This window comes from Pedobacter nototheniae, assembly GCF_004335085.1.
GTDB classification, from domain to species: domain Bacteria; phylum Bacteroidota; class Bacteroidia; order Sphingobacteriales; family Sphingobacteriaceae; genus Pedobacter; species Pedobacter nototheniae.
The window spans coordinates 1-57,671 of the sequence record NZ_RQRS01000018.1; the positions used below are offsets into that span (position 1 = coordinate 1).

A 57,671-nucleotide genomic window follows, 5' to 3' on the forward strand; every position below is an offset into this window, starting at 1 on the left:
ATTTCCCGTGGTGATGGTTTCGCCATACGATGTAAATTTGATTATGGATGGAAGCGAGGAAAGAAGGCGTTTTATCGATAATGTAATTTCACAAACTGATTCTCATTATCTCGATCAACTGATTAATTATAATAAGATATTACAAAATAGAAATGCATTACTAAAGCAAATCGCGATCACCAAAAGATATGATCCAGCTTTGCTTGAAATTTTAGATGAGCAGCTTGTTTTATCAGGAAATAAAATTTTTCTTTTGCGTAAAGCCTTTATGAATGATTTTATTCCGCTGTTTGATCAATATTATACTTACATTACCGACAACAATGAAATTGTTGAGCTAAATTATCAATCGCAACTGAACGAAAATCCTTTTGAGCAACTATTAAAAAAATCAGTAGAAAAGGATAGGGTTTTAGAACGTACAACCACGGGGATACATAAGGATGAACTCGCTTTTATAATTAGTGGAATGCCTTTAAAGAAATTTGGATCCCAAGGGCAACAGAAATCTTTTTTAATTGCTTTAAAGTTGGCTCAGTATGCTTATTTAGCTAAAAATAAAGGATTTAAACCACTGCTTTTGCTTGATGATATTTTTGATAAGCTTGATGATAATCGAGTGCAGAAATTAATGCAAATGGTATCTCATCAGGATTTTGGGCAAATATTTATTACAGATACCGGTATAGAAAGGGTGAAATCAGTTTTTAAAAAAATAGAAGTTGATGTAACTTTGTTCGAGGTAGAAAATGGAACTATAGAAAATGCGTAAACCTAATGATGTAACTTTAAAAGATGCCATCGGCAAAATGCTTGATGTGTATCGTTTACGCCGTAAATTTGATGAAACTTCCATTTTAGCCATCTGGCCCGAAATTATGGGAACGGCTATCGCAAACAGAACTACTCAGATTTATATCCACGATAAAAAGCTTTTTATCAGAATCGAATCTTCCGTTATTAAAAATGAGTTGCTAATGGTACGCCAAGGTATTATTCAGAAACTGAATGACCATGCAGGAAGTATTGTAATTACAGAAATGGTTTTTCTATAAAATTTTAGGGTGTAAGGCTTTGAAACCTTACACCGCTTTATATTTTTTCGGGGAAGCTTTTATTAGCTTTTACCACCTCCGAATATTTTAGCCAGAATCCAGATAATTAAAGCAAGTACAACTACTACTATAATAATTCCAGACCAAACGCCAGCTTTAAATATTCCCTCTATCATTTGGCAACTGCCTAATGTGCTGCATAAAAATGCAATAAGTACTAATGGAAATGCTCTTTTCATATCTAAATAATTTTGTATTAAGCTAACACAATATTGATATGAAAAGTTTTTGGAAAAGATTATTTACCGTTTACTTTCAATAATTCTACTTCAAAAATTAACGTACTGTACGGTGGAATATCTTGGCCATAACCACGCTCACCATAAGCTAAATTATAAGGAATGTAAAATTTGTATTTAGAACCTGCCGCCATTAATTGAACGCCTTCTGTCCAACCTTTAATTACCTGGTTTAAAGTAAAAGTAATTGGCTGACCTCTGTCGTAAGAACTATCAAACTGTTTGCCACTTAATAACGTTCCTTTATAATGCACTAAAACAGAATCAGTTGCAGTAGGTTTAATGCCTGTCCCTGCGTTTAAAACCTCATATTGTAAGCCACTAGCAGTAGTTTGAACGCCTGCACGTTTTTTGTTTTGCTCTAAAAAGTTTTTTCCCTCAGCAATATTCGGCGCAAATTTTGTTTTGTTAACACTTGCTAAAGCTTCGTTAATAGCAAGCTGAGCCTGTTGTTGATCTAGTAAAACTTTACCACCTGTAAAAGCATCTTTTAAACCTTTTATTAATATATCGTAATTTAAGGTGGTTAATCCAGTTGTTTTTAACCCAGAACCAATTGATGTTCCAAAAGCATAACTCGCAGAATCTAACGAAGATTTAAGTGCGATTACGGTTGTTGTTTTTGTAGCAGGTGTTGGTTTTTTAGTAGCAGGCTTTTTAGCCGTAGTTTTAGTTTGTGCAAAAGATGTAACCGTTGCACCCGAAATAAGTATTGTTAAAATTGCTTTCTTCATGTTGTGTGTTGCTTTATAACCTGCAACTAAAGGCGTTTAATTTGATCGAAAGATACAAACTCTTTTAAAACAATAAAACCCCGAAAATCGAGGTTTTATTTGAATCTTTTTTGCTAAAGCTTAGAAACGCTCGTCTGCTTTGAAGAAAAAGTTTCCTTCAATTTCTGCATTCTCATCAGAATCAGAACCATGAACCGCATTTGCATCGATAGATTTTGCATATTTCTGGCGGATAGTACCTTCTGCAGCTTCAGCAGGATTAGTAGCACCAATTAATTTTCTGAAATCTTCAATAGCATTATCTTTTTCTAAAATAGCTGCAACGATAGGTCCTGAAGACATAAAGCTTACTAAATCTTTATAGAAAGGACGCTCAGCGTGTACTGCATAAAACTGACCAGCAGTTTCTTCAGTAAGCTTAGTATATTTTAATGCAATGATTTTGAAACCTGCATTTGTAATGTCGTTTAAAATTGCTCCAATATGGCCATTAGCTACTGCATCAGGCTTAATCATGGTAAAAGTTCTGTTAGTGCTCATTGTGTTTAATATCAATTTTTTTGCAAAAGTACAATTATTTACCGAAAGATAAATTTTAGTAAAAGCATCTGGTTAAAAATTATTGCTAATCAGTCGATTATGCAATTATTTCAACGCTTCTATTCTTATTTAAATTAATTATAAATAAGGCTTTGTTTCTTAAAACGTTCTGCTATATTTGCACAATTTAAAATCAATCTAAATAGACAAACATGTATAAAGCATTTACTAAATTTTTAAGCTTGTTAAGCCTTTTTATTATTCTCTGCTCATCAAATACTATAGCGCAGACTAAAACAGGTGTAATTTCAGGAATAGTAAGGACGAGCGATGGAAAGCCCGCTCCATACATTAGTGTAGGTTTAAAAAGCACTTCAAAAACCACAGAAACTGATGAAGAGGGCAAGTATACATTTAAAAACCTGAGTGAAGGTAATTATGTAATCAAAATTTCAGCTGTTGGAGTAGCAGCTCAAGAAAAAAATATTTCGGTGGTAAAGGGGCAAACTGTAAAAGTAGATTTCTCAATCGGAGAGTCATCTTCTCAATTGGATGAAGTTGCCGTTAATGGGTATAAAACACCAAATAAGAAACCTGTAAACCTGGGTAAAGTTGCCATTGCACCCATTGATTTACCGCAATCTGTTCAGGTTATTGGTAGTCAGGTAATTGCAGATCAACAGGCTAACACGCTAGGTGATGTAATGCGTAATGTTAATGGCGTAGCATTAGGTGCAAATCGTGGTTCGGTAGGCGAAAATTTTTATTCAAGAGGATATAGTTTGGGAGGTAATAATATATTTAAAAATGGTATTAGAACTAGCATTGGTGGTTCTCCAGAAGCAAGTACTTTAGAATCTGTTGAGGTGCTAAAAGGAAGTGCTGCATTACTATATGGTGGTGTTACTGGAGGATCTGTTGTAAATATGGTTACAAAGAAACCAAAGTTCGAATATGGAGGAGAGGTTTCCTTCCGTGCTGGCAGTTATGATTATTATAAGCCTAGCTTTGATTGGTACGGGCCTATGAGCAAAACCGCTGCTTTTCGTATCATAGGTACAGCAGAAACTTCAAATAGCTTTAGGGATATTGTTAAGTCTCAACGTATGTATGTTAACCCATCTATGCTATTTAAATTAGGTAGTAAAACAGAAGTATTGGTTCAAGCAGATTATTTAAAGAGCGATTTTACTCCAGATTTTGGTGTAGGTTCTGTTGCCAGTAAAATTGTAGATTTTGGTAGAGAAAAATTTTTAAATGCACCGTGGGCATATAATAAAACAAATACATCAACTGCTCAGCTAAGTGTAATTCATAATTTTGATGAAAACTGGAAGTTAAATGTTTTGGCTTCCTTACAATCTTACAACAGAAATTACTTTGGTGCTGAGCGTATTCAAGCAAATGCCGATGGAATTACCGCACGTAATTTATCCCGAAGTAAAACTGATGAGTTTACCTATAACCAGCAAATTAATTTAAATGGTATTTTTAAAACCTGGAATATAAAGCATACTTTATTGGTTGGTGCTGATGCAGATCAATCAAATGTTGTAAGTAGTACTTTTAATTTCGGGCAAAATCCAAATGGAAGTTTAATTACCTCTTATAACTATGGTGATATAAATGTATTTAAGCCAGAAACGTATTATGGTTCTGGAATAATGCCTGCCACCGAAATCTCACAATTAACTACAACATCGGTGTATAGAGTTGGTGGTTTTGTGCAGGATTTAATTGAGCTTAACAAACAGTTTAAGGTTTTGGCCGGAATTAGATGGACATTCCAAAAAACACCAGTAACAGATTTTTCAAACTTATTAACTGGTGTTAGTGGTAAGAGTACACTTTTGGATAAAAAACTTGAAGATAAAAAAGATAAAGCTTACTCTCCAAAAGTTGGATTAATTTATCAACCAATAGAAACCACTTCATTTTATGTTAGTTATGCTAATAATTTTACTTCAAATGCTGGCGTGGATATTTATAATGGTGCTTTAAGTCCTTCAATTTTAGATCAATATGAAGCAGGTGTTAAAAATGATTTTTTTGACGGTAAGTTATCTGCAAACGTTACTGTATATAGAATTAAGAATAGCAATTTAGCTCAAATGGCATTATTGAAAGCAGATGGAACTCCAAATTCTGATACAAACGTTAAAGAACTTACTGGTAAAACAGCGAGTGATGGAGTAGAATTAGATGTAACAGCCACATTGGTAAAAGGTCTAAATTTTATTGCTGGCTATAGTTACAATTTTATTCGCTTTACAGAAACATTGGGTATAACAGATCTTTTCAATGAGAAAGGTGTAAAAACCGGACAAACTTCTGGATCAATCACTGGTGTTCGTTTAGTTGGCACAACGAAAAATAAGGCTAATGCGACCTTATTTTATACAATGCAAAATGGAACACTTGCAGGCTTGAAATTTGGAGCATCGGTATTCTATACAGGAGATCGTAGCGGTGGTTGGAATCCGACAAAGATTGAAATAGCTAAAGGTGAGAACCGTTTAATTCCTTTAAAAGGCTTCACAACTGTTGATCTTTCGGCAGGTTATAGTTGGAAAAAACTATCCATTTTGGGCAAGGTTTCTAATATAACAAACGAGCTAAGCTACTTTGTGCACGAGAATTATAGCGTAAACCCTATTCCTCCGCGTCAGTTTATGACAACACTAGCCTATAAATTTTAATTTAATAAAAACTAAATTTAAAAGCTGGCCATCTATTATAAGGATGGTCAGCTTTTTTTGTAAAGGGAGTTGTTTTAACTGAACAAGTTAGCGTTTAAAATACCTTAAAAACGAAAGCTTTAAATATCATATAATTAATGTGAAAATTACTTAGCTTTGCCACGCAAAAATTATGTTAACACTACCCGAATTAAAATCAATACTGGCTACGCCAAAAAGAATTGTTATTACTACGCATCATAAACCTGATGGCGATGCAATGGGTTCATCTTTAGGTTTATATGGTTACCTGATTCAAAAAGGGCACCATGTTAAAGTAATTACACCAACAGATTATCCTAACTTTTTACATTGGATGCCGAACAATGCCGATGTAATTATTTATACTGAAGAGCAAGAAAAGGCAGCTAAATTGGTTGATGAAGCCGCATTAATTTTCTGCTTAGATTTTAATACCTTAAGTCGTATCAATGAATTAGGAGAATTAGTTAGAGCTGCTGGTGCTAAAAAAATCATGATCGATCATCATCTGGAGCCAGAAGATTTCGATGATTATCGCCACTGGGATATTAACGCATGCGCTGCAGCTCAATTGGTTTACGATTTTATTGTAAATCAACTAGAGGATGAAAAAGGCATTAGTAAAGATGTTGCAACGTGTTTATATACTGGTATTATGACGGATTCGGGCTCTTTCCGCTTTCCATTAGCTACCTCAAATGTTTATCGTATTGCAGCTAACTTGATTGATTTAGGTGCCGAGCACTGGAAAATACATCAGTTGGTTTACGATAATGCAAGTGAAGACAGGTTACGCTTTTTAGGCTACTGTTTATCTAATAAATTGGAGGTTTTAAGAGAATACAATACGGCAATAATTTCTGTAACAAAAGAAGAATTAGCTAAGTACAACAGCACAACCGGTGATACTGAAGGCGTAGTAAATTATGCATTATCAATTAACGGTATTCGCTTGGCTGCATTAATTATAGAACGTACCGATAAAGTTAAACTATCTTTGAGATCAACAGGGGATTTTCCTGCTAATGAAATTTGTAAGAAATATTTTAATGGTGGCGGACATAGAAATGCTGCTGGTGGAGCCTCGGATAACTCATTAACAGAAGTTGTTGATAAATTTAAAAGCATTTTGGTTGAATATAAAAACCAATTAATTGCTTAAAAAACGAAATAAAGAATAAATTAAATAACCAATAAAAACATTAAAAGTTAAATTAAATAAATGAAAAGAGGAATTATTATTCTAGCAGCAGCAACATTAGGACTAGCGGCTTGTAAGCAAGAGAAAAAAGGTGCGGGAGGTTTATTATACACTGTTTATCACTCTGAAGGTAAAGAAAAAATCAAAGAAGGTGATATTGTTAAAATGAACTTTATTCAAACAAATGATAAGGATTCAGTTTTAGCAAGTTCTTACGAGAATGAAATGGCACAAGTATTTCCAGCTCAGAAAAAAACGTATGCTGGTGATATGAATGACGTTTTAACGCTTTTTGGTGAAGGTGATAGTGTAAAGTTTAAAATTAACTTAGATACTATGGCTTTTTATAGCAAACAGCCTAAGCCAGAGCAATTTAAAAATGATAAATACTTGACTTTTACAGTTAAATTTGAAAAAGTATTTAAAAAGAATGCCAACGAACCTGATTCTTTATTCAGAAAAAGAGCTTCAGAGTTTTTCCAAGCTGATTATAAAACCACTATGGAAGCTAAGAAAAAAGCTGAAGATGGGAAAATTAAAACTTACGTAGAGGATAATAAACTGAAAACTACAACTACTGCTTCTGGATTACAATACATTATCGAAAAACCAGGAACTGCAGATCGTGCCGCTCTTGGTGATACTGTTGAAGTAAACTATACTGGTAAACTAACTAAGAAAAATAAAAAAGGTACCTACACAATCTTTGATACAAGTGATGAGAAAGTAGCAAAGGCTGAAGGTAAATTCCAAGCTGGAAGACCTTACGGACCAACTAAAATGGCTGTAGGTGGCACAATTCCAGGTTTTACAGAAGCACTTCAATTAATTGGTAAAGGTGGTAAAATTATGGCTATTATTCCTTCAAAATTAGGTTATGGAGAGCAAGGAGCAATGCAGGCTGGTATTATGCCATATAGCCCAATTGTTTTTGAACTTGAAATTAAAGACATTAAAAAAGGAACAGCTCCGGTAGCACAACCGCAACCAACTGTTGTTAATCCAGTTAAAAAATAAAAACATTTCAAAAAGATGTTAAAGGTCCTGTTCATTAATTTGAGCAGGACTTTTTTGTTTTTTCCGAAATACATTTTACACTGATTTTATAACATCCATATTATTATAAACTATATTTGCGGCATCATTACGCTATAAATAAGATTAAAAAGATAAAATGAAAAAAGGAATTGTAATTGTATTGGCAGCAACTTTAGGTTTAGCTGCTTGTAATAACTTCAAAAAGGGTGAAGGTGATATGACCTACAAAATTTATAAAAGTGAAGGTAAAGCAAAAATCCAGGAGGGAGATTACGTAAAGTTAAATGCTGTACAATCAATTGAAACTAAAACCAATGGCGATTCTACACTTGTAAATACTTACGATAATGAACGACCTGCATTTTTTCCTATTGGAAAACCAATGTTTAAGGGAGATATGGTGGCAGCTTTAAAATTATTAGGCGAGGGAGATAGTGCTGTTTTTAAATTGAACCTTGATTCAATGGCTAAATATTCTGGACAGCCAAAACCAACAGGCTCTAAAGATAACTTTTCAACTTTTGTAGTTAAAATAGAAAAGGTTTTACATAAAGCGACTAATGAGCCTGATTCTATTTTTGAGAAAAAGAAAAGAGAGTTCTTCGAGTCAGAATACAAAGTTTTAATTACTAAAAATAAGGCGACAGAAGAGGGTAAGATCAAAAAATATACTTCTGAAAATAATTTAACACCTAAAACTACGGCTTCAGGCCTACAATACGTTATCGAGGCTCCAGGTAATGCAGAGCGTGCAAGTTTAAAAGATACTATTGTGATTAATTATACTGGTCAGTTTACGAACAAAAAAGGTAATGGGAAAATTAATGTATTTGATACTTCGGATGAGAAAATAGCTAAAGAAGCAGGTATTTACTCGCCAAGTGCGCAATATGCACCACGCCCAATGCCTTTAGGTCAATTACCGCAAGGCTTTATTGAAGGTGTGCAACTTATTGGTGCAGGTGGAAAGATTAAAATTATTCTTCCTTCAAAATTGGCTTATGGTGAAAATGGTGGCGGTCCGATTAATCCTTTCACCCCATTGGTTTTTGATGTAGAATTGAAACAAATTATTAAAAGCACCGCTACTGCTCCATTAGCAAAGTAGTTTTTAAAAATATTATTGAAACCCTGCTAATTTAATTGGCAGGGTTTTTTTATTTAAAAATCATTGGTACAAGAACATAACCCGTGATTAATGCAGATGAATTTGGAAAGCAATTTCTGCAATAATCGGTTTTTTCAGCCCCGCTTTCCCTGCTGCCGATAGAAATAATCGGCATTCGTTTAATCGGGTTTAGTTAACAAAACTCAGTTCCATTTTTGATAAAAACGCCCATAAAAAAGCCACGACATGGTCGTGGCTTATGCAATATATAGTAGGTTTTAAGCTTGAGGCTCTAAGTATTGAGCGTAGCAATAACCTTCTTCGCCATCATTAGTGCGTACCAGCCACCACAATTCATTACTTCTGTTTACTAGCGTTATTACTTCACCATGTGCAGCCTTACCAACAATTGGTTGATCTGTACCTGGACCTTTTCTAATATTTAAGTTACTACTTTCGGTAATTACCTTGGCATGTGTAACTGCTGCATCAATGGCAACATTTACATTTAAAACTAAATCGCCTGTAGTAAAATTTGGATCTATTTGATTGTAAATTTCCCAAAGGTGATCTTTTGTTGCACCATCAGGAGCAGTTCCATCAACATATAAAATACCATCCTGTTCACGCACAGCTAAATCAGCAATTCCTGCTGTTGTTGCAGCATTTGTTAAATCTGCATATTTTTCTTCTAATGACATGTTTCTCGTTATTTTACAGTTAATTTATTATCAATTTTCCTAGGTTTTAGTGCGCTAATGTGTTGCATTAAAGTAATTAGCGAAGCTTTTTTAATTTCGCCAGTTAAAATAACTACTCCATCTTTAACATCAGCTTTTACTGTTGGAAAATCCTTAACAGCATCCACAACATTTTTGCTCAATGTTGAATCTTCAGAAATAATAACAGGAGCAACAGGCTTAACTGTTAAGCTATTAACTACAGATTTGGCACCTTTTTCTGCTTTAGCAATCTTTTCAGCTTCTGCTTTTGCAGCCTCGTCGGCTACTTCGCCAGTTAAAGTAACATTACCTTTTGCTACAGCTACAGTGATGCCCGCTGCTTCTTTAGCCTGAATTGCAGTTTGCAGATCGGCATCTTTAGGACCACAGCCTACAAAAAATAGACTGGACGCAATGGCCATACTCATTAAAAATTTAGTTGTTTTCATCTTTTTGTTTTAACGGTGGTTAATTAATTATTAAATAAAATTTAGAATGTACTGGGGATGATTCTACTATTAATAAACTAAAAAAGGATGATTTTGATTTAACGAATATAAAGATTGTGTTTAAATTGAATATGAAATAGTGAAATTATTTTCCAACATGTGTATTTGAAAAATATGAATTAAAACTTTATAGGCAGACTGGAAACAAATCAGGCTTTTGAATATTCAAAAGCCTGACGTTATACTATTATTTCGCTCTTTTATTTAATTCGGAAATCGGCATGCTAATTAAACGACCAATTGGTTGTTTGCCTCTATACGTAATTACACGCAGCATACTAGCATCTTTGGGTGGAACCAAGGCAGCTGTATATTTTGGATAGAAACGATCGGGTGTAGAGTTATCAAAACTGTAATAAATATCTAATCCATCAATTTCCATACTTAACTCAATCATTAATTGCTTGTCAGGAGAACGTTTTACATTAAAAATTGGATCGTAAATAGCTGGAGAATATTTGGTTTCAGAAAAATCAAGGCGTTTAAATTGTTGCTCCGTACGCTCTGTAAAGTTTGTCCAGTTTTTCTTTTCAATTGGGCTCCACACAGATTCTGAAATGGCAAAAGCACGAGGCCAAATCATATATTCTACCTGGCGGATGTTATAAACCTGTTCTGTCCATAAATTAGCCTGTCCACCAATTACATATTTAGCATCAACGCCAGCTGGAACCGGGTTAAATTGATAGGTTTTATTTAATCTTAAAGATGCATAAACTTTAGGTTCGGTAATTGCATCAGCCTGCATATAATCCAGGTAAGCAAATTCTGTTGGGCTCATTACCACCTGATGTTTTTCATTAGCAGCCTGTATGCCATATTTCATTCCTCTCCAACTCATCACGGCAGCAGTTGGCGAAACGCCACCATCTAAAATTTCATCCCAGCCCATAAACTTTTTGCCTTTCGAAATCACAATCTGTTCTACACGTTTTTCAAAATAAGCCTGCACCTGCGGAATAGTTTTTAGCCCTTCACGTTGCATTAATTGTTTAACCTGATCATTTTTTTCCCAGAAATTATGTGATGCCTCATCGCCGCCCATGTGAATATATTCAAAAGGGAAAAGCTTAGCTACCTGTGTAATTACGGTATCAAGAAAACTATAAACTTTTTCATTTGCAGGGCAGAGCGTGTTATCAACAAGTGCAATAGGGGGTGCGCCACGACTCCAGTCCATAATTTTTTCTCCAGATCGAACTTTATAATTCACAGCTTCTGGTGTACAAGATAATTCAGGATAGGCAGCAATAGCAGCTAAACTATGGCCAGGTACATCAATTTCTGGCAGGATATTTACAAAACGATCTTGTGCATATTGTACCAGTTCTTTAATATCTTCTTGAGTATAAAAACCACCGTAAGTACGTGGTTCATCAGCAGTTGGCGGAATAAAATCACCAAATGTTCCAGTTTTTTTAACACTCCAGGCGCCTACATCCGTTAATTTGGGCAATCCTTTAATTTCAATTCTCCAACCTTCGTCATCTGTTAAGTGTAAATGTAGTACGTTAAATTTATAACGGACCATATTATCAATAAACTGCTTAACTTCTTGCTTAGTGAAAAAGTGGCGTGCCACATCGAACATTAATCCTCGCCAAACTAATTTAGGATAGTCGATAATATCAACGCAAGGTGCTTTCCATTTTACATTGTTTACTAATTCTTTGCTTTCTATTTCAGCAGGAAATAATTGAATTAAGGATTGCACGCCATAAAAAATACCAGCAGGTTTGTTGGCGGTAATTACAATTTGAGTAGGGTTTACATTAAGTTTATATCCTTCTTTACCCAATTGGGTCTCTTCCTGAGTATTTAAAATTAATTTAATTGTAGGATGTGCTGCATTGTTCAGGTTGCTTACAAATTTGCCCGTTGCTTTGCTTATCCTTTCAGATAGATAATCTATAGCTTCTTTAAGTTCGCCACTTTTTTGTGCCTGAATAATTACATTCTCCGGCAAGGTAAAGGTTCCAGCCTTTTTCATTAAAGAAACCGGCTCCGGAATGATGGCAATTGGTGTTTGTGAGATCATATCTTCAGCGTCGCCAATTTCAGTTTCGCTTACTATAGATTGTGAAAAGGAACTTGCTGATAGGATGCAGCAAGAAATCAGTAGAAATAATTTCTTCATTAATAATTTAAAAACGGATTAACCAATGAGTATTAATCCGCAATTTATTAAAAAAGAATTGAGTTTAATACAATAAGGATCATTTAGAATTAACAATTGCACTTATAAAAGCCTCATGTAGGTTTTTACTAAAAGGACTTTGCTGGTCTTTCAACCTTTCTGGGTGCCATTGTACAAAACATAAAAAGGATTTTCCTTCTGGATATAATCTTTCCATAGCCTCGGCAATTCCATCAGGCGATAATGCACTCACAACTAAGTTTTTGCCCATCTTATCGGTGCTTTGATGATGATTGCTATTTACTAAACCCTTATCCGTATTTACGATTTGATTTAACCAGGAGGATGGGTTAATAATAATTTCATGATAACGATCACTTTTATCTGGCATTTTAGCATGATCGAACTTGCCCCAACTGGCGATATCAGGAATTAATGTACCACCAAAATACACATTACCAACCTGCATACCTCTACAAATACCTAATAATGGAATTTGATGTCGCTCAGTATAATCCAAAATTTTAAACTCAAATTCATCACGCAACTCGTCAATATCATCTTCGTGGCAATAATTATAATATTCTGAATGGTTATAATAACGAGGATGTACATCTTCTCCGCCAGTTAAAACTATGCCTCGGCAATGTTTTATATCTTCAAAATTGTTAAGCTTATAACTCAGTTTAATTACTTCAACCAGGTTATCATAAGACAATACCCAATCTCTGTAAATTTCGTATTTGCTGCAATCAGTAACGCCAATAATGATTTTATCACTCATAATAACTTATCAACTTAAGCGGATAAAGATATAAAACCCTTGAAAAAGTTAGTACATATTTACTTGCTTAATACTTTATAATCATTTTATTATCTTGCATTGATTTTAAAATTTATTATGATGGACGACGCTCTTAAACCCTCAAAACAATTTCAAAAAATGGCTTCAAGATCAGTGCAAGCCATTATTCTATTCGTATTTACTTATTTGTTTCTGGTTGTTTTTGCAATAGGATTAACCATTTTAAGCTGCTATGCCGGTATTATGTTGGTAGCAGCAAAGCCAATGTTTATTACTTTCATGCTTTGTGCAGGTTTATTCTCCTTCGGGTTTTTAATCGTATTCTTTTTGCTGAAATTTATTTTTAGTCGTAATAAAATAGATCGATCTCATTTGACAGAAATCACGGAAGAGGAACAGCCCCAACTATTTCGGTTAATTAATTCAATAGTTGTAGAAGTGGGGACTCAATTTCCGAAAAAGGTTTATGTCTCATCGGAGGTTAATGCATCTGTTTTTTATGATTCCAGTTTCTGGAGCATGTTTTTTCCCATTAGAAAAAATTTGCAAATTGGTTTGGGTTTAATGAATACCATTTCTGTTGACGAATTAAGAGCAATTTTGGCGCATGAATTCGGTCACTTCTCGCAAAGAAGCATGAAGGTTGGAAGTTATGTTTATCATGTAAACCAGATTATTTATAACATGCTTTATACTAACGAGAGCTACAATAATTTAGTATCAAAACTGGCAGGACTAAGTTCTTACTTTGCTATTTTTGTGGTGCTGGCAGGGAAAGTAGTGTCCGGAATACAATATTTGCTTACTAAAGTTTATGATATTGTAAATTTAAGCCATTTGGCACTTTCCAGAGAAATGGAATTTCATGCAGATACTGTGGCAGCATATGTGGCAGGTTCAAAGCCTTTAATTACTTCTTTGTTACGCCTGCAATTGGCAGATTATGCCCTGGATAGTGTGTTTAATTATTATAGCAAGAAGATATCCGTAAACGAAAGAACAGATAATCTATATCCACAACAATATTTTGTAATGAATTTTCTTGCCCGAACACAACATTTATCAATAGATGGAGGGTTGCCTCAGATTTCTGAAGATTATTACAAGAAATTTAATAAATCTAAATTGGTGCTTAAAGATCAATGGGCTTCGCATCCAAGTACAGAAGATAGGGTGGCTCATTTAAAAAAGCTCAATCTTCCATTAAAAAATCATCAAAAAGGAATTGCTATCGATTTGTTGAACGATAAAGACAGCCTTTTAAAAAGGATTAGTGATTTGGTATTTGATAGGGTAAATTACCAGGAAAAGCCAGTGGTAACTGATTTTAAGAAATTTGAAGAAGAATTTGTAAGTGAAAATATTTCGAATTGTTTTCCTGAATTGTTTAATGGCTATTTTGATTACAGAAATCCTGTTGTAGAATTTGATGGTGATCCTTTTGAACAGGCATTGTTAACTTTCAATATTAACGCTACAGAGTTGTTTAGTGATGAAAATTTAGCTTTGATTTTTGAAAGCAAAAGTATAATCTCTGATTTAGAAACCATTGAGCAAATTGATGCGCAGGCTATAAAAATAAATAGCTTTGATTATGATGGTCAAAAATATAACCTGACTGATTGTAAAAAACTGATTGAAGAATTAAAAAAAGAAGTTGAAATTAATAATCAAAAGCTGAAAGATTTTGACCTGCGTATTTTTGAATATTTTAGGTTTAAGGCTTCGGAACAGCAATTAAATGAAACTTTTAAAATACGATATACAGAATATATACGTATTGCAGAACGTTTTGATGCTCAGATTAAGGGGCACGGAGATTTATTAAGAGTGTCGGCATTTATGAGTCAAACTACACCGTTTGAAACTATAAAACAAAACCTGATGGATGTTAAAGATATGGAGGTGAGGTTTAAAGAGCTATTTTTAGATATAATAGAATCTGTTGACTACGAATCTTTAATCACTCCTGAAATGAAAGAACGAAGCTTAGAGTACATCAAGGCTAATTTCGTATATTTTGCTGGTACTTTATATTTTGATCACCAAGTGAAATTGCTTTTTGCGGCTCTTGATGATTTCGCTTATCTGACTGCTGAATATCATTTTAAAGCCAAAAAGGATTTATTGGTTTATGAAGTTAATATGGAAACATCAGTTTTAAGTGCATAAAAAAGCCGGTTGCAAAACAACCGGCTTGATAAATTTAATCTGGATTTTGATTTCTGTTAATAATTTGACTATCTCTCGTGTTCTTTTGGACGGATATAGCTCCAAAGAGAGAAAGTAAAAAGGCAAAGGCATAAAAACCTTTTTCGCTAGGTAAAAGTGTTGCATTCCAAAGCCCGATAACCAGTAAAGCAATGGTTAAAATAGTCGAAAACCAGCTTAATCCATAGTAAATGTCCGTAACAGGAATGCTTTCCAGTTTATCCCTAACCGCTTTTTGTAATGATATTACAGCAAAAAGGCCAAACATCAATACAGTAAAATAATATCCTTTTTCATTTAGTAACATGTCCGATCGCCATAGGCCGATAATAAAGCCAATCATGCCGATTCCTAATGCAATCCATGCTGCTGCAATGAAAGCATTTGATGGTTTTTGATTCATCTTGGTTAGATTTAGAGTTTTAATTTGTTGATGTAGAAACGTTAAATTCATTCAATTGGTATTCTTTAAAAAAAAATATCTTTAAGTATCCTTAAAAACAATCTCTGCCGAAAACGTATTTTATTGATAGATTAAATTATCTTAGTTATATGCAAACCCTATTAACATCAGCTCAAATGCGCAAGGCTGATGAGTATACCATCGCAAATAAACCCATTGCTTCCGTTGATTTAATGGAACAGGCAGCCAAAGCATTTGTAAATTCTTTTATTAAAGATGAACCCGATACGGATGCAAACATTGCGCTTTTATGCGGTAAAGGAAATAATGGAGGTGATGGGTTAGCAATTGCTTACCTGTTGCAAGCTGTTGGTTATAAAAATCTAAAGGTTTATCTAATCAATTTTGCAAAAAAGGAAAGCGATGATTACAGTATCAATTTGCAAAGATTGGAGGAAACTAGCTGTACAAAAATAAAAATAGATCAACCATCAGCGTTTAAAAATGTTGAAGCTGATATTATAATCGATGCTATTTTAGGCTCTGGCCTAAATAAACCTTTAGTTGGCGATTACCTTCAACTCGTAAACGCAGTTAATCAATTAAATAAAAAGGTTTATGCGGTTGATGTGCCCACAGGTTTTTTTACTGAAGGAGAAATCCCAGATCCTTACAATGGAGTTAAAGCTTATAAAACTATTTGTTTTCAAAGACCAAAAATTAACTTTTTCTTTCCTGAATCAATCAAGGCAACAGAAAAGTTTGAAGTGGTAGAAATTGGTTTAGATGAAGGTTTTATTCAAAACACGGATACGGATTTTTACATTATAGAGAAAAATGATGTTCAGGAAAAACTAAAACCGAGAAAGAATTTTAGTCATAAAGGTACATATGGTCACGTTTTAATTGTGGCAGGGAATGCCGATACAATGGGAGCGGCACTGCTTTCATCAATGGCCTGTTTACATTCGGGTGCGGGTTTAACCACGGCTTGTATCCCTCAAAGTGGTTTAACGGCAATAAATACTCTTTTGCCCGAAGTTATGGCTTTACCAAGGCATGAATATACCAGGATAGAACACCCAGCTAAATATCAAGCAATTGCTATTGGTCCTGGTTTAGGCGTTACTGATGAGAATGAAAAACTTTTAGAATCTTTAATCGCAAATAATAAGTCGCTTATTATTGATGCTGATGCACTTAATATTTTATCTGATAGACAAGATTTAATAGCAAAATTGCCAAATGATTCAATTCTAACGCCACACATGAAAGAGTTTGATCGATTATTTGGAGAACATAAAACTTGGTGGGAAAGATTAGAAACGGCTAAAAGCAAAGCAAAAGAACTTCAGATCGTAATTGTTCTCAAAAATCAATTTACTTTTATTTGTATGCCCAATGGGAAAGTTACCATTAATCTTACAGGAAATCCGGCAATGGCGCAAGGCGGTATGGGTGATATTTTGACCGGAATAATTGCCTCATTTAAAGGGCAAGGTTATACTTCAGAAGATGCAGCTATAATGGGTTGCTATATTCATGGAAAAGCAGGCAACGATTTAGCCAAAACAAGGATTGTGGTTACGGCATCGCAGGTAGCAAAAAGAGTTTCTAAAGTAATAAAGAAGATAACCGAAGAGAAAGCCTTAATTTAATTGAACAAAAAAAGCCTCAGGGTTTATCCAGAGGCTTAAATATTATTTATTGTCTTCAATAATTCAAATTTATATTTTGGTTTCAGGAGGTGGTAATTAAACACCACCAAATACCAACATTTTCTCCATTGTAGGGTTAATGCTTCCACCCATTGGCTCTACTGTAACAGCAAAAGCCTGAGCTTCTTCTATGGTTTGCATCTTCACTAAAGCTTCTTTGGCTCTGTCATCACTGCTAAATACACCCAGACTAACAGGTTTTCCATTTACTAAGCCCCATAATTGGTATTCATGTGCTTCATCAGTTTTAGGAAGTTTCATTGCAGCATAATTTATTAAAACACTTTTATTTTCTTTGTTCCAATAAACCATCATTTTAGAAGAAGGGCTACTTTTTACACCTTGTAATTTGATTGATGCCCATTCTTTGCTATCGTGCATAGCAACCATATTTTCTAAGCCAGCATTTTCAAATTCCAGTTTACTTGCATTTGAAGCAAATTTTTGTTTATCAATACTTAAGCTAGCAATTTCATTATGTGCATCATTAAGTTTGTTATAAGTAATAAATAATGCGGCAACACTAACAATTAATAAAGCAACGCAAGCAACAAGGGCATAACGTAGTGTTCTTATTTTACCATTGCTTGTATCTAACTGTATAATTTTAGGCTCTTGTGAGGCAACCGGAGTAATAAATTTCTCCTCATCGGTATTTAATCCTAAAACATCAAATATTCTTGTTTCAACATTGGCAGATGGTTCTATAGCATTTTGCATAGCATATTGCTCCATAGCCTGTTCAATAGAAGTAAGTTCATCTCTAACTTCAGGGTGAAGAGATGCCATTTCTTCGACTTGCGCTACTTCTTCGGGCGATAAATCACCTAAAACGTACAGCTCAAGTACTCCAGATTCGATATATGCTTTTAAATTTTCCACGCTCAATTAAAATTCCTTCTCAATTCTATAATAGCCAGTCGTATCCGGGTTTTAACCGTTCCTAAAGGCAAGTCCAACTTTTCTGCGGCTTCTACATGCGTAAAGCCCTTGTAATAAACTAAATCAAGAACAGCCTGTAAATCAGGTTTAAGGTTCTCTACAAGTTGTTTAACGCCAAGTACATCCGGATTAAACGTAACCTTATTTTGTTCATCAACGAAACTTACGTTATTTTCTATGTCTTGGTTTTTAAGTGAGTTCTTAAAGTCTTTTGAACGGAGCTTATCTATAGAAAGGTTACGTGCAATATTCATCATCCACGTAAATAAACGCCCTTTTGTTTGATCGTAGTGTGCAGCAGATTGCCAAATTTTAACAAAAGTTTCTTGCAAAACATCCTCAGCAAGTTCAGTATTTATTATAATACGAGAAATTACTCCATAAAGTGCTGAAGAATACATGCTGTATATCGTTTTAAGTATTACAGGATTTTTTTGCTGTAATGCTAAAACAAGTTCTGGCTCAGTTAAGGTAGATTTTTTTAATGTGCTCACTAGTTAGCTAATATACAATACTGAACAATAATTCCAAAAAAATGTTTTATCTAATTCCTTCTATTGGGAACAAGTGTTTTTCTGCATGGTATGAGGAACGTACTAGCGGGCCACTTTCTACATATTTTAAGCCTTTTTCCAAACCTACTTCTTTATACATTGCAAAAGTATCCGGGTGGATCCAATCTACAACAGGGTGGTGGTTACGAGTTGGCTGTAAGTATTGGCCTAAAGTTAAAATGTGTACACCGTTGGCTACTAAATCATCCATAGCCTCAAAAATATCTTCTTCAGTTTCTCCCAAACCAAGCATAATGCCAGTTTTGGTACGTAAGCCAAATTCGGAAATTCTTTTTAAAGCTTCTAAACTTCTATCGTATTTAGCCTGTATACGTACTTGCCTAGTTAAGCGTTTAACGGTTTCCATGTTGTGAGAAACCACTTCTGGCCTTTCCTCTAATACACGGTATAAATTATCCCACTGTCCTTTAAAGTCAGGAATCAAAGTTTCTAAAGTTGTAATTGGGCTTTCGCGACGGATCGCTTGTAAAGTTTCGGCCCAAATAATAGAACCGCCATCTTTTAAATCATCGCGATCTACTGAGGTAATCACACAATGTTTAACGCCCATTAATTTTACCGAATTAGCAACTCGATTAGGTTCATCTATATCAACAGCTAATGGTCTTCCCGTTGCAACGGCGCAAAAAGAACAACTACGGGTACAAATATTACCCAAAATCATGAAGGTTGCAGTACCGGCGCCCCAACATTCGCCCATATTTGGGCAATTTCCACTCTCACAAATCGTATGTAGCTTGTGCGTATCAACAAGGCTACGCACTTGTGCATATTCCTTTCCAACAGGCAACTTAACTCTCAACCAATCTGGTTTGCGCTTAACTTCTGTAACAGCAGGTACTACCGGTAAATCAATCATGGTACAAAGTTAAACAATCCTGCTGAAAAGTTGTAATAATGAAATGTTTGGTCGTTGTAATGTTTTTTATGAAGAAATTGTTGAATTTATATTAAACTAACCAGCGTTAAATATTATTTCGTTACCTCTTTTCCATCTTTATAGGTACGGATTTTTTCTACTTTCATAGGCGAAAAAGTGTAATCTGCCATAACGCCGTTGGTTGGCTCGTCATTATAATCCAGCTTCACTTCTCCAATAAGTTTGCCGTCTTTATCATAGGATCTAATCATTTTATCAATAAAAAAAATCTCTTTTCTGATTCCTTTTATGTTGCCGTCGAAAATAATTTCAACAATTTTATCATCCTGATCATACTTTGTAGCTAAATCATATTCTTCATTCCAATCTTCAAGACCTCTATAATTAAATGATAAATTTTTATCTGTGTTGCCATCAAGGTAAGTTCCTTTAGATTTTAGTTTCCCGTTGGGATAAAATATTTTGAATTCGCCATTTAGTATACCGTCTTTAAAGGTCGATTGCTCAATATTTCTGCCATTTTCGTCATAGTAAGTAACCAAACCCTCAAATTTTTCTTCGGTTGGTGATAATGAGTAGCCTTCAAACTGTAGTTTGCCTGATTTATAATAATCTTTAAATAAAAATTTACCGTTAGCCGCTTGAGGTGTTGGCCTGTAATAAACCATTTTATTTTTAGTTGTTGGTTTCCAGTCGGCATCAAAATAAATTGTTTTTTGTTGCGCAAACGAGTTTGTTGCTATTAATATTAACGTGAAGAAAGAGATTAACTTAATCATGATTTTATTTTTTTTATTTGAATATTCCTTTTGCTTTATCTAATAAATTGCTTCCAGTTTCTTTAATCTTATTTTTACCCTGCTCTACAGCTTTATCATTTGTATATTCATCAACCGCATTAGTTAAATTTTTTACTTTTCTAACGCTTGCAAAAAGCTCAGCCGTGTGTGGTATATTTTGTTGCTTCATCACCTTTTCCCAATCGACTTGTGCAAGTTTAGCAAACATATATTTAGTGGCTATTTTACCAATAAAAAATTTATCATAAGCGCCTTTAAGTTTCGAATCAGAATCTCTGGTTTTTAAATAATCAATAGTTTTATTGGTCGCTTCCTTTTCACTGGCGCTTAATATTGGGCTATTACTTAGTTTTTTTAATGCTGTGATGGCTTTCTCTGGGTTTTCCTTTTTTAAATATAAATAACTTTCTACGCTCCATACCAATTCATTTTGTAGACCTAATTTTTCAGCATCCTTTAAAAAGAGTTCAAAGTCTTCAAGTGCCCTTTGTTCATCAATTTCCCGCTCCATCATTAATCTATCAAAACCTCTAAACAAAACATTCATACTGTGGAAGCCAGTATTAGCTTGTTCATTATTTAAATTAGCCCAGCCAAATAAGGCTTTGGTATAAGGTAGTGGAATGGTATTATTTTTCTCCAGCCAGGTAATATTTCTTGATAAACCATCTTCGGATAAATAAAGAAGGCGGTGACTGAAAAATAGGAATCCTCTTATAAACTCTAAAAGTGTTTTTTCTTCACTATCCTTTAAAAGTTCTGGTTGTGTTTTAGAACATTCATAAAGTGCAAAATCTCTGCCCAAATCCCTTGTCGCCAATACGGCCATACTTAAAATAGCATGTTCTACATTTTGATAGTAAAGCTTATCGTTATTAACCAGTAATTTTTGGTTTTTAAGACTATCGCGGTTGGCGGTGAAACCTTCTATCAATAAAGGGAAAATATCTTCATCTGTTTCCTTCACAAATTTCTTCACCTTTCTATAGTCATTGTAAATTAAAAGCGCATCCACAACCGAAATGCTTTCCTTACTATTAGGTTTTACGGTATTTAAAGTACGATTGAGGTTTGACGATTCTTGCACAAATTTTTGGTATGCTGGCATGGTTGTGTCTTGCACGGCAGATGATCTGATAGCAATTTTGGCAAATTTGTAAAATAGAATTTTATCGTAATTTATACATTCAGCTAATTCTTTTTTATCAAGTTCCAGTAACGCCTCGTCTGTTTTGGTTTTCGAACAACCAAAAAGCATTATAATTAGAGAGAGAATGAAGAAATTTTTCATCAGTTTTGTTAAAATAGTAATTTCCCGGTGATTTTGTGCCCTAAATCTAGGCTTTACACTTGAAAATATACTATAAAACTACTGTTTATGCATTCTTTTTTAATTTTTGAGGGTAAAATTTAATTATTACCAGATTCTATTTAAAGAAAATTCAATAAACATAGCTTCGGTATTTCTAAATTAATAAGCTAATTGATGTGTTTGTGTTTAAAGATTTTGATAAACTTTAGTTTTGAAGAAGAACATTTCGTTTTTCTAATGTTATTTTAATGTCTTTTTTGCGATGGCTGCTAAAACATTTCTACTTTGGTGTGAACTTTGTTATTGTGGGAGGGAAAATTGTGAACTATTTCTAATTTTTTAGCAATTTTTTTAAGTTTTAATGGTTTAAAATTCGTGTAGTGTTTAAAAACCTCCTAAATTTGTAACTCCTTTAAGATAAGATGACAAAAAAGAAAAAGACAGTTGGTAAAACTGACGTAGATGTAATTTTAATTGGGGCTGGCATAATGAGTGCAACCCTTGGTGTATTGTTAAAAGAACTACAACCTGATTTAAGCATTGAAATTTACGAAAGATTAGATATTGCAGCAGCTGAAAGTTCTGATGCATGGAATAATGCTGGTACTGGACACTCTGCTTTTTGTGAATTAAACTATACGCCAGAGAAAAGCGATGGGTCTGTTGAAATTAAAAAGGCGGTTCAAATTGCCGAAAATTTCGAAGTTTCCAAACAGTTTTGGTCTTATCTAATAGAAAAGGGGTTAATTTCTAATCCTGAGAATTTTATCCGCAGCATTCCTCATATGAGTTTTGTTTGGGGTAAAAAGAATGTCGATTATCTTAAAAGACGCTACGAAGCGATGCAAAGCTGTGATTTGTTTAGCGATATGCAATACACGGAAGATAGCGAAGTGATAAAAGGGTGGGCACCTTTAATTATGGATGGTCGTAGAAAAAGTGAAAAAATTGCCGCAACAAAAATGGATTTGGGTACTGATGTAAATTTTGGTTCTCTTACCCGTGACATGTTTAATAATCTTCAACAACAAAAAAATGTAAGTTTATTTTTCAATCATGAAATTCGTGATTTGCAGAAAAATAAGGACGGTAATTGGGTTGTAAAGGTTAAAAATCTGGAAACGAAAGACAAGCGTAAGCGTGTTGCTAAATTTGTGTTTATAGGTGCTGGTGGTGGTTCATTACCATTGTTAGAAAAATCTGATATCCCTGAGGGAAAAGGTTTTGGCGGTTTCCCGGTAAGTGGGCAATGGCTAAAATGTACCAATGAAGAAATTATTGCGCAACACCATGCTAAGGTATATGGTAAGGCTGCTGTAGGCGCACCTCCAATGTCGGTACCACATTTGGATACCAGAATGATAAATGGTAAGCAAGCCTTATTATTTGGTCCTTATGCAGGGTTTTCAACCAAGTTTCTTAAAAATGGATCTTTTCTTGATTTACCTAAATCAATTAAGTTTAATAACATCCGCCCAATGATTTCGGCTGGTTTACATAATTTGGATTTAACAAAATATTTAATCGATCAGGTAAGGCAATCGCCAGAGGATAGGTTAGAAGCTTTAAAAGAATATTTACCCAAAGCAGAGTTAAAAGATTGGGAGCTGGAAAATGCTGGTCAGCGTGTACAGGTAATTAAGAAGGATGAGAAAGAGGGTGGCATTTTAGAGTTTGGAACTGAGGTGGTAAGTGCTGCTGACGGTTCTATTGCAGCTTTATTGGGGGCATCTCCAGGTGCTTCAACGGCGGTTTCTATTATGTTTGATTTATTAAGCCGTTGCTTTAAAGAAGATTTAGAAACACCAGAATGGCAGGCAAAGGTTAAAGAAATGATCCCGACTTACGGTAAAACTTTAGCTGATAATGCTACACTTTGTAAGGAAACAAGAAGCAGAACTTCTAAAATATTAAAGATCAATTAGGTATAATACTATTTCGATACTGATTTTTTAAGCAGTATTGAATTTAATTATAAAAAGGAAAGGGCTATGAAATATTTCATAGCCCTTTCCTTTTTATGTTTTTGTTTGATTATGCAGCTGCAATTACCTCGGCAACTTCATCTGCTGATATATCACTGTGAGAAGCTTCCAATACGCAATCACCATCTTTAATTAATAATATTTGTGGCGATTGATGTGCTACTTGAAACGTTTCTGCAATTTGATTTGAAATATCCCTGTAACTGATTAAATCAAGGAAATATAAGTTAGTATCCGCAGGAATTGCCGTCCAATCCATCTCAAAATTCTTTTTAGCCATTAAGCTAATTGAGCAACGTGTGCTGTGCTTAAAAATAAGGCTATAGCCGCTTGCATTTTTAATTTCAGCAAGCTGTTCCATCGAAGTTAAATTAACCCAAGTCATAATTTTATAAATATTTAATACTAAAACATCAACAGAGAGGGATGGTTCTGTTAATTTAAAAAGATGAGTTTAGAATGAAAAAAGGTTAGTTTCTTCTGCGTTTGCCTTCTGGGTATGAGCCGTAAGCCGGACAAAGTTTAGAAGAACAAGATTCTAAAACGGTAATAGTGCAAAACACTGCCAATAATAAGATGGCTACTTTTTTCATTTTAAGCGGGTTAAATTTTTAAAGTTGATAATGCTTTTGGCACTATGCTATTTAAGTTTCTAAGTTACAAATACTTTATTAAAACGCAAGGTTAAATCTTCGCAGCAAAATCTGCCATCTTAATAGCTGTAATTGCGGCTTCATCGCCTTTATTACCATGTTTGCCACCAGCTCTATCTTGTGCTTGCTCTAAATTATTGGTTGTTAAAACGCCAAAAATTACTGGTTTACTATATTTAATGCCCACATTGGTTAGCCCTTGTGCAACAGCATCACAAATGAAATCGAAATGTTTAGTATCACCTTGTATTACACAACCTAAGCAAATTACACCGTCTAAATCGTTTCTTTTGCTCAATAAAATTTCTGCACCACCTGTTAACTCAAAGCTACCCGGAACTGGCAACGAAATAATGTTTTCTTCCTTTACGCCGTTTTCAATAAGAGTTTTTAAAGCGCCATTATATAAAGCTCCAGTTATCTCGGCATTCCATTCTGCTACAATAATGCCGAATTTATAGTTTGCACCGTTAGGAACGGTAGTGTGAGAAAAGTCGGATAAATTTTTTAGTTGTGTTGACATGCAACAAAGATACTGCTAAGGAGGGAATGTTAAAAGCCCTGAATGTTTAAATGTTGTAAGTTTTAATTATTGGTTATATGGCAGTAAAGCGGAAGAGGTAAGGATAATCTATAAAAATGCAAAGAGCAGCTAATGAATAAGTTAGCTGCTCTTTGTTTATGTGTTAAATGGTTAATTGTTTAGTTTACTTTGACAACTAAATTAACTATTCTACTTTTTATTGGCGTAAAGTTTAATTTTTTGGTGTAGCACATTTACCTTGAATGGTTTACCTACAACATCGTTGGCGCCCGCTTTAATGGCAGTTTCTTTATCCTTATCCAACACCCCGGCAGAGAAAGTAATGATAGGGATTTGAGCTTTACCAGGGATATGACCTAAACGGATTCTTTTTATTGCCTCTAAACCATTCATTACTGGCATATAGGTATCCATTAAAATAATATCGTAGTTATTATCCTTTAAAACATCGAGGGCTTCCTGTCCGTTTTCTACTACCATTGTTTCAGCATCCCAGCTATCCAACAGCTTCACAATTAAAAACTTGTTAATTGGGTTATCCTCGGCAACAAGTATTTTAATACCTTTTAATGAAGTAAGAAAATCAGGTTCAACTGTTTCCTTTTCTACGCTCATTCCTTCAACAAACTCGTACCAGCGTGTAAAGCTAAAAGTACTTCCTTTTCCTTCCTCACTCACTACGTTAAGCAAACCACCTTTTAATTCGGCAAGTTTTTTAACGATGGATAAACCAAGTCCAGTACCACCATATTTAGCTATGGTTTGATCTTCTGCCTGCTCAAAAGATTCAAAAATTTTGCTGAGATTATCTTTAGAAATTCCAATACCGGTATCCGTAATGGCGAAATTGATTTGAGCATTATTACTTTTTTTGTTTACCAACTCCACTTTAAGTGTAACACTGCCTTCGCTTGTAAATTTAATAGCATTACTTAGCAAATTCATTAAAATTTGGTTCAGGCGTAAGGAGTCGGCAATAATAATGTAAGGTAAATCCTCATCTACTTCCAGAATTAAATCGATGTGTTTCTCCTTTGCTCTTATATTAAGTAAATTGAAAGCTTGTTTTACAAGTTGGCGAATATCTGTTTCGGCAAAATTGATTCGGAATTTACCGGCTTCAATTTTCGAAATATCCAAAATGTCATTAATTACACCTAATAATGAATCTGATGATACACTTAAAAGCTCAATAATTTCCTTTTGGGCATCATTAAGCTGGCTTTTTTCAAGTAAATGTACCAAGCCTATAATTCCGTTAATTGGGGTACGGATTTCATGACTCATATTGGCTAAAAAGTTTTCTTTAGCTCTTTTTCCTTGTTCAGCCTCTTCTTTAGCTTTAATCAGTTCTTCCTGAAAATGCTCTAATTGAATATTTTTCCTTTTAATTTCGCGTTGGTTACGCACCAATTGAACAAAGGAATCAACCTTTGCCGATGTAATATAAGGATCAAGTGGTTTGTAGAGGTAATCTATAGCACCAACATTTAAGCCTTTGATGGCATATTTAGTTTCAACAGATATGGCAGTTACAAAAATAACCATGATCTCTTGTGTACGAGGGTTATTTTTTAAAATTTCTACAAGTTCAAAGCCATCCATGCCAGGCATTTGAACATCCACCAGGGCAATGGCAATATCCTTTTCCCAACAAATACGTAAAGCTTCGTTTGGCGATGTGGTGGTGATGATGTTAATATCGTGCTGGTGCAATAAAGCCTCCAGTGCAACTATATTTTCCTGCTTATCATCTACAATCAGGAGATTAAGCTTATTCATATTTTTTAGTTAAGAGGTTAACCAATTTTTTGATAAATATTATTTTTCTTATCGATAAGTTTAAACTTTTTTGCAAGTTCAGAATTTCTTATGGTTTCTTTTGCACCAAGACATAAAAAGCCGAAGTTGGCCAGGCTATCATAAAATAATTGAATTACTTTGTACTGTAATTCTACGTTAAAATAAATTAGAACATTACGGCACGATATAATTTGGAATTGGTTAAATGGTCCATCGGATACTAAATTATGACTTGAAAACAATACATTTTTCTTTAGTGAACGATTGATAGATACGGCATCATATTTAGCAGTATAATAGGTTGCTAAAGAGTTGCTATTCCCTATTGTTCTGTAATTTTCTGAGTAAAGTTTCATTTTTTGCAAATCATAAATACCTTCTTTAGCATGGTTTAGAACTTCTGAATTTATATCTGTACCATAAAAGAAACATCGTTCATACAAACCTTGTTCCGCAAATAATATTACGAAAGAATATAGTTCCTCGCCGGTAGAGCAGCCTGCATTCCATACCTTAATGTGTGGGTACGATCTTAAATATGGAATAACATGATCTTTTAATGATCTGTAGAATAGTGGATCACGAAACATCTCGGTAACGTTTACGGTAATCTCTTCTAAAAAGTGCTCAAAATATCCATGGTCGTTTGTTAGTAAATTGCAAAGCTCAAAATAAGTAAGCTTTTGTAAAGTCATTATTCTACTTACCCGTCGTTTTAACGAGGCAATAGAATAGTTTTCAAAATCGAAGCCATGTATGTTCTTAATCAAAATTATTAAGGCATTTAGCTCGCTTGTTGAAACTTCCATCAATGGTTGTTGAAAATTACGCATACCTAACTTAGCCAAACCCTTAACATGGATAATAATTGATCTACATCTACAGGTTTTGAAATGTAATCATTTGCTCCAGCCTCGATACATTTCTCTCTGTCGTTTTTCATCGCCTTTGCTGTAAGTGCTATAATTGGCAATTTATTTAATGCTTTATTTAACCTTATCTGCCTCATGGCTTCGTAACCGTCCATTTCAGGCATCATAATATCCATTAAAACCAAATCTGTTTGTGGGTTTTCTTGCAACTGTTTTAGCGCTTCTCTACCATTGTTGGCAATAATTATATTAATATCATAAACCTGGAGGGCGCTTGATAGTGCAAAGATGTTACGCATATCATCATCGGTAATTAGAATAGTTTTATTCTTTAGCGCTTTTTCTAGCGTAGATGCATGCTTTTTACTTCCAGAAGTATTGCCATAGGTTGTAGCCGTATGTTTTAACGATTGATTTTGAAGCTTATTCATGAATAAACTCACTTCATCCAAAAGTCTATCATTGGATTTGCTGGTTTTTAAAACCATTGCTTCCGTGTATTTCATAATGTGAGCCATTTTCTCTTTATCGAGTTCCATAGCGGTATTAATAATTACTGGAATATGCTTTAGGGCTGGTTTTGCCTTTATTTGATCTAATAAATCGAAACCGGAAATATCGGGCAATTTCAAATCCAAAATGATGCAATCAAATACTTGCTCTTCTAAAATCTCCAAAGCTTCTTTACCTGTGTATGCCTGACAAACCTTTGCGCCTTTTTGAATTAATTGCTCGGTGAGGGTGTTGCTTTGTAAAATTTGATCTTCAATAATTAAAACATTATTAAATGTATATTCATGGTGACTTAATAACTCAAAGGCCTGATCTAGCTTATCTTTTTCTACTGGTTTTTTAAGGAAACCTATGGCACCTTCCTGTTGGGCTTTGGCGGCTCTTTCATTTCCTGCAGACATCATGTGCACTGGAATATGTTTGGTGGCGGGGTTTGCCTTTAATTTTTTCAAGATCGTCCATCCATCCATTACCGGCAACATTACATCTAAAACAATGGCATCAGGTATTTCTTTAATGGCTAAGGCTAAGCCTTCATCGCCACTATGCGCCAATATAGGCGAGAAGCCTTTTTCTATAGCGTAATCTTTTAATACATCAGCAAAAACCTCATCATCCTCTACAATCAAAAGTTTTGTTTTCTCGTTATCCCTTTTGGGTGCTATAAATTCAAAATCTGCTTTATTTTCTATTGGAATTGGCTCGCTTGTTTTTTCTATTACCTTATTTTCCTGTACTTCAACTTTGTTTAAACTTTGAGGTAAGAAAAGGGTAAAAGTACTGCCTAAATCTGTCTGGCTTTTTACTTGTATTTCTCCACCTAAAATATTTGCAAGTTCTTTACTAATAGATAAACCTAAGCCAGTACCGCCATATTTTCTACTTGTTGAACCATCTTCTTGTTGGAAAGCTTCAAAAATTACATTTAACTTGTCTGCAGCAATGCCAATACCTGTATCTATTACGCTAAAGTAAATTGGCTTTTCTGTACTTTCTTTTAACTCGCTTCGCGATTTAATTTGAGATTGTTCCCCAATACCAATTTCTACGGTTACGCTACCTTGTTTAGGGGTAAACTTAAAGGCATTTGATAATAAGTTTTTAATAATTTGTTCCAACCTCCCCTGGTCTGAAATGAATATCTCTGGCAGGTTATCCTTAAGTTTAATATCAAAATTAATTTGTTTCTGATTTGCCATTTCAGAGAAAAGGGAATCCAGATTATTTTTTAACTCGTTGGGGTGAATGTTTTCGACTAGTAAATCAATATTACCAGATTCTATTTTCGATAAATCAAGAATATCATTTATTAAGTTAAGTAAATCGCTTCCAGCGTTGTGGATTACGCCAGCATATTTAATTTGATCTTCATTTAAATTTTCCGGGCGATTTTCCTTTAAAATTCTTGCTAAAATTAAGATACTGTTTAAAGGTGTACGTAGTTCGTGGCTCATATTTGCCAAAAACTCGGATTTATACTTGCTGCTCATTTCAAGCTCTTCAGCCTTTAAGCTTATTGCTTCTTTTGCCTGATTTATTGATGCGTTACGTTCTTCAAGTTGTTGCGCTTTCTCTTCCAGTTCGGAGTTTGCTTGTTGTAATTCTTCCTGTTGTACACGCAATTCTTCTTCTGATGCCTGTAATGCTTCTGTTTTATGAACAAGCTCTTCATTTGTGGTACGCAATTCCTCCTGCTGGCTTGCCAACTCTTCTGTTTGTTGTTGCGTTTGCTCGTAAAGCTGTCTTAGTTGTACATGGGCTATGGCACTATTGATTGCAATACCAATGTTTCTGGCCATGTTACTAATTAAATCTAACTTTTTTTCTTCAGGATTATTGATGAAACCAAGTTCTGCTACGGCAATGGTTTTACCTTCGTAAATAATAGGAACTAAAAAAATATAGTTTGGGTTTGTATCACCTAATCCGGAGTTTACTTTAATATAATCTTTTGGAATATCCGTAATTAGTTTTGGAGATTGCTCAATAGCAACCTGGCCCACTAAACCTTCGCCAAAATAAATATTCTTTTTGCCTTTCTGATAAGCATAAGAACCCGCAAGATATAATTGTTGTTTACGATCATCAACTAAAAAAATAGCCCCGATTGTTGCGTTAATATAATTGCTTATTTTGGAAATAATATTTTTAGAAAGCTCTTCTAGTTCCTGTTGGCCCGTCATGGCTTCATTAATTTCTGCAGCACCACTTAGCAGCCAATTGTTGTTCTCGTTTTCGCGAGAAATTTCTGCCAGTTCTATATTGGTTTTTGTAATCTCATCTTCGGTTTCCTTCTGCTTATTAAATGTTGTCCTAATGTATTTCAAGAGAAATAATATCAAACAAAAAATGATTAGTGAACTGGCTAATACAACAATTATTGTTTGGTTGCTATTATCTTTATTAGATATTTTACGCTGCTTTAAAAGCGCTATCTCATTATTTACAAAGTGGGTGTTGACGGTTAAAAAGTCGTTTTTTAGCTGTTCGCCTTTATCAACAAAATTAATTAAGGTAGATTGATCGAAATCTTTATTACTCAAACGAAGCATAATTTGCTTCATGTTATCAATTTTTAAGCTGGCATGAGATTCAAGGCTATCAATTTTTTTCAACTGTTCAGGATTATCAGCTGCAAGCTTTTTTAATTGAGCAATGTATGGTAAAACCTGGTTTATACTTTTTGTATAAGAAACATAGTGTTTTTCCTCTTTGCTGATTAAAAAACCACGTAGGCTTGTTTCGGCATTTAGGAGTTCAATCTCAGCTTTTTGGGCTAAATGAATAATTTCTTGAGAATGATCTACCCATTCAGAACTGTTTCTTAATGAATTGATACTTAGATATGAACTGAGAGCCGAAATAAATACAAATATCAAAGATATTGTAAAGCCGGTTAAAACCTGCTGTTTAAAGGAAAGTTTAAACATTTTATTAAATGTTGAATCTATAAATGGTAATGATTAGATGTTCCTAATCTAATTAATTGGTAAATATAGTACCTGAATTAATATAAATTCAATTTATAGTAAAATGAATAAAAGAAATAATGCCTAAGCAAGCTCCTTAAAAATATTGGTAAAGGTAGAGCCAATAGGAATACTTTTGTTATTTATCCAGATTTGACTTTTATCAAATTTGCTGATTTTATTTTTAGAAACGATAAAAGCCCTGTGGCAACGAATAAAATTTTCTTTTGGCAGCAAATCTGCCAAATCGTTAATGGTAATTCTTGAGCTTAAAAGTTTATCGGTAAGTTGTATTTGGGTATAATTACCAGATGCCTCTATGTACAAAATTTGCTCAAGAAGCACTTTAATTTGCTCATAGCCATCTTTAATAAAAATGTGTTCTGGTTTTAATTCTAGTTTATTATTTCGCAGGTTAAAAAGTTCTTGGGCTTTGTTGCAGGCCTTTAAAAACCGCGAAAGGGCAAAGGGTTTCAATAAATAATCAATAGCATCAAGCTCAAAACTTTGTACGGCATGCTCCGTATAAGCTGTGGTAAAAATAACCATTGGCGGTTTGCTTAAGCTTTTTAAAAAATCAATACCATTGATATCTGGCATTTTAATATCCAGAAAAAGTAAATCAACTGGGTTTTGTTGTAAATACCCAATGGCCTCAAAAGCATCGGTAAATGTAGCTGCCAATTCAATAAAAGGCACTTTTGATGCATGAGATTTTATAATATCGAGTGCAATTGGTTCGTCATCAACAGCTATAGCAATCATTTATTTATCTGGTAATTAATATTAATCCAACTGTAAAGTTAAGTGAACAAAAAATTCTTTAGCACTTTCGCGGATAATTAATTCGTGTTTCCCCACATAAAGCAACGATAATCTTTGTTTTACATTTTCTAGTCCTATGCCGCTTTTTAACTTTTCGGGGTCATTATCTGCCTTTACATAAATACTATTGCTTACATCAAAATAAAGAATACTCTCTTTAGTTTGCAGCGTAATTTTAATGTATGATGGTTGTTGTAAACTAATACCATGTTTAAAGGCATTTTCTACGAAGGGGATGAGCAGCATTGGTGTAATTTGCAAGTTGCCAAGCTGTTCATCAATTTGTGTTTCAATTCTTATATCGGCAGATCGGGATGTACGCAGTTTTTGTAAATCGATATAATTATTTAAATAATCCAACTCACGGGTTAGCGCAATTTTATCCTGCATGTTTTCTTGAAGCATAAAGCGCATCATATCTCCTAACTTTTGAATACCCTCGCCAGTTCTTTCAGCGTTTTCCTGCAAAGCGGTGCCAAATAATGTATTTAATGCATTGAATAAAAAGTGAGGGTTAATTTGAGATTTAAGAAAGTTTAAGCTCGCATCTGATTTGCCTAATTCTGTTTTAAGTATTTGTAACTCTGTTTGCTTTTCAAATTTGCGCTTATAAATATACCAGGCTAAGGGCGTAGCAATACAAACTAAACATATTGAAGTTAAAATTAAAGTAATAGGTAAAGTATTGCCACCACGCATAAATGCTGAAAGCGATAACAAGAGAAATGCTATAATAATGGCTATTATGCCCATATTGCTCCAAAAATAGTGTGCAAAGCCTTTTTGGTTCTTTCTTAAGTTAGGTATAATAAAATAGATAGATAAAAGCACCAGGGCAATATTTACGGGCGGTGAAATAAGCCAAAAAAGGAAGATTTCGTAATCGTAAGTAAGCGATAAAACTGCTCCGAAAATCATTAAAGAAATTAACCAGATGCGAGTAGAGGTGAAAATTTCTGATACTATACTGTCGTACTTTTTAAGGAATGGTATTTTGTTCAAAAGCTCAAAACCTTTTTCATTAAAATAAGCATAAGCATTAAACAAAAAGTAAAGAAACATAATATAAGTAAAGGCCTCGCCAAAAAACACATCGTAAGCCTTTTGCAAATCTTCATATCCTACAAGGCGGTAAGCTTGAGAATAGGTGTTGGCCACCATCCACATAATAACAGATAAAGCAGTGGTAAAAATCGTCATCACTACATTCATTGCCACATTTTCCTTACGTGCCAATGGAGGCATAAAACAAAAGTTAAACAACAAAAAGCTGATGTAAAGGATGCTGATTTTAAATAATTCTGGCAAAAAATAATTGCCAAGTACACTAAAGCTAATGTGGTTTTCTGTAAAGTGATATGAATTGCCAGAACTATAAGTGGTTTGAGAACAAATACCGATTACGCCTAATGTATACAGGGTGGTCGAAATCCAAAACTCTAACTGATTTATGCTTTTTGTTTTCATTGTTTGCTAAGTTAATGCAGATAATTTTATGGTACAATGCTACAAAGCTTTGATAAATGGAAAATTAAAATGTGATGGACACCTTAAAAAATGTGATGAATTTATAAATACTCAGTTTATTTGTAGTTTTGAGCCTTAATAGAATTAAAATAGTTAATATGATTGTTTACGGAATTCCTAATTGCAATACAGTAAAAAAAGCTTTAGACTGGCTTAAAGCAAATAAAATAGAATTTGAATTTCATGATTTTAAGAAAAAAGGCATCACTGCCGAAAAACTAAATACCTGGTGTGATATTTTTGGATGGGAAACCGTACTAAACCGAAAAGGCTTAACATGGAAAAAATTAACAAAAGAGGAGCAGGCAAAAATTGATAATCAAAAATTGGCTATAGCCTATTTAGTAGATAATACCAGTGCGATAAAGCGCCCTGTGGTAGAAAAAAATGGTCAGGCAATTCTAATAAGTTTCGACGAGGCAAATTATGCCAAAACACTTTTATAATCCACACGTTTAAAATTAATGTTAAAGTTTGTTAAAAGCGGATTTTAGATGTTAAACAAAATTACATTTGATTATTATGTATAAGCTAATCGTTTTCTTTTTCTTCGCTTTGCCAGTTGGTGTATTTGCTCAAACAGTTACCACAGGAACAATATTTGATTACTCAAATAAAAAACTTTCCTTGCCAGGTGTATCCGTAAAAAATCTTACAAACAAAAAATCTACCAGCACCAATAATGCCGGTAAATATACAATTAGTGCCAATGTTGGCGATTTAATAGAATTTTCTTTGGTTGGATATCACACCGATACATTATACCTTACTAATTTATTAAACAGAACAATTTATTTGCCCACCAAAAGCAATAACTTAAACGATGTTAATATTCAAGCTGTAAGGCTAAACAAAAGTTTGGTTAATATTAAAGATCCACTAGCAGAAAAATATACTTTGCTAAGTACAGGTGGTAACTTAGATAGGAAAAAAATGACAGATAAAGTTGGAGGTTTGGGGCTAAATCTTGGTTATGGAAAGTATAAAAGACAGCAAAGAAAAGAAGCTGATTTAGAAGAAAAAGAACGCTACCAAGAAGAAATTGATGATAACTTTAATGAAAAAACAGTTTCAGAAATGACCAAGCTAGAAGGGCAGGATTTAAAAAACTTTTTACTTATTTATCGTCCATCTGTAGAGGCCGTTAAAGCCGAAAGACCATACAGGTATCAGTATTATATTTCTAGGGCTTTTGTGGCATGGCAAAAACTTTCTCCACAAGAAAGAAAACTTCAGGATTTGCCAAAATTAAAGGCTAATTAGGTTTTTATATAGAAGTAAATATTTGTTAACGTAACATTGTTTCCATAAAATGGGAGAGAATTGTTTATTGTTTTATATTTACCCTTCTATAACAACCTTATTATGAATTTAAAATCACTCAAACGAACCTCGCTTTCGTTGGTGCTTGCCTTTATGGGTACGGCAACGTTTGCGCAACAAGCAACTACCCAAACAACTGCTCCAGTAAGTAACTATAGTGCTGCAGATGCTTTCGGGCCATTGTTTTATACTTCTAACGGAAACGAATTTCGCTCAGCAAATGGAGCCCCAGGTGCAAAATACTGGCAAAATCGTGTTGATTATAATATCACCGCTAGTTTAGATGAAACAAAAAATCAGGTAACAGGAACCGTTACCATCACCTATAAAAATAACAGCCCAGATAAATTGCCGTATTTATGGTTGCAATTAGATCAAAATACTTTTAAAGAAACATCTCGTGGTTACGCCATTACTCCTGCACAAAGCAGATACGGTGCGCAAGGAGAAAAATTTGAGGGCGGTTATAAAATCCAAAATATAAGCGTATCTCAAAAAACTGGCGCAGTAAAATTTACTTCATTAGTAGAAGATACAAGAATGCAAATTCGTTTGGATCAGCCATTGGCACCTAATGGAGATATTGTAACCGTTAAAATGGATTACTCTTACATCGTTCCAAAAGAAGGATCAGACCGTACAAGTCATTTAACTACAAAAAATGGAGAAATATATGCCATTGCACAATGGTTTCCACGCTTATGTGTTTATGATGATGTAATAGGATGGAATACTTTGCCTTATTGGGGTGGTGGAGAGTTTTACTGTGAGTACGGCGATATTAATTTTGCCATTACTGCACCTGCAACGCACATTGTAATGGGGTCGGGAGAATTATTAAACCCTGCCGAAGTTTTTACGCCTGAACAATTACAAAGATGGAATGCCGCTAAAAATAGCGATGCCACAGTACATATTCGTACAGAAGCAGAGGTTACTGATCCAAAATCTCGCCCTGCTAAAGATAAATTAACATGGAAATTTAAAATTTTAAATGCACGCGATGCCGCATGGGCATCATCAAAAGCATTTGTTTTAGATGCAGCCCGTATCAATTTACCGAGCGGAAAAAAAGCCTTAGCAGTTTCTGCACACCCTGTAGAAAGTAATGGAATGGATTCTTATGGTCGTGGTGTAGAATATGTAAAAACTACTATAGAACATTATTCAACTAAATGGTTCGAATATCCTTACCCAATGGCTGTAAACGTTGCTACCTCAGTAGGCGGTATGGAATATCCTGGTATTGTTTTTTGCGGTTGGAAAGCTAAAAAAGGCTCAGCTTGGGGTGTTATCGATCACGAATTTGGTCATACCTGGTTCCCAATGATTGTAGGCTCAAACGAACGCAAATTTGGCTGGATGGATGAAGGTTTCAATACGTTTATTAATGGTATTTCTGCTCAAAACTTTAATAAAGGGGAGTACAAACCCCGTGTTGCCGATATGAATGTTATTGGTAACCGCGTTATTGGTAACTTGAAATACGATAACATTATGCAAATACCTGATGGTATGGCCGAACCTAATATTGGTATAAACCTATACGCTAAACCAGGATGGGGATTAAATATTTTAAGAGATCAGATTTTAGGCGAAGATCGTTTCGATTACGCATTTAAACAATACATTAAAAATTGGGCATTTAAACACCCAACACCAATAGATTTTTTCCGTTCGATGGAAAATGGAGCAGGTGAAGATCTTTCATGGTTTTGGAGAAGTTGGTTTATAAACAACTGGAAAATGGACCAGGGTATTGCTGATGTTAAAGAGGTTAAAACCGATGGCGCCATAACTAGCTATAACATTAAAGTAGTAAATCTTGAAAAAATGCCAATGCCTATTATTCTTCAAATTAAAACAAAGAGCGGCAAAACCGACCTTGTTAAAGTTCCTGTTGATGTTTGGATGAAAAGTGGAACATGGACTGTACGTTATCCAACAACAGAAGAAGTTGTTGAAGTAACGCTCGATCCTAATAAAGTATTACCAGATTCAAACCCTAATAATAATACTTGGGTAACTGGGGCTGCCGCTAAAAATTAAAATATATTGTCATTTTATTGATATTCAAAAGTCCTGCATAACACCAGTTGTGCAGGACTTTTTTTATGGCAAAGCACCGACTTTTTAATCCTTCGGAAACTTTACTTTCGGGTTTAATTAAAAATTAGATAGAATGAAAAATTCGAATTTTGAAATATCAAATCCAGAAGGAATATATGATCCCCGTGCCCATGCCTACTCGCATGTTGCAACCGTATTACCAGGCAATACAATCGTTTATGTAGCTGGGCAAGGCGGCAGTAAAACGGATGGTATTTTAAGTAGCGACTTTAGAACGCAAGTACAAATTACGTTTTATAATATAGATTTAGCACTCAAAAGCAAGGGGTTAACCCTGAAGGATATTGCTAAGCTTACAACACTAGTGGTTGATTATAATGAGGAAAAACATCAGGTACTGATAGAAGAATCGACAAAGATTTGGACAGACTTAAAATTCCCTGTTAATACCTTAATTCCGGTACAACGACTGGCTTTAGATGGAATGTTGATTGAAATTGACGCAACTGCGATAAGTAAATAAATTATTAAGTAATTTTACCCAATGGCTGAAGAACAAAAAAACAATCCTTTACATGGCATTACGTTAGAAAAAATTGTAACCGATTTACAACTGCATTACGGTTGGGAAAAATTAGGTTCATTAATTCGGATAGATTGTTTTAATAACAACCAAAGCATAAAATCTAGCTTAAAGTTTTTAAGAAGAATGCCTTGGGCACGTAAAAAGGTAGAAGATTTGTTTCTGGATACCTTCCATAAATAAAGCCCAGATTATTGGCAAAATAAATAATGTGAATATTCTGTTATTTCCTTGCAACCGAATTATTGGTTATACCGTCTATACGATATAACCAATAAATTAATCTAAATGAAAAAGCTTTTATCTGCATTATTATTACTAACTGTATTAAGCAGTTGTTCTTTAAGTATTCATTATCTACAAAGAGGTAAACTTAATATTCCTGAAAAGGAAACTTATGTCGTAACCTATCAGGCGATGCTTGATGAAAATACATCAGCAAAAATTTCTTATCTCGATGAAAATGGAAAAAGGCAAAAGATAAAAGATTTTAAAGGGAAGTGGGAAAAGATAATGGTGATGAAATCTGGAAGTAAAACTCGTATTAAGGTTACAGGTAAAGGCGATAAGGCTAGGGGAGAGTTTAAAGTGTTGGTGGATGGAAAGGTGGTTGGTGAACAAATTTTAACCAATAAAAAGATCGTATTTGGTTTAAGTTTTATTTTGCCATAAAAACATAAATGTTCATAAAATCTTCATTTTGTATAACGAGATTTATGATAAGTAATTAACAAAAAGAGTTTTATTCTAATCAACAGTAAAATGAAAGCAATTAAAGTTTTAACCATCGCCTTATTGGCAGCGTTTACTTTCGGAACAGTTAATGCACAAACAGCTGCAGCACCCGCTAAAGCTAAAACAGAAAAAACAACTAAGAAACCTGGTCATAAAAAGCACCATAAACACAAAGGAAAGAAAGCCGCCAAAGCATAATTAAATAATAAAAATTAAAACAGAAAACCTCAGCAATTGCCGGGGTTTTTCTATTTATAAACCTTGAGTTTAATCTTTGCCAAAGTTTCGCTATGCATAACCGTTTATAAAAGATAAATAAATAAATGTTTAGTCACTCAATTATAGAGAGGAGATTAAAGAACAGATACAGTTAAAGGATTGTTGATGCAGTTATTTGTAAGTTCTTAATCATCAACTCGAAACCGAAAACTTTTAATAGAAAACTTTTTGCGCTAACCCCTTGATTTTTAAAAAGAATTGTTCTACTTTTGCAGTCCGTTTTATGGGCTATCTGCAAGGATGCCGGGGGAGCGGTAAATTTTTTAATAAAAAAACATAAAAAAGCACAATGCCAACCATTCAACAATTAGTTAGAAAAGGTAGAGTAGCACTGGAGTTCAAGAGTAAGTCTCCAGCGTTGGACAGCTGTCCACAGCGAAGAGGTGTATGTACACGTGTGTACACCACTACCCCTAAAAAACCAAACTCAGCAATGCGTAAAGTAGCCCGTGTTCGTTTAACGAACGGTAAAGAGGTGAATGCATACATTCCTGGAGAAGGTCACAACTTACAGGAACACTCTATCGTATTGATCCGTGGTGGTCGTGTTAAAGATTTACCAGGTGTACGTTACCACATCATTCGTGGTGCATTAGATACATCAGGTGTTGCTGGTCGTAACCAACGTCGTTCAAAATATGGTACTAAACGTCCTAAACCAGGACAAGTAGCTGCGGCGCCAACTAAAGGTAAAAAGAAATAATCGGGAGGAAATAAGAAATGAGAAAGTCAAAACCAAAAAAGAGAATTATTCTTCCTGATCCAAAATTTAATGATGTTCAGGTAACTCGTTTTGTAAACAATATGATGTACGATGGAAAAAAATCTATCGCTTACTCTATTTTTTATGATGCTGTTGAAATCGCTGAGAAAAAAGCTGGTGAAAACGGATTAGAGATATTCAAACGTGCTTTAACTAACATTATGCCAGCTGTAGAGGTTAAATCTCGTCGTGTTGGTGGTGCTAACTTTCAGGTTCCAACTGAGGTTAGACCAGAACGTAAAACAGCTTTAGGTATGAAATGGTTAATTTTATACGCTCGTCGTCGTGGTGAAAAAACCATGAAAGAGAAATTAGCTGGAGAAATCGTAGCTGCTGCTAAAGGTGAAGGTGCTGCTGTTAAGAAGAAAGAAGATACGCATAAAATGGCTGAGGCTAATAAAGCGTTCTCTCACTTCAGATTCTAGTATAAAATAATTGAATTTTGAATAACGAATGATTGAATGGTGATGTTGTTATATGCACGCACTCATTCAATCATTTTATCATTCATTCATTAATAAAAACATGGCAAGAGATTTAAAATTTACAAGAAATATTGGAATCGCGGCTCACATTGATGCAGGTAAAACTACAACAACTGAGCGTATTCTTTATTATGCTGGTGTAAGTCATAAAATTGGTGAAGTGCACGAAGGTGCTGCAACAATGGACTGGATGGCACAAGAGCAAGAGCGTGGTATTACCATTACTTCTGCAGCAACTACTGTTGACTGGAATTACAGAGGTCAGAAATATCATGTAAACGTTATCGATACACCAGGACACGTGGATTTTACCGTAGAGGTAAACCGTTCGTTACGTGTATTAGATGGATTAGTATTCTTATTTTCAGCAGTTGATGGTGTTGAGCCTCAATCAGAAACTAACTGGCGTTTAGCAAACAACTATGCGGTTCCTCGTATTGGTTTCGTTAATAAAATGGACCGTTCTGGAGCTGACTTCTTAAAAGTTGTTAAACAAGTTAAAGATATGTTAGGTAGTAATGCAGTTCCATTGCAATTACCTATCGGTTCTGAAGATGCATTTAAAGGTGTGGTTGATTTAATTAACAACCGTGGTATCGTTTGGAATGAGCATGATAAAGGTATGACCTTTACTGAAGTGCCTATCCCAGAAGATATGTTAGATGAAGTTGCTGAGTGGAGAGAGAAATTACTAGAATCAGTAGCTGATTATGATGAGACTTTGATGGAGAAATTCTTCGAAGATCCTAACTCAATTACTGAGCGTGAAATTTTAGATGCTTTACGTGCAGCTGTTTTAGATGCTAAAATTGTTCCTATGGTTTGTGGTTCATCTTTCAAAAACAAAGGTGTACAAACTATGCTTGATTATGTGATGGAATTATTGCCTTCACCTATGGATAGCGAAGGTGTAATTGGTACTAACCCAGAAACTAACGAAGAAGTTTTATTAAAACCAAGCATCAATGAGCCATTTGCAGCTTTAGCATTTAAAATTGCAACTGACCCATTTGTAGGCCGTTTATGTTTTATCCGTGTTTACTCGGGTAATTTAGAAGCTGGTTCTTACATTTACAATGCTCGTTCTGAAAATAAAGAACGTATTTCTCGTATCTTCCAAATGCATGCTAACAAGCAAAACCCTGTGCCTAATGTGGCTGCTGGTGATATTGCTGCTGTAGTTGGATTTAAAGATATCAAAACTGGTGATACACTATGTGATGAGAAACACCCAATTATTCTAGAATCAATGGACTTCCCTGAGCCAGTTATCGGTTTAGCTATTGAGCCAAAAACTCAAGCTGACGTTGATAAATTAGGTATGGGATTAGCTAAATTAGCTGAAGAAGATCCTACATTCAGAGTTCAAACAGATCAGGAAACTGGTCAAACTGTAATCTCTGGTATGGGTGAGCTTCACTTAGATATTTTAATTGACCGTTTAAAACGCGAATTTAAAGTAGAGGTTAATCAAGGTGCACCACAAGTAGCTTACAAAGAAGCAATTTTTGGTACAACTCAACACCGTGAAACATATAAAAAACAATCAGGTGGTCGTGGTAAATTCGCGGATATCCAAGTTGTTATTTCGCCAATTGATGCAGATTTCGAAAAAGGTGGTTTACAATTCGTAAACGAAATTACAGGTGGTTCAATTCCACGTGAATTTATCCCTTCAGTAGAAAAAGGATTTGCAGCAGCTATGGCTAATGGTGTATTAGCAGGTTATCCACTTCCAGATATGAAAGTACGTTTGATCGATGGTTCATTCCACGCGGTCGATTCAGATGCTTTATCATTTGAGCTAGCAGCTCGTATGGCATATCGTGAAGCTTTACCTAAATGTAAACCAACTTTGATGGAGCCAATCATGAAAATCGAAATCTTAACCCCTGAAGAAAACATGGGTGATGTTATCGGTGATATGAACCGTCGTCGTGGTCAATTATTAGGTATGGATACTCGTAACGGTGCCCAAGTAATTAAAGCAACTGTGCCTCTTTCTGAAATGTTTGGTTATGTAACTCAGTTACGTACAATCACTTCAGGCCGTGCAACTTCTACAATGGAATTTGACCACTATGAAGCTGCACCTAAAAACGTACAGGATGAAGTAATTGCTAAATCTAAAGGCAGAATCAAATCTGAAGACTAATTAAGGTATAAGGTTAAGGCGTAAGGTAAAAGGTTTTAAACCCTGAGCCTTACACCCTAAACCATCCACCTTGTTAAAGATAAATCCGGTCTTTGTTATTAATAGCTCTAACAGAGATCATAATTAAAATAGAAAATGAGCCAAAGAATCAGAATTAAGTTAAAATCTTACGATTACAACTTAGTAGATAAATCTGCTGAAAAAATCGTGAAAACTGTTAAACCTACGGGTGCAGTTGTAAGTGGTCCAATTCCACTTCCTACAGAGAAAAAAATCTTTACTGTTTTACGTTCTCCACACGTAAACAAAAAAGCTAGAGAGCAATTTCAATTATGCGCTTACAAACGCTTATTAGATATTTATAGCTCTAACTCTAAAACAGTTGATGCTTTAATGAAACTTGAATTACCTAGCGGTGTTGAAGTTGAAATCAAAGTTTAATTGATTTAAACGAACAAAAAAGTCCCGATGCAAATCGGGACTTTTTTTATGCACTTAATTTGCTAAACAAAAACCATCGTTCTACTGTTGACTACTAAACGACAACAAATATGAAAAAGCAAAATTTAACAGAAGAAGAAGTTGTAAAGGGGCAGGATTTTGCTGATCCGAAAACAGAACAGCAGCAAAAGCCATCATCGCATGGCGAAGTTGCAAATCAAAAAGATGGTGATTTTTCTGAACTTGAAGAAAGTCGGATGGAACATCCACCCAAACATCGTGAAGAAAATGGATCAGATAAAAATGATACCGATAACCCTAAAGGCAGTGTAAACCAAAAAAACGGTGTAAAATAAAATCTTTCTAATATTGAGTTGTAAAAAATATAAAGGAATTACAACGCCGGGTAATCCCTTTATATTTACATAATGACTTCTCTGGTAGATGAAAATCAATTTTAAGATTCGACAACTGTAATGTGTTGACTAAGAAACGGGTTAGGTCCTTAATAAGTTTTAGTTATAATGATTGGGTTTTAACCAGGTCGTCGCGAATCTTAATTACGATGTAAAATTGGAAAACTTAAGCCAATTATACAATTAAATCAAAATAAAATATTTGATAAATGTCAATTCTATAACAATTAGAAATGTATTAATACATCCCGGATGTTTGTTGATAATCCTGCTTTATTTTTTCACCATATGCTTTTGCCTTGTCAAAAATAGAAGGAAGGGTTTCTTTAAAATCATCAACCATTGATTTACCATCTTCCGGTCTTTTCTTTGTTGCATATTTAAAACCGTAAACTGCAGCGGCGCCTAACAAGGCATATTTTAATAAGCTCATAATTTTTATTTTTAGTTAAATTCCAGTATTTAAAGCATCATCCTCACTTCTTTGATGCGTTGGTTTTTTAAAATCTTCTGATGAACTGCCCGTATGGCTAGATGCACTTTCCACACTAGGATGTTTATCTACACTATTGTAAGCATCATCACTTAAAGAATCAGCACCCTGAGTACCTGTATTATCAAAACCATCTCTGGCCGTAATTTTATCCTCTTTATGTTTCAAGTTCTTTTCAGCAATGGGCTCTTTTCCGTAGCTGGTTACTTCATTGGTATTATTGCCGTTTTCATAAGCTTTTTGTACATCTGTTTTTTCAACCTGTTTGTCTTTATCACCTATGTAACCTTCAATATGCTCTGCTTTATTATATATGCTTGTTTTCATGGCAGTAAATTTAATTTCACTTAAACAACGTTTTTAAAACCAAAAGGTTTGCAATTTATTATTGATTTCGTGACTTAAGATTCAGAATATATTCATTTTAATGGCTGATATTTAACTTGTTATTAATAAACTTAATGGCAATTAATAATTGGTATAGTTTTAGCAAAAGCACGATTAATAAATTTTATATGAGTAAAGCCGAACAAAATCGTATTAATCAGCAGTATGCCAGTCAAAAAGCATGGCTTAAATGGGGTCCATACCTTACCGATCGTCAGTGGGGTACTGTTAGAGAAGATTATAGTCCTGGTGGTGATGCCTGGGATTTTACTACTCACGATATGGCAAGGAGCAAGGCATTTAGATGGGGTGAGGAAGGATTAGCGGGCTTAAGTGACGATCAGCAATTGCTTTGTTTGGGCTTGGCTTTATGGAATGGTAAGGATGATATTTTAAAAGAACGCCTTTTTGGATTAAATAATGGCCAGGGTAACCACGGTGAGGATGTAAAAGAACTTTATTATTATCTGGATAATACACCCACGCATAATTACATGCAAATGTTGTATAAATATCCACAAACGGCTTTTCCTTATTCGCAACTTGTAGATGAAAATGCAAAAAGATCAAGACTGGAGCCTGAATTTGAATTGATGGATACCGGAATATTTGATGAAGACAAGTACTTTGATGTTTTTATCAATTATGCTAAAAATGATGTAGATGATTTACTGATTAACTACACCATTTTTAATAGAAGTAATGAAGATGCCCAACTTCATGTTTTGCCACAACTTTGGTATCGTAATAACTGGAGCTGGAATGGTGGCGCAATAAAACCCGTAATTAGTAGTATAGCACAAGATAAACTACTCTTAGCATCAGAAAAGCTAGGTAAATTATATTGCTATGCAGATGGTGATCCTGAATTTTTATTTACCGATAATGAAACCAATAACGAGCGTTTATATCAATCGGCTAATGTTTCAGATTTTGTAAAGGATGGGATTAATGATTATTTAGTAAATGGAAATAAAACGGCAATAAACCCTGCAAAAACAGGAACTAAGGTAGCCGTGCACTACACAAGGCTGGTTCCTGCGAAGCAAAGCATATGCATAAAGTTAAGGCTAACAGATAAAAAGTTAAAAGACCCCTTTGAAGATTACGATCAGATTTTTGAAGATCGTAAGCAAGAGGCCAATGAGTTTTACGCCAGTAAGCATGCAGAAGATAGTAATGATGAAGAAAAAATGCTTCAGCGCCAAGCATGGGCAGGTATTTTATGGAATAAGCAATATTACAATTATGATGTAAATGCATGGCTAAAAGGCGACGCAGGTTTGCCCAAACCAGCCGATGAAAGATTATGTGGAAGAAATTACCATTGGAGTCATTTTATGGCAAATGATATTATTCTGATGCCCGATAAATGGGAGTACCCCTGGTTTGCCGCCTGGGATCTTGCTTTTCATTGCATTGCCCTTGCACCTATTGATCCAGATTTTGCAAAGCAGCAGTTAAGATTATTGCTAAATAATAACTATATCCATCCCAACGGTCAATTACCTGCCTATGAGTGGGATTTTACAGATGCAAATCCACCGGTGCACGCATTGGCCTCTTATAAAGTATATCTGGTTGATAAAAAAGCAAAAGGAACGGGTGATTTAAAATTTTTAGAAGAAGTATTTCAGCGTTTACTCCTCAACTTTACTTGGTGGGTAAACCAAAAGGATAGCGAGGGCAACAACATTTTTGAAGGTGGCTTTTTAGGACTTGATAATATTGGGGTATTTAACAGGAGTGAACCTGTACCAGGTGGTGGTTTTTTAGAACAAGCAGATGGTACCAGCTGGATGGCTATGTATGCTTTAAATATGCTCCAAATAAGTATAGAGCTTGCTCTAAACAATTCGTTATACGAAGATATGGCGATAAAATTTGCCGAGCACTTTTTATTCATCGCAGGATCTATTGATAACATGGGCGATCATCACGTAGGCTTATGGGATGATCACGATGGTTTTTACTATGATTTATTACGTAAACCCGATGGAGATTGGGATAGATTGCGCCTTCGTACCCTGGTTGGATTAATTCCAATGTTTGCTGTAATTGTTTTTAGTGATAAAGATTGGAAAGACTTGCCAAAACTTAGAAGCCGATTAGAAGCTTTTATGTTTCAACGGCCAGATTTGGTGCAGCTGGTAAGCCATTGGGAAGATACCAGTGGAAATGATAAACATTTGTTCTCGCTTTTACGAGGCCACAGAATGAAAATGCTTTTACGAAGAATGCTTGATACCACTGAATTCCTTTCAGACTATGGCATTAGATCAGTTTCTAAAGTTTATGAAACACAACCCTATAGTTATTGGTTAAATGGAAGTGATTATTCAGTAAAATATATTCCCGCAGAAAGTGATACAGGCATGTTCGGTGGCAATAGTAACTGGCGTGGTCCAATTTGGATGCCATTAAACTATTTACTGGTTGATGCCTTAAAGCACTTTCACGAATATTATACAGATGATTTTAGGGTAGAATATCCAACAGGCTCCAATGAATATTTCTCATTGGCAGAAATTGCAGCCTTACTAAGCAAACGGATGAAAAATTTATTCCTTAAAAATGAAAAAGGTGAACGTGCGGTGTTTGGAGGTTATCCTAAATTAAACCACGATGAACATTTTAAGGATTATCTTTTGTACTACGAATATTTTAACGGTGATAACGGCAAAGGGCTTGGTGCTAGCCATCAAACCGGTTGGACAGCATTAATAGCCCTTTTATAAAACGAATAAAAAATAACAATGGAAAGATTTAAAAATAAAGTTGCTTTAGTTACCGGAAGCAGTCAAGGCATTGGTGCAGCATGCGCTTTAAGAATGGCAAGCGAGGGTGCTGATATAATTTTAAACGGACGTACGTTGGATGATCGTGGAGAAAAGCTAATAGCCCAAATTAATGATATGGGCAGAAAGGCAACTTTTCTTGTTGCAGATATTAGCCAAACACAAAATGTAATTAACCTGGTAAACGATGCCATTAAGGTTTATGGAAAATTGGATATTTTGGTAAATAATGCAGGTGTAGAAAAGAACCATAACTTTTGGGAAGTAACCGAACAAGAGTATGATTTGGTAATGGATACCAATTTAAAGGGACTTTTTTTTGGAATTCAGGCATTTGCTAAATATTGTATGGATAGTAAAAACCCAGGTACAGTTGTTAATATGAGTTCGGTGCACGAAGAAATTATCTTTCCGCATTTTGCTGCTTACTGTGCAAGTAAAGGCGGTTTAAAAATGCTGACAAGAAATTTAGCTACAGAACTTGCTCCATTTAATATTCGAATAAATAATGTTGCACCAGGCGCAATTGCCACTCCAATTAATAAAGCACTAATGGATAACAAAGAACAATTAAATAATGTGCTTAAAAATATACCGATGAAAAAGTTGGGCGCCCCAGAAGATGTTGCAGCAGTGGTTGCTTTCTTAGCATCAGATGATGCCAAATATGTAACCGGCTCTACTTATTTTGTTGATGGCGGCCTAACCTATCATTATGAAGAACAATAAAAAAGGCTATTAAACTCGTTTCAGCAACCCTAAGGTTTTATAAATTGATTATATTCGATTATAAAATCATCTATCTATGTCATTTCAAGGGTATTTAAAAACCATTAAGGAAAAAACAGGACTTACCGCTGCAGATTTTAAAGTTAAAGCCGCAGAAAAAAGCTTTACAGAAAATGATATTCTTAAGGCCAACATAAAAGCAGGTGATGTGGTAAGTTGGCTAAAGGCTGATTATGACCTCGGTCATGGTCATGCAATGGCGATTTATGCCTTGCTTAAAGGAATTAAAAACGAAGACAGCCAATAAAATCTGATCATCTAAAAAAATAATTTACTTAAAACTGTAAGAAACTTTAATAAAGACTTACTAAGAAGTAAATAATAAAAAGATGAAAAAGAAAATTTTAATAATTCCTGTAATCCTTATTGCCACACTACTAATAGTTAGCAATGTTTTTGCTCAAACTGTTGGTACAAAAACTTTTGATGTTAAAGTAACAGGCAAAGGGCAACCCATGTTATTTATACCAGGTTTAACTTGTAGCGGTGCCGTTTGGGATGAAACCGTAAGCAAATACAGCAAAAATTATCAATGTTACGTATTTACACTTGCTGGCTATGCAGGGCAAGTTCCAATTGCAAAAACACCCTATTTAGATGCCTATAAGGATGCAATTATCCAATATATAAAGGATAAAAAGTTGAATAACGTTATTTTGGTTGGTCACTCAATTGGCGGCTTTTTATCGTTGCGTATTGCTATAGAATTACAGGAGCACCTGCAAAAAGTTATTATTGTTGATGCCCTTCCATTTTTTGCAGGTATGACTAATCCAAACGCTAAAAACGGTTTTAATGAGGAGGAAGCTAAAAAGGCTTTTGCTGAATTTGAAAAAATGGATAACGCTGCATTTAAGGCAAGCCAGCTAAATACAGCAAAGTTTTTATGTGCCGATTCCACAAAGTGGGATAGGATTGCAACCTGGGGAGTAAACTCCGATCGTAAAACCGTTGCTTACAGTATGTACGAAATGTTGGGTAACGATATGCGCCAAAATATTGCCACTATTAAAGTACCTGTTTTAGTTATGGCAGCATTTGCACCCACCGCACAATACCCAGGTTTTACTAAAGATTATGTTTTATCGGCCTATAAACAACAATATCAAGCTTGCAAAACCTGTGTGGTTGATGTAACACCATCATCTAAACATTTTATTATGTACGATGCTCCTCAGTGGTTTTTTAGTGAAATTGATGCCTTTATTAAAGCAAATTAATTCATTTATAAAATGCCAGATAAGCAGGAAGAAGAATTTAATGAGTTGGTTAAAAGTAACCACGCAAGTATTTACAGAATTTGCAGGGCTTATCTTTATGATGTTTCACATGCAAATGATCTTTATCAGGAAATTTTATTCCAAATATGGAAAAGCATGCACAATTTTAAGGGCAAGGCTAAGGTAAGCACCTGGATTTATCGGGTGGCAGTTAACACCGCAATTACCTACAATTTGAAAAATAAAAAATTCAATTATGAATCCCTGCCCGATCAAATTCAATTTCCTTATGAAGATACCATGCCGCAAAAGCTTGAACAAGAAATGCAGTTAGATCATTTAAGGTATTGCATTAGTAAGCTCGAAGCAGAAAACAGACTCATCATATCCTTAGTACTAGAGAATAGAAGTTATAAAGATATTGCCGAAATAACTGGAACAAACGTTAACCAGGTGGGCGTAAAAATTAATCGGATTAAAGCACAGTTGCTTAAACTTATGCAATTAAAAAAATAATGAATTTCGACGACATTCAAAAAAGCTGGCAGGCACAACCCGTGCAAGTCAACATGGATAATAAAGTACTCAATGCCCAAAAAGATAGATGGCAAAAAAATCAGCAGAAGCTTTTTAAGGTTAATATTTGCATGAGCCTGGGCTTTTTAGCCGCAATGATAGTAATTGGTTGGGTATATTTTTCTTTCAAGGCAGAATATGGCTTACCCTTTAAAATTAGTATTGCCACCGTTTATACATTAATGATTGTGTTTTTAGTAATCAGCTGGAGAAGCTATTCCTTTAAAAAGAGAAATATCGATGATTCTAGTCAGAAATATATTCAACAACAAATTAAAATGCTCAAATGGCAAAAAGATGTAATTACAAAATACACTTGGTTTTACATTGTACTGCTGTGGCTGGCAATGGTAATGTACATTTTGGAAATTACTTTAAAAGGAACCCCAACCTTTAGGTATACTGCCTTAGCCATTACTACCTTGTACATGTTTGGAATTACCTGGTGGAATAGATTAAGAAAGCAGAAAAAACAACTGATAGAAATAAATGAATTAATTGCCGATTTGGAAAGTATAAGGCAAGGATTAAATAACGGGTAGAAAATTAAGCGATAACCATTTCTGTTAATATGGGGAAGAAGCCTAAAATAGAAAGGTTTTAAAAACGAATCTTTTTATTGAAGCCCTGAATCATTAACTTCGCCCAAAATTAATTGAGCGCATGGAGTGGAAATATTTACTATCAAATAAAAGGTACGGACAAGAACAGTATGGCGCCAGCACGGATAGGGCACGTTCTGATTTTCAGCGTGACTATGACCGATTAATATTTTCTTCACCCTTTCGCCGTTTGCAAAATAAAACTCAGGTTTTCCCGCTGCCGGGGAGTGTATTTGTACACAACCGCCTAACGCATAGTTTGGAGGTAGCGAGTGTAGCCCGCTCTATGGCTAATATTTTTTTAAACACTGTTGAGGAGAAAAACCCACAGCTAATTAAAGAAGTGCCTTTAATTAATGAAGTTGGAAACATTGTGGCTGCAGCTGCATTGGCTCATGATTTAGGTAACCCTGCCTTTGGGCATTCTGGTGAAGCCGCCATTTCAAGATATTTTACAGATGGTGATGGAAAGGTTTATCAAAAGGAAATGTCCGAATCGCAATGGCACGATTTAATTAATTTTGAGGGAAATGCCAATGCCATCCGCATTTTAACACATCCGCTAAAAGGTAAAGGGAATGATGCCTACGCCTTAACCTATTCTACTTTAGCCTCAATAGCAAAATACCCTTGCGCATCTATCGCTGGCAAACAAAAAGGAATGCTGCACAGAAAAAAATATGGCTTTTTTCAATCTGAAGAAGAAACATTTAAAAAAATTGCTGCAGAACTTAAGCTTGAAAAAGAAGAAGGTGAACACCTAATTTATAAGCGCCATCCGTTAGTGTATTTGGTAGAGGCTGCAGATGATATTTGCTATAGTATAATTGATTTGGAAGACGCCCATCGTTTAAAAATTCTTTCTTATGAGGAAGTAAAAGGGTATTTGTTGCCTTTTGCCAATTCAAAAACAATAGAAAATAGGCTTAAAAACGATTACGAAGATGATGATGCTAAAATAGGTTTGCTGCGTGCAAAAGCTATAAATACCCTAACAGTAACCTGTGCCGAAATTTTTTATAGAGAACAGGAAAGTTTGTTAAGAGGCGATTTAAACCAAAGCTTGACGGATTTAATTCCCGAGCCTTACCTTTCTGCATGGAAAGCTGTTGAAAAAGTTTCAGTAGAACGTATTTATAATTTCTCATCGGTAATCCAGAAAGAAGTTGCAGGTTATAAAATTATGGCTGGCTTGCTCGAAGAATTTGTACCAGCATTAATTAATAACAATACCCACTACTATAAAAAGCTTGTTAAACTTATTCCAAAACAATACCATACAGATTTAACTGATATTTACTCAAGAACACAAAGTGTATTGGATTTTGTATCGGGTATGACAGATTTATACGCTGTTGATTTATATCGAAATATTAAGGGAATTTCTTTTCCTTCAGAAACGTAAGGTAGGATATTCTGACGATGGTATTTTTTTTAGCCATATAAGAGATTCAAGAACATTTAAGGCTAAGTATTTACAACAGAAGAAAAGCTAAGCTACCGCATGCTAAAGCTTGGAGTACCTGTAATTTTTACCTGTGGTTGGGTATTATCACTGCACCATCTAAATGTGATCTAAGTAACGTTTTAGGATGTGATTATATACGGTTGGTGATATACACACCCAACTGCAAACCTCAAACTGTGTACTGCAAGTTCTAAACTGTCTACTGCCAATCTAAAACTACCTACTACAATTATAAAACTATCTACTGAAGGCTTAAAATTATTAATTACGATTTCAATACCATCAACTGCAAACCTAAAACTATCTACTAAAAGTTTAAAGCGTTTAATTACGAGACCAATACTGTTTACAGAAAGTTTAAAACTGTCAATTACTAAACCTAAACTGTATACTGCAAGTTCTAAACTGTCAATTGCTAAACCTAAACTGTCAATTGCAAGTTCTAAACTGTCAACTGCAAACCTCAAACTGTCTACTGCAAGTTCTAAACTGTCAAGTGCAAACCCTAAACTGTCAAGTGCAAACCTAAAACTGTCAACTGCAAGTTTTAAACTATCAACTGCAAACCTTAAACTGTTAACTAAAAGGATAGAGCTACCTGCTAATATCAAGCATTCTTTGTATATAAACCTGTATTGGAGCGGCATCCCCGATTTTTTCTATCGGAATAAAGCGGAAAGCAGGGCAAACCGTTACCGAAGTACTTCGGACATTAATTTCCAAAAAAAGGAATATAAAATGAATCCGGTTAGCCCTGCAAACTCCAATTATGGTTTAGCGGCCTTTAGCTTCATCCCATTTATTGCGCTCATCCTGCAACTCACGGGCAAGCTTACGCTCTTTCTCGTTCGCTTTAGCCTTATAATTTTGATATTCGGTATTTATCTCCTCGTAAAGCTGAGTTCTATGTTTAGCTTCCAATATGTTTTTAGTAGAACGAGCAATTACAATAAACAATGCAATAGCTAAAACTGCAATTATAGACCAAACAATAATGTTATAAGTACCCTTGGTAAATGAAATGCCTAAAAATTTAATTTCATTAACCATCGCATTGGCGCCCGCAAGCGAACTCTCTTTACCTGTAACCTCACCTTTTAAACCTGCAATAGTTGTCGCCTGGCTTTTAATTTCCTGTTTGGCCTCTACCAACTGTTTACGTTCTTTTTTTAAAGTATCAGTTACGCTTTTCCACACGGATGATAACCTCGATGGATTAATCAACCTAGCCCCATACAGGCTTTTCGATTTTGATAACATGAACTGGTACTGCCCGTTTAAGGATGGATCTGCGTTTTTAGTTGTATCCTGTTGGGCTTGGGCAAACGTGCTGTTAAGCATAAGTAATGCCACTAAACAATAAAGGATGTGTTTAAATTTTTGCATAGTTTAAATATAGGTGTTAAATCGTAAAACTACATTTTTATAAGTTCTTGGCTAATCAAATCTCGTATTGATTTGCCTTCAAATCATAAAAAGTTTTTCTACCTCATGTTTAAAATAACAATTTTATCTAAGTTTTATTATAAAATTATTTGCGATAGAGTACATTTGTTTCATGCAAATAGGAATTATTGGGTTAGGCGATATGGGTAAGCTCTATGCTTTATCATTTGTAAAAGCAGGTTACCAGGTTTGTGGTGCAGATATGCCTTTACGTTTTGCCGATTTAAAAAACGAACTGGAATCAAAAGGAGTAGAGGTATTAATAGATGGCCATGAAGTAGCCCGAAAATCAGATTTCATCATTTACTGTGTAGAAGCAGAAAAAATTGATGAAGTAGTTTCAACATTTGCCCGCTCTACCAAGTATGGAGCTATCGTAGCCGGACAAACGTCCGTTAAACATCCTGAAATTGCAGCCTTTGAAAAACATTTGCCCGCAGATACTCAGATTGTAACTTGCCACTCCTTACATGGCCCGGCTTTTAGCCCCGAAGGGCAAACCCTAGTTGTGGTTCGTCATCGTGCTACAGATGAAGTTTATGCCAGAGCATTAAAAATCTATCAATCTTTAAAATCGAATATTATTGAAATGGACGATTATAAAGAGCACGATAGGATTGTTGCCGATACACAAGCAGTTACCCACATGGGTTTTGAAAGTATGGGTTCTGCCTGGAAAAATGCAGGTTTTTTCCCTTGGGATAATCCCGCTTACGCCGGAGGGATTGATAACGTTAAAATTTTAACAACACTCCGTATTTTTAGCTATAAATCTCACATCTATGCCGGTTTGGCTATTTTAAATCCATATGCACAAAAGCAGGTTAAATATTATGCGCAGGCAGAATCTGAATTGTATAAACTGATGATTTGTGAGAATGAAACCGAATTTAGAGAAAAGATATATGCCGCCCGAGATTTCGTGTTTCACGAAAGTCGCCAGTTGTTGTTGCTTGATGATAACATTATGAAAGAATTTAGCCTTTCTGATGCCTCGCACAAACAGAAACCAAATACGCACCTTAGTTTGTTGAGTATGGTTTATGCCTGGTATAAAATGGGGGTAAATCCTTACGACAATTTAATTTGCCAAACACCACCTTTTAAATTGCGTTTGGGCATTGCAGAGTATCTTTTTAAAAATGAAGAAATGCTCGAAGAATCAATTCATACCGCTTTATACGATAAATCAATCCGCGGTGATGATTTAGAATTTCATACAGCAGTACACGAATGGGCATCAATTATTGGTTATGGTGATTTGAAAGGGTATAAGGAACACTTTGAAGCCGCAAAATCGTTTTTCGCCAACCGCTTAAATGATGGCCGAGATTTAAGTGCCGAAATGATAAGAAGATTAGGGAAATAGGCTGAGTTATTTATGAAAATAAAGCTAGAAAAGCCTGAGCTAATTTCGCTGCTGAAAGTAGAATTAAATGAGATAGAGGCCCTTTGCGTTTTATATGATTCAGGAAAGGTAGATGCCATTCATGATATGGCAAAAGCAATTGTTAAGGTTTTTCATAACAATGAAAATTCAAAATCATTATTAAGCCAACTAAAGTTAACGCATTTGCCTGTTTACTGCAGTGCAGATACTTATAATCCAAAAAGTTTAATCAATTATCTTGGTCTGTTAAAATTAGAACACAAGATAGAATTAGGTTGGAATTATTATCCAAAGTTAGAGCATGTAGCATTAAAACCTGTTTCTCAGGATAACTGGTGGCAAAATAAAAAGATAGTGGTTGATTCTCTTGGGATTCCTTATACAAGAGCCAAAATTATAAAATTAGTCTCTACTAATGCTAGCGACTTGGAGAAGATGGATACCTCAGGATGGAAAATTAAAGGGGAAAAAGAAATTAAAATAAATCCGATTCCTGGCACCATTAGGCAGATTGCCTACGAATTATTAGAATCTTTTAAAGACATAGATCTTACCAAAGAAAGTAAATTACATCATAAAGTATAGAAGGTTTTAATTTTTATTGATTACCTAACTTTCGCATACTAGATGATCTACCACAAAGATCAATTATTCAAAATTCTATTTTATCCCCTTAATATATAGACTTTATTTTATTGGTTTAATCCTTCGTTTAGCCAAAATAAGTACTTTATATTTGCCGCCATGTCGGTATTGCTGTTTACCCTTATTGTTTTAATTGGAGCCTTTGTGGCAGGTTTATTAGGCTCGTTAACAGGCTTGGGCGGTGGTGTAATTATTATTCCATTACTTACTTTAGCCCTAGGTGTAGATATTCATTATGCTATTGGAGCATCCATCATCTCCGTTATTGCAACATCATCAGGCTCCGCTGCCGCTTATGTAAAAGAAGGGATAACCAATATAAGGATAGGCATGTTTCTTGAAATTGCAACAACCGTAGGTGCCGTTTGTGGTGCTATTGTTGCCGTTTACTTAAATCCAGATTATATAGCAGTTATCTTCGGATGTATCTTAATTTTTTCAGCAATTATGACATTGAAGAAAAAGGTAGATCATACCACACAAGACGATACCGATAAATGGGCAAGATTTTTTAAACTAAATGGTTCATACCCCGATAAAGGAACAGAACATACCTATGCAGTTAAAAATGTACCAGGTGGTTTTTTTATGATGCTTTTTGCAGGTACACTTTCAGGGCTGTTAGGTATTGGAAGCGGTGCACTAAAAGTAATTGCAATGGATAACATTATGCGGTTGCCATTTAAGGTATCAACCACAACCAGTAATTTTATGATGGGCGTTACCGCGGCAGCAAGTGCAATTGTTTACCTGCACCGTGGGCAGATAGATCCAGGTATAGCCATGCCAGTTTGCATCGGTGTTTTAACTGGAGCAACAATAGGCTCTAAAATTTTGGTTAAAACTAAAACAGATAAATTGAAAGTTGTTTTTGCAGTTGTTGTAATTTTTCTGGCCATTCAAATGATTTATAAAGGTTTAAGCGGCGCAATGTAATGAGTACAGAAAAGAAAGAAAACTTAAACGATAAAGATATTCAGCTTATACTAGGCACACTTTTACGAGCCGGTGTAATCATTTCTATGAGCATTGTGCTGGTTGGCGGCGTAATTTATTTAATCCATAATAAGGGAGCTATAACCGATTATAAAGTTTTTAAGCCAGAGCTTTCAAATTTCTCTACAATTGCAGCAATTTTCAAAGGAGTTTTAACATTTCACGGCGATGCAATTGTGCAATTCGGCATACTTATGCTAATCTTTACACCAATTGCACGTATCGTTTTTGCATTATTTAGCTTTTTAATAGAACGAGATTACCTTTATGTACTCATTGGTTTAATCATATTAGCCATCATAACCATCAGTTTAAATGGTGGTTTAGCACATTAACAATCCTTTTTAAGCTAAGTACCCATCTATCAGCAATTTATTTGAAAAAATATTTGGCTAACTATTTGAAAATTAATAATTCTTGTCTATCTTTGCCGTCCCTTTCGGGGGATGCACAACCACCTTGAACGAAGCCCTACTGCTTCGATGGGTGTTAAAATTAAAAGATAAAATGTCAGGAATTATTGGAAAAAAAGTAGGAATGACCAGTATCTTCGATGCAGACGGACGTAATATTCCATGTACTGTAATCGAGGCTGGGCCTTGTGTAGTTACACAAGTGAAGACCGAAGAAAAAGACGGGTATTCATCTATTCAATTAGGATACGATGAGAAAAAAGAGAAAAACACAACTCAACCGTTAAAAGGCCATTTCGCGAAAGCAAACACAACTCCAAAACGCAAGCTGGTAGAATTTGACTCATTTACAACTTCACTTAACTTAGGTGATGTAGTAACTGTTGACGCATTCGCAGAAGGCGATTTTGTTGATGTTGTAGGTACCTCAAAAGGTAAAGGTTTTCAAGGTGTTGTAAAACGCCACGGATTTGCCGGTGTTGGTATGCAGACTCACGGTCAGCATAACCGTTTACGTGCCCCAGGTTCATTGGGAGCATCATCATTCCCTTCACGTGTATTCAAAGGAATGCGCATGGCTGGAAGAACAGGTGGAGACAGAGTAAAAGTTCAAAACTTACAAGTTTTGAAAGTTTATGCTGAGCAAAACTTATTAGTAGTTAGTGGTTCCATTCCAGGAGCTAAAGGTTCTTACGTAATCTTAGACAAGTAATCAGATGGAAGTTAAAGTATTAAACATTTCAGGTAAAGAAACAGGTGCCAAGGTGCAACTTCCTGAATCGGTATTTGGTATCGAGCCTAACGACCACGCGATTTATTTAGATGTAAAACAGTATTTGGCTAACCAACGTCAAGGTACTCACAAATCTAAACAACGTAATGAGATTGCTGGTTCAACTCGCAAACTATACAAACAAAAAGGTACAGGTGGTGCCCGTGCCGGTAGCATTAAATCTCCATTATTCAATGGTGGTGGTCGTGTTTTCGGTCCTCAGCCACGTGATTACAGTTTTAAATTGAACAAGAAATTAAAATCATTAGCACGTAAATCAGCTTTAGCTTATAAAGCAAAAGATAACAACGTGGTAGTTTTAGAAGATTTTAACTTCGATACAATTAAAACTAAAAACTTTACAAATTTAATCGCTGCGTTAAACGTAGGTAACGAAAAAACTTTGTTGGTTTTACCTGCACAAAATAATAATATCTATTTATCAAGCAGAAACGTTCAGAAAACTAAAGTAATTACTGCAGCAGATTTAAATACTTATGATGTATTAAACGCTGGTGTACTTGTGTTAACTGCAGATTCTGTTAAAACTTTGGAGGAGGCGTTTGCCAAGTAATATGGAAATTTTAAAAAAACCAATATTAACCGAAAAAGCTTCAGCTTTAACTGAGAAATCTAACCGTTTCACTTTTAGCGTTAACCACAAGGCTAACAAAATCCAAATTAAAGCAGCTATTGAAAAATTGTACGGTGTTACTATCGTTGCAGTTAACACAATGGTTGTTGATGGAAAAGCTAAATCACGTTACACTAAAGCAGGTTTTGTATCAGGCCGTAGCCCTAAATACAAAAAAGCAATCGTAACGTTGAAAGACGGAGAAACAATAGATTATTACGCAAATCTTTAATTTAATTATTAATTATAACTATGGGCTTAAGAAAATTTAAACCAGTTACTCCGGGAACCCGCTTTAGAGTAGGGGCCAGCTTTACGGAGATTACAGCAACCAAGCCCGAAAAATCATTGGTTGTATCATCAAAAAAGTCTGGTGGACGTAACAATACAGG

The 57,671-nt window shown here is 34.8% G+C and carries 61 protein-coding genes (1 of these 61 running past the window's edge); 36 read left to right on the top strand and 25 right to left on the bottom strand.

Annotation, left to right across the window (positions count from 1 at the left end; genetic code table 11):
- Together recF and EHC72_RS15480 are read left to right on the top strand one after the other, a co-directional pair.
- The coding region (gene recF / locus EHC72_RS15475; RefSeq protein ID WP_131538604.1) for a DNA replication/repair protein RecF at window positions 1-772 on the top strand (772 nt) is incomplete at its 5' end.
- Entirely contained in the window at window positions 765-1,055 is a 291-nt protein-coding gene (locus EHC72_RS15480) for a DUF721 domain-containing protein (RefSeq protein ID WP_131538605.1), read from the top strand. The genes recF and EHC72_RS15480, both read left to right, overlap by 8 nt.
- 62 nt (window positions 1,056-1,117) lie before the next feature.
- On the opposite strand, the gene EHC72_RS22700 is transcribed toward EHC72_RS15480, so the two are convergent.
- From EHC72_RS22700 to EHC72_RS15490, 3 genes are all read right to left on the bottom strand, one after another.
- Window positions 1,118-1,294, bottom strand: a complete 177-nt coding sequence (locus tag EHC72_RS22700) for a hypothetical protein (protein WP_165585842.1) — start codon at window positions 1,292-1,294, stop codon at window positions 1,118-1,120.
- A gap of 59 nt (window positions 1,295-1,353) precedes the next feature.
- On the bottom strand, window positions 1,354-2,088 hold the full coding sequence (locus EHC72_RS15485; RefSeq protein WP_131538606.1) for an FKBP-type peptidyl-prolyl cis-trans isomerase: 735 nt from the start codon (window positions 2,086-2,088) through the stop codon (window positions 1,354-1,356).
- A gap of 120 nt (window positions 2,089-2,208) precedes the next feature.
- A complete protein-coding gene (locus EHC72_RS15490) occupies window positions 2,209-2,628 on the bottom strand; it encodes a nucleoside-diphosphate kinase (RefSeq protein WP_131538607.1) in 420 nt (139 codons plus the stop codon).
- A 212-nt stretch (window positions 2,629-2,840) separates the two neighbouring features.
- On the opposite strand from EHC72_RS15490, the gene EHC72_RS15495 reads away from it, so the two are divergent.
- From EHC72_RS15495 to EHC72_RS15510, 4 genes are all read left to right on the top strand, one after another.
- Entirely contained in the window at window positions 2,841-5,327 is a 2,487-nt protein-coding gene (locus tag EHC72_RS15495; RefSeq protein WP_131538608.1) for a TonB-dependent receptor, read from the top strand.
- A gap of 172 nt (window positions 5,328-5,499) precedes the next feature.
- Window positions 5,500-6,510 (top strand): DHH family phosphoesterase, encoded by a 1,011-nt coding sequence (locus tag EHC72_RS15500; RefSeq protein WP_131538609.1) that lies wholly within the window; start codon window positions 5,500-5,502, stop codon window positions 6,508-6,510.
- Window positions 6,511-6,570: 60 nt separating this feature from the next.
- Window positions 6,571-7,566, top strand: a complete 996-nt coding sequence (locus EHC72_RS15505; protein WP_131538610.1) for an FKBP-type peptidyl-prolyl cis-trans isomerase — start codon at window positions 6,571-6,573, stop codon at window positions 7,564-7,566.
- A gap of 157 nt (window positions 7,567-7,723) precedes the next feature.
- The gene (locus tag EHC72_RS15510) at window positions 7,724-8,695 is read left to right on the top strand and encodes an FKBP-type peptidyl-prolyl cis-trans isomerase (RefSeq protein ID WP_131538611.1); all 972 of its coding nucleotides are present in this window, start codon (window positions 7,724-7,726) and stop codon (window positions 8,693-8,695) included.
- Window positions 8,696-8,973: 278 nt separating this feature from the next.
- Here EHC72_RS15510 and EHC72_RS15515 read toward each other — a convergent pair whose 3' ends face one another.
- The 4 genes from EHC72_RS15515 to EHC72_RS15530 form a co-directional block, all read right to left on the bottom strand.
- A complete protein-coding gene (locus tag EHC72_RS15515) occupies window positions 8,974-9,396 on the bottom strand; it encodes an SH3 domain-containing protein (RefSeq protein ID WP_131538612.1) in 423 nt (140 codons plus the stop codon).
- An 8-nt stretch (window positions 9,397-9,404) separates the two neighbouring features.
- On the bottom strand, window positions 9,405-9,866 hold the full coding sequence (locus tag EHC72_RS15520; RefSeq protein WP_211660318.1) for a BON domain-containing protein: 462 nt from the start codon (window positions 9,864-9,866) through the stop codon (window positions 9,405-9,407).
- A 247-nt stretch (window positions 9,867-10,113) separates the two neighbouring features.
- Window positions 10,114-12,063 (bottom strand): beta-N-acetylhexosaminidase, encoded by a 1,950-nt coding sequence (locus tag EHC72_RS15525; protein ID WP_211660319.1) that lies wholly within the window; start codon window positions 12,061-12,063, stop codon window positions 10,114-10,116.
- Between the two features lie 79 nt (window positions 12,064-12,142).
- Window positions 12,143-12,847, bottom strand: a complete 705-nt coding sequence (locus EHC72_RS15530; protein ID WP_131538613.1) for a gamma-glutamyl-gamma-aminobutyrate hydrolase family protein — start codon at window positions 12,845-12,847, stop codon at window positions 12,143-12,145.
- A 159-nt stretch (window positions 12,848-13,006) separates the two neighbouring features.
- On the opposite strand from EHC72_RS15530, the gene EHC72_RS15535 reads away from it, so the two are divergent.
- Entirely contained in the window at window positions 13,007-15,040 is a 2,034-nt protein-coding gene (locus EHC72_RS15535) for a M48 family metalloprotease (protein WP_165585843.1), read from the top strand.
- A gap of 34 nt (window positions 15,041-15,074) precedes the next feature.
- Here EHC72_RS15535 and yiaA read toward each other — a convergent pair whose 3' ends face one another.
- Window positions 15,075-15,533 carry an inner membrane protein YiaA gene (yiaA, locus tag EHC72_RS15540; protein ID WP_233167060.1) on the bottom strand — a complete coding sequence of 153 codons (459 nt, stop codon included), beginning with the start codon at window positions 15,531-15,533 and terminating at the stop codon, window positions 15,075-15,077.
- 98 nt (window positions 15,534-15,631) lie between these two features.
- Between yiaA and EHC72_RS15545 the strand changes: the two genes are divergently transcribed.
- Complete coding sequence (locus EHC72_RS15545; RefSeq protein ID WP_246029442.1) at window positions 15,632-17,140, top strand: NAD(P)H-hydrate dehydratase; 1,509 nt, start codon at window positions 15,632-15,634, stop codon at window positions 17,138-17,140.
- 96 nt (window positions 17,141-17,236) lie between these two features.
- On the opposite strand, the gene EHC72_RS15550 is transcribed toward EHC72_RS15545, so the two are convergent.
- From EHC72_RS15550 to EHC72_RS15570, 5 genes are all read right to left on the bottom strand, one after another.
- Complete coding sequence (locus EHC72_RS15550; RefSeq protein ID WP_131538615.1) at window positions 17,237-18,082, bottom strand: anti-sigma factor; 846 nt, start codon at window positions 18,080-18,082, stop codon at window positions 17,237-17,239.
- 2 nt (window positions 18,083-18,084) lie between these two features.
- Entirely contained in the window at window positions 18,085-18,636 is a 552-nt protein-coding gene (locus tag EHC72_RS15555) for an RNA polymerase sigma factor (protein WP_131538616.1), read from the bottom strand.
- Between the two features lie 46 nt (window positions 18,637-18,682).
- Window positions 18,683-19,576: a lipoyl synthase gene (gene lipA, locus EHC72_RS15560; protein WP_131538617.1), complete on the bottom strand. Its 894-nt coding sequence runs from the start codon at window positions 19,574-19,576 to the stop codon at window positions 18,683-18,685.
- A 113-nt stretch (window positions 19,577-19,689) separates the two neighbouring features.
- Entirely contained in the window at window positions 19,690-20,376 is a 687-nt protein-coding gene (locus EHC72_RS15565) for a toxin-antitoxin system YwqK family antitoxin (protein WP_131538618.1), read from the bottom strand.
- A gap of 13 nt (window positions 20,377-20,389) precedes the next feature.
- Complete coding sequence (locus tag EHC72_RS15570; RefSeq protein ID WP_211660320.1) at window positions 20,390-21,688, bottom strand: hypothetical protein; 1,299 nt, start codon at window positions 21,686-21,688, stop codon at window positions 20,390-20,392.
- A gap of 443 nt (window positions 21,689-22,131) precedes the next feature.
- On the opposite strand from EHC72_RS15570, the gene EHC72_RS15575 reads away from it, so the two are divergent.
- The gene (locus EHC72_RS15575) at window positions 22,132-23,634 is read left to right on the top strand and encodes a malate:quinone oxidoreductase (RefSeq protein ID WP_131538620.1); all 1,503 of its coding nucleotides are present in this window, start codon (window positions 22,132-22,134) and stop codon (window positions 23,632-23,634) included.
- A 109-nt stretch (window positions 23,635-23,743) separates the two neighbouring features.
- Here the strand turns inward: EHC72_RS15575 and ytxJ are convergent, their stop codons facing one another.
- The 8 genes from ytxJ to EHC72_RS15610 form a co-directional block, all read right to left on the bottom strand.
- Entirely contained in the window at window positions 23,744-24,079 is a 336-nt protein-coding gene (gene ytxJ, locus EHC72_RS15580; protein ID WP_131538621.1) for a bacillithiol system redox-active protein YtxJ, read from the bottom strand.
- An 85-nt stretch (window positions 24,080-24,164) separates the two neighbouring features.
- Window positions 24,165-24,287: a hypothetical protein gene (locus tag EHC72_RS23215; protein ID WP_255535853.1), complete on the bottom strand. Its 123-nt coding sequence runs from the start codon at window positions 24,285-24,287 to the stop codon at window positions 24,165-24,167.
- A 91-nt stretch (window positions 24,288-24,378) separates the two neighbouring features.
- Window positions 24,379-24,870, bottom strand: a complete 492-nt coding sequence (gene ribH / locus EHC72_RS15585; protein ID WP_131538622.1) for a 6,7-dimethyl-8-ribityllumazine synthase — start codon at window positions 24,868-24,870, stop codon at window positions 24,379-24,381.
- Window positions 24,871-25,080: 210 nt separating this feature from the next.
- The gene (locus EHC72_RS15590; protein WP_131538623.1) at window positions 25,081-26,673 is read right to left on the bottom strand and encodes a response regulator; all 1,593 of its coding nucleotides are present in this window, start codon (window positions 26,671-26,673) and stop codon (window positions 25,081-25,083) included.
- Window positions 26,674-26,690: 17 nt separating this feature from the next.
- The gene (locus EHC72_RS15595) at window positions 26,691-27,503 is read right to left on the bottom strand and encodes a CheR family methyltransferase (RefSeq protein ID WP_131538624.1); all 813 of its coding nucleotides are present in this window, start codon (window positions 27,501-27,503) and stop codon (window positions 26,691-26,693) included.
- A 26-nt stretch (window positions 27,504-27,529) separates the two neighbouring features.
- On the bottom strand, window positions 27,530-31,009 hold the full coding sequence (locus EHC72_RS15600) for a response regulator (RefSeq protein ID WP_131538625.1): 3,480 nt from the start codon (window positions 31,007-31,009) through the stop codon (window positions 27,530-27,532).
- A gap of 123 nt (window positions 31,010-31,132) precedes the next feature.
- Window positions 31,133-31,813 (bottom strand): LytR/AlgR family response regulator transcription factor, encoded by a 681-nt coding sequence (locus tag EHC72_RS15605; protein WP_131538626.1) that lies wholly within the window; start codon window positions 31,811-31,813, stop codon window positions 31,133-31,135.
- 21 nt (window positions 31,814-31,834) lie between these two features.
- Entirely contained in the window at window positions 31,835-33,340 is a 1,506-nt protein-coding gene (locus EHC72_RS15610; protein WP_211660321.1) for a sensor histidine kinase, read from the bottom strand.
- Window positions 33,341-33,498: 158 nt separating this feature from the next.
- Between EHC72_RS15610 and EHC72_RS15615 the strand changes: the two genes are divergently transcribed.
- The 12 genes from EHC72_RS15615 (at window position 33,499) to EHC72_RS15665 (ending at window position 42,590) form a co-directional block, all read left to right on the top strand.
- Window positions 33,499-33,846: a Spx/MgsR family RNA polymerase-binding regulatory protein gene (locus tag EHC72_RS15615; protein ID WP_131538627.1), complete on the top strand. Its 348-nt coding sequence runs from the start codon at window positions 33,499-33,501 to the stop codon at window positions 33,844-33,846.
- Between the two features lie 76 nt (window positions 33,847-33,922).
- Window positions 33,923-34,663 carry a carboxypeptidase-like regulatory domain-containing protein gene (locus tag EHC72_RS15620; protein ID WP_131538628.1) on the top strand — a complete coding sequence of 247 codons (741 nt, stop codon included), beginning with the start codon at window positions 33,923-33,925 and terminating at the stop codon, window positions 34,661-34,663.
- A 102-nt stretch (window positions 34,664-34,765) separates the two neighbouring features.
- The gene (locus EHC72_RS15625; protein ID WP_165585844.1) at window positions 34,766-36,772 is read left to right on the top strand and encodes a M1 family metallopeptidase; all 2,007 of its coding nucleotides are present in this window, start codon (window positions 34,766-34,768) and stop codon (window positions 36,770-36,772) included.
- 133 nt (window positions 36,773-36,905) lie between these two features.
- Window positions 36,906-37,316, top strand: a complete 411-nt coding sequence (locus EHC72_RS15630; RefSeq protein WP_131538630.1) for a RidA family protein — start codon at window positions 36,906-36,908, stop codon at window positions 37,314-37,316.
- A 21-nt stretch (window positions 37,317-37,337) separates the two neighbouring features.
- Window positions 37,338-37,559: a VF530 family protein gene (locus EHC72_RS15635; protein ID WP_131538632.1), complete on the top strand. Its 222-nt coding sequence runs from the start codon at window positions 37,338-37,340 to the stop codon at window positions 37,557-37,559.
- 105 nt (window positions 37,560-37,664) lie between these two features.
- Window positions 37,665-38,048 carry an MmpS family transport accessory protein gene (locus EHC72_RS15640; protein ID WP_131538634.1) on the top strand — a complete coding sequence of 128 codons (384 nt, stop codon included), beginning with the start codon at window positions 37,665-37,667 and terminating at the stop codon, window positions 38,046-38,048.
- Between the two features lie 90 nt (window positions 38,049-38,138).
- Window positions 38,139-38,309, top strand: a complete 171-nt coding sequence (locus EHC72_RS22705; protein WP_165585845.1) for a hypothetical protein — start codon at window positions 38,139-38,141, stop codon at window positions 38,307-38,309.
- A 370-nt stretch (window positions 38,310-38,679) separates the two neighbouring features.
- On the top strand, window positions 38,680-39,093 hold the full coding sequence (rpsL, locus tag EHC72_RS15645) for a 30S ribosomal protein S12 (RefSeq protein WP_008244597.1): 414 nt from the start codon (window positions 38,680-38,682) through the stop codon (window positions 39,091-39,093).
- 17 nt (window positions 39,094-39,110) lie between these two features.
- A complete protein-coding gene (rpsG, locus tag EHC72_RS15650) occupies window positions 39,111-39,578 on the top strand; it encodes a 30S ribosomal protein S7 (RefSeq protein WP_056097505.1) in 468 nt (155 codons plus the stop codon).
- 100 nt (window positions 39,579-39,678) lie between these two features.
- Window positions 39,679-41,793 carry an elongation factor G gene (gene fusA / locus EHC72_RS15655; protein ID WP_131538636.1) on the top strand — a complete coding sequence of 705 codons (2,115 nt, stop codon included), beginning with the start codon at window positions 39,679-39,681 and terminating at the stop codon, window positions 41,791-41,793.
- Window positions 41,794-41,928: 135 nt separating this feature from the next.
- Window positions 41,929-42,234 (top strand): 30S ribosomal protein S10, encoded by a 306-nt coding sequence (gene rpsJ / locus EHC72_RS15660; protein WP_008244591.1) that lies wholly within the window; start codon window positions 41,929-41,931, stop codon window positions 42,232-42,234.
- Between the two features lie 110 nt (window positions 42,235-42,344).
- Complete coding sequence (locus EHC72_RS15665) at window positions 42,345-42,590, top strand: hypothetical protein (RefSeq protein WP_131538638.1); 246 nt, start codon at window positions 42,345-42,347, stop codon at window positions 42,588-42,590.
- A gap of 298 nt (window positions 42,591-42,888) precedes the next feature.
- Here the strand turns inward: EHC72_RS15665 and EHC72_RS15670 are convergent, their stop codons facing one another.
- Together EHC72_RS15670 and EHC72_RS15675 are read right to left on the bottom strand one after the other, a co-directional pair.
- Window positions 42,889-43,083, bottom strand: coding sequence for a YtxH domain-containing protein (locus EHC72_RS15670; RefSeq protein WP_131538640.1), 195 nt, complete (start codon window positions 43,081-43,083; stop codon window positions 42,889-42,891).
- A 15-nt stretch (window positions 43,084-43,098) separates the two neighbouring features.
- Window positions 43,099-43,470 (bottom strand): hypothetical protein, encoded by a 372-nt coding sequence (locus EHC72_RS15675; RefSeq protein ID WP_131538642.1) that lies wholly within the window; start codon window positions 43,468-43,470, stop codon window positions 43,099-43,101.
- 188 nt (window positions 43,471-43,658) lie between these two features.
- Between EHC72_RS15675 and EHC72_RS15680 the strand changes: the two genes are divergently transcribed.
- The 7 genes from EHC72_RS15680 to EHC72_RS15710 all read left to right on the top strand — a co-directional run bounded on the left by EHC72_RS15680 (window position 43,659) and on the right by EHC72_RS15710 (window position 50,920).
- Entirely contained in the window at window positions 43,659-46,268 is a 2,610-nt protein-coding gene (locus EHC72_RS15680; protein ID WP_131538644.1) for an MGH1-like glycoside hydrolase domain-containing protein, read from the top strand.
- Window positions 46,269-46,286: 18 nt separating this feature from the next.
- Window positions 46,287-47,057, top strand: a complete 771-nt coding sequence (locus EHC72_RS15685; protein ID WP_131538646.1) for an SDR family NAD(P)-dependent oxidoreductase — start codon at window positions 46,287-46,289, stop codon at window positions 47,055-47,057.
- A 76-nt stretch (window positions 47,058-47,133) separates the two neighbouring features.
- Window positions 47,134-47,364: a DUF4287 domain-containing protein gene (locus tag EHC72_RS15690; RefSeq protein WP_131538648.1), complete on the top strand. Its 231-nt coding sequence runs from the start codon at window positions 47,134-47,136 to the stop codon at window positions 47,362-47,364.
- Between the two features lie 82 nt (window positions 47,365-47,446).
- Complete coding sequence (locus EHC72_RS15695; RefSeq protein ID WP_131538650.1) at window positions 47,447-48,337, top strand: alpha/beta fold hydrolase; 891 nt, start codon at window positions 47,447-47,449, stop codon at window positions 48,335-48,337.
- Between the two features lie 12 nt (window positions 48,338-48,349).
- A complete protein-coding gene (locus EHC72_RS15700; protein WP_131538652.1) occupies window positions 48,350-48,853 on the top strand; it encodes an RNA polymerase sigma factor in 504 nt (167 codons plus the stop codon).
- Window positions 48,853-49,455: a hypothetical protein gene (locus EHC72_RS15705; protein WP_131538654.1), complete on the top strand. Its 603-nt coding sequence runs from the start codon at window positions 48,853-48,855 to the stop codon at window positions 49,453-49,455. Before EHC72_RS15700 ends, EHC72_RS15705 begins: the two co-directional genes overlap by 1 nt.
- Before the next feature lie 121 nt (window positions 49,456-49,576).
- Complete coding sequence (locus EHC72_RS15710) at window positions 49,577-50,920, top strand: deoxyguanosinetriphosphate triphosphohydrolase (RefSeq protein ID WP_131538656.1); 1,344 nt, start codon at window positions 49,577-49,579, stop codon at window positions 50,918-50,920.
- Window positions 50,921-51,102: 182 nt separating this feature from the next.
- Here EHC72_RS15710 and EHC72_RS15715 read toward each other — a convergent pair whose 3' ends face one another.
- Window positions 51,103-51,594 carry a hypothetical protein gene (locus EHC72_RS15715; RefSeq protein ID WP_131538658.1) on the bottom strand — a complete coding sequence of 164 codons (492 nt, stop codon included), beginning with the start codon at window positions 51,592-51,594 and terminating at the stop codon, window positions 51,103-51,105.
- A gap of 163 nt (window positions 51,595-51,757) precedes the next feature.
- Window positions 51,758-52,369: a hypothetical protein gene (locus tag EHC72_RS15720; RefSeq protein WP_131538659.1), complete on the bottom strand. Its 612-nt coding sequence runs from the start codon at window positions 52,367-52,369 to the stop codon at window positions 51,758-51,760.
- A 172-nt stretch (window positions 52,370-52,541) separates the two neighbouring features.
- On the opposite strand from EHC72_RS15720, the gene EHC72_RS15725 reads away from it, so the two are divergent.
- From EHC72_RS15725 to rplB, 8 genes are all read left to right on the top strand, one after another.
- A complete protein-coding gene (locus EHC72_RS15725; protein WP_131538661.1) occupies window positions 52,542-53,798 on the top strand; it encodes a prephenate dehydrogenase in 1,257 nt (418 codons plus the stop codon).
- Window positions 53,799-53,810: 12 nt separating this feature from the next.
- On the top strand, window positions 53,811-54,404 hold the full coding sequence (locus EHC72_RS15730; RefSeq protein ID WP_131538664.1) for a hypothetical protein: 594 nt from the start codon (window positions 53,811-53,813) through the stop codon (window positions 54,402-54,404).
- 159 nt (window positions 54,405-54,563) lie between these two features.
- Window positions 54,564-55,400: a sulfite exporter TauE/SafE family protein gene (locus EHC72_RS15735; RefSeq protein ID WP_131538666.1), complete on the top strand. Its 837-nt coding sequence runs from the start codon at window positions 54,564-54,566 to the stop codon at window positions 55,398-55,400.
- Entirely contained in the window at window positions 55,400-55,795 is a 396-nt protein-coding gene (locus EHC72_RS15740; protein WP_131538668.1) for a DUF1634 domain-containing protein, read from the top strand. Before EHC72_RS15735 ends, EHC72_RS15740 begins: the two co-directional genes overlap by 1 nt.
- Before the next feature lie 172 nt (window positions 55,796-55,967).
- Window positions 55,968-56,585, top strand: a complete 618-nt coding sequence (rplC, locus tag EHC72_RS15745) for a 50S ribosomal protein L3 (RefSeq protein ID WP_131538727.1) — start codon at window positions 55,968-55,970, stop codon at window positions 56,583-56,585.
- Between the two features lie 4 nt (window positions 56,586-56,589).
- Entirely contained in the window at window positions 56,590-57,219 is a 630-nt protein-coding gene (rplD, locus tag EHC72_RS15750; RefSeq protein WP_131538669.1) for a 50S ribosomal protein L4, read from the top strand.
- A 1-nt stretch (window position 57,220) separates the two neighbouring features.
- On the top strand, window positions 57,221-57,511 hold the full coding sequence (rplW, locus tag EHC72_RS15755) for a 50S ribosomal protein L23 (protein WP_131538670.1): 291 nt from the start codon (window positions 57,221-57,223) through the stop codon (window positions 57,509-57,511).
- 20 nt (window positions 57,512-57,531) lie between these two features.
- Window positions 57,532-57,671, top strand: the beginning of a protein-coding gene (rplB, locus tag EHC72_RS15760) for a 50S ribosomal protein L2 (protein ID WP_131538671.1). Its footprint extends 685 nt past the window's final position; only the first 140 of its 825 coding nucleotides appear in the window; the start codon lies at window positions 57,532-57,534; its stop codon lies off the right edge, out of view.

Bases quoted from the DNA above. Each gene is read 5' to 3' on its own strand.
- EHC72_RS15480 (WP_131538605.1), top strand. From the start codon at position 765: ATGCGTAAACCTAATGATGTAACTTTAAAAGATGCCATCGGCAAAATG.
- EHC72_RS22700 (WP_165585842.1), bottom strand. From the start codon at position 1,294: ATGAAAAGAGCATTTCCATTAGTACTTATTGCATTTTTATGCAGCACA.
- EHC72_RS15485 (WP_131538606.1), bottom strand. From the start codon at position 2,088: ATGAAGAAAGCAATTTTAACAATACTTATTTCGGGTGCAACGGTTACA.
- EHC72_RS15490 (WP_131538607.1), bottom strand. From the start codon at position 2,628: ATGAGCACTAACAGAACTTTTACCATGATTAAGCCTGATGCAGTAGCT.
- EHC72_RS15495 (WP_131538608.1), top strand. From the start codon at position 2,841: ATGTATAAAGCATTTACTAAATTTTTAAGCTTGTTAAGCCTTTTTATT.
- EHC72_RS15500 (WP_131538609.1), top strand. From the start codon at position 5,500: ATGTTAACACTACCCGAATTAAAATCAATACTGGCTACGCCAAAAAGA.
- EHC72_RS15505 (WP_131538610.1), top strand. From the start codon at position 6,571: ATGAAAAGAGGAATTATTATTCTAGCAGCAGCAACATTAGGACTAGCG.
- EHC72_RS15510 (WP_131538611.1), top strand. From the start codon at position 7,724: ATGAAAAAAGGAATTGTAATTGTATTGGCAGCAACTTTAGGTTTAGCT.
- EHC72_RS15515 (WP_131538612.1), bottom strand. From the start codon at position 9,396: ATGTCATTAGAAGAAAAATATGCAGATTTAACAAATGCTGCAACAACA.
- EHC72_RS15520 (WP_211660318.1), bottom strand. From the start codon at position 9,866: ATGAAAACAACTAAATTTTTAATGAGTATGGCCATTGCGTCCAGTCTA.
- EHC72_RS15525 (WP_211660319.1), bottom strand. From the start codon at position 12,063: ATGAAGAAATTATTTCTACTGATTTCTTGCTGCATCCTATCAGCAAGT.
- EHC72_RS15530 (WP_131538613.1), bottom strand. From the start codon at position 12,847: ATGAGTGATAAAATCATTATTGGCGTTACTGATTGCAGCAAATACGAA.
- EHC72_RS15535 (WP_165585843.1), top strand. From the start codon at position 13,007: ATGGCTTCAAGATCAGTGCAAGCCATTATTCTATTCGTATTTACTTAT.
- yiaA (WP_233167060.1), bottom strand. From the start codon at position 15,533: ATGAATTTAACGTTTCTACATCAACAAATTAAAACTCTAAATCTAACC.
- EHC72_RS15545 (WP_246029442.1), top strand. From the start codon at position 15,632: ATGCAAACCCTATTAACATCAGCTCAAATGCGCAAGGCTGATGAGTAT.
- lipA (WP_131538617.1), bottom strand. From the start codon at position 19,576: ATGATTGATTTACCGGTAGTACCTGCTGTTACAGAAGTTAAGCGCAAA.
- EHC72_RS15565 (WP_131538618.1), bottom strand. From the start codon at position 20,376: ATGATTAAGTTAATCTCTTTCTTCACGTTAATATTAATAGCAACAAAC.
- EHC72_RS15570 (WP_211660320.1), bottom strand. From the start codon at position 21,688: ATGAAAAATTTCTTCATTCTCTCTCTAATTATAATGCTTTTTGGTTGT.
- EHC72_RS15575 (WP_131538620.1), top strand. From the start codon at position 22,132: ATGACAAAAAAGAAAAAGACAGTTGGTAAAACTGACGTAGATGTAATT.
- ytxJ (WP_131538621.1), bottom strand. From the start codon at position 24,079: ATGACTTGGGTTAATTTAACTTCGATGGAACAGCTTGCTGAAATTAAA.
- EHC72_RS23215 (WP_255535853.1), bottom strand. From the start codon at position 24,287: ATGAAAAAAGTAGCCATCTTATTATTGGCAGTGTTTTGCACTATTACC.
- ribH (WP_131538622.1), bottom strand. From the start codon at position 24,870: ATGTCAACACAACTAAAAAATTTATCCGACTTTTCTCACACTACCGTT.
- EHC72_RS15590 (WP_131538623.1), bottom strand. From the start codon at position 26,673: ATGAATAAGCTTAATCTCCTGATTGTAGATGATAAGCAGGAAAATATA.
- EHC72_RS15595 (WP_131538624.1), bottom strand. From the start codon at position 27,503: ATGGAAGTTTCAACAAGCGAGCTAAATGCCTTAATAATTTTGATTAAG.
- EHC72_RS15600 (WP_131538625.1), bottom strand. From the start codon at position 31,009: ATGTTTAAACTTTCCTTTAAACAGCAGGTTTTAACCGGCTTTACAATA.
- EHC72_RS15605 (WP_131538626.1), bottom strand. From the start codon at position 31,813: ATGATTGCTATAGCTGTTGATGACGAACCAATTGCACTCGATATTATA.
- EHC72_RS15610 (WP_211660321.1), bottom strand. From the start codon at position 33,340: ATGAAAACAAAAAGCATAAATCAGTTAGAGTTTTGGATTTCGACCACC.
- EHC72_RS15615 (WP_131538627.1), top strand. From the start codon at position 33,499: ATGATTGTTTACGGAATTCCTAATTGCAATACAGTAAAAAAAGCTTTA.
- EHC72_RS15620 (WP_131538628.1), top strand. From the start codon at position 33,923: ATGTATAAGCTAATCGTTTTCTTTTTCTTCGCTTTGCCAGTTGGTGTA.
- EHC72_RS15625 (WP_165585844.1), top strand. From the start codon at position 34,766: ATGAATTTAAAATCACTCAAACGAACCTCGCTTTCGTTGGTGCTTGCC.
- EHC72_RS15630 (WP_131538630.1), top strand. From the start codon at position 36,906: ATGAAAAATTCGAATTTTGAAATATCAAATCCAGAAGGAATATATGAT.
- EHC72_RS15635 (WP_131538632.1), top strand. From the start codon at position 37,338: ATGGCTGAAGAACAAAAAAACAATCCTTTACATGGCATTACGTTAGAA.
- EHC72_RS15640 (WP_131538634.1), top strand. From the start codon at position 37,665: ATGAAAAAGCTTTTATCTGCATTATTATTACTAACTGTATTAAGCAGT.
- EHC72_RS22705 (WP_165585845.1), top strand. From the start codon at position 38,139: ATGAAAGCAATTAAAGTTTTAACCATCGCCTTATTGGCAGCGTTTACT.
- rpsL (WP_008244597.1), top strand. From the start codon at position 38,680: ATGCCAACCATTCAACAATTAGTTAGAAAAGGTAGAGTAGCACTGGAG.
- rpsG (WP_056097505.1), top strand. From the start codon at position 39,111: ATGAGAAAGTCAAAACCAAAAAAGAGAATTATTCTTCCTGATCCAAAA.
- fusA (WP_131538636.1), top strand. From the start codon at position 39,679: ATGGCAAGAGATTTAAAATTTACAAGAAATATTGGAATCGCGGCTCAC.
- rpsJ (WP_008244591.1), top strand. From the start codon at position 41,929: ATGAGCCAAAGAATCAGAATTAAGTTAAAATCTTACGATTACAACTTA.
- EHC72_RS15665 (WP_131538638.1), top strand. From the start codon at position 42,345: ATGAAAAAGCAAAATTTAACAGAAGAAGAAGTTGTAAAGGGGCAGGAT.
- EHC72_RS15670 (WP_131538640.1), bottom strand. From the start codon at position 43,083: ATGAGCTTATTAAAATATGCCTTGTTAGGCGCCGCTGCAGTTTACGGT.
- EHC72_RS15675 (WP_131538642.1), bottom strand. From the start codon at position 43,470: ATGAAAACAAGCATATATAATAAAGCAGAGCATATTGAAGGTTACATA.
- EHC72_RS15680 (WP_131538644.1), top strand. From the start codon at position 43,659: ATGAGTAAAGCCGAACAAAATCGTATTAATCAGCAGTATGCCAGTCAA.
- EHC72_RS15685 (WP_131538646.1), top strand. From the start codon at position 46,287: ATGGAAAGATTTAAAAATAAAGTTGCTTTAGTTACCGGAAGCAGTCAA.
- EHC72_RS15690 (WP_131538648.1), top strand. From the start codon at position 47,134: ATGTCATTTCAAGGGTATTTAAAAACCATTAAGGAAAAAACAGGACTT.
- EHC72_RS15695 (WP_131538650.1), top strand. From the start codon at position 47,447: ATGAAAAAGAAAATTTTAATAATTCCTGTAATCCTTATTGCCACACTA.
- EHC72_RS15700 (WP_131538652.1), top strand. From the start codon at position 48,350: ATGCCAGATAAGCAGGAAGAAGAATTTAATGAGTTGGTTAAAAGTAAC.
- EHC72_RS15705 (WP_131538654.1), top strand. From the start codon at position 48,853: ATGAATTTCGACGACATTCAAAAAAGCTGGCAGGCACAACCCGTGCAA.
- EHC72_RS15710 (WP_131538656.1), top strand. From the start codon at position 49,577: ATGGAGTGGAAATATTTACTATCAAATAAAAGGTACGGACAAGAACAG.
- EHC72_RS15720 (WP_131538659.1), bottom strand. From the start codon at position 52,369: ATGCAAAAATTTAAACACATCCTTTATTGTTTAGTGGCATTACTTATG.
- EHC72_RS15725 (WP_131538661.1), top strand. From the start codon at position 52,542: ATGCAAATAGGAATTATTGGGTTAGGCGATATGGGTAAGCTCTATGCT.
- EHC72_RS15730 (WP_131538664.1), top strand. From the start codon at position 53,811: ATGAAAATAAAGCTAGAAAAGCCTGAGCTAATTTCGCTGCTGAAAGTA.
- EHC72_RS15735 (WP_131538666.1), top strand. From the start codon at position 54,564: ATGTCGGTATTGCTGTTTACCCTTATTGTTTTAATTGGAGCCTTTGTG.
- EHC72_RS15740 (WP_131538668.1), top strand. From the start codon at position 55,400: ATGAGTACAGAAAAGAAAGAAAACTTAAACGATAAAGATATTCAGCTT.
- rplC (WP_131538727.1), top strand. From the start codon at position 55,968: ATGTCAGGAATTATTGGAAAAAAAGTAGGAATGACCAGTATCTTCGAT.
- rplD (WP_131538669.1), top strand. From the start codon at position 56,590: ATGGAAGTTAAAGTATTAAACATTTCAGGTAAAGAAACAGGTGCCAAG.
- rplW (WP_131538670.1), top strand. From the start codon at position 57,221: ATGGAAATTTTAAAAAAACCAATATTAACCGAAAAAGCTTCAGCTTTA.